The organism is Neobacillus drentensis (assembly GCF_036965425.1).
GTDB classification, from domain to species: Bacteria; Bacillota; Bacilli; order Bacillales; family Cytobacillaceae; genus Neobacillus; species Neobacillus drentensis_F.
The window spans coordinates 7,272-64,942 of record NZ_JBALPP010000019.1 but is presented as its reverse complement, the minus strand read 5'-3'; the positions used below and the strand labels follow the sequence as shown (position 1 = coordinate 64,942).

Genomic DNA, 57,671 nt, shown 5'->3' with positions numbered 1-57,671 from the left:
TTATTTTCATCATTCTGTTAATTAAAAAGCTATTAAACAATCATATGACGGTGAAAGCACATTATCATATTTGGTATTTTCTTTGCATTCCAATCCTTGCTGCCTTTACACCTTGGAATTATTTTCGCCTTGGAGAAGGAACGAGCTATTTTAAAAGCTTACTCTTTTTTCATAGAGACACGCCATCGAAGAGTGAAAAAATGAATGGAGTGGATGCCTCTCATGCGCCAAACAGCAATTTATTACATGATTTCACGGTATCGGTAAACAGGTCAACACCTGATTTCGTCTACCATACATTTTTTACAGTTTGGGTCATTGGAGTGGTTCTTTTTGTTGTGGCTGCTGTTTATTCAAACTATCAAATCTATCAGATGAAAAAGTCAGCTAAGGCTGTTCATAACCAAAAGTTACATGAACTATTAGAAGCGTGCAAAGAGTTGGTTGGGGTGAAAAGAAACATAAGGCTGCGGGAGACCTCTCTTATTACCTCGCCTATCACAGTGGGGATTTTTCAACCCTATATTTTTCTACCAAGCAAAACGGGAGATGCATTCTCGTTAAATGAATTAAAGTACGTGTTTTTGCACGAGCTGTACCATCATAAAAGCAAGGATCTGTTCGTGAATTACGTCATGTGGTTGTTTCGTATTATTTATTGGTTTAACCCTTTCGTGTGGTATGCCTTAAAAAGGATTCGCTTCGATCGGGAATTAGCCTGTGATGCTTCCGTTTTAAATCTCTTGGATGAGAGCGGATATATCGAATATGGCCATACCATCATTCGGTTTGCAGATAAGAAATATGATCGTACCCTTGAACATTTTGCTCCAGGTATAGGTGGCACAAAAAAACAAATAAAACAAAGAATCCAGTGCATTGCAAGCTTCTCTAGCGATTCTCTATTATTGAAATGGAAAAGCAAAGTCATCTACGCTCTTTTAGGAATTGTTATGCTATTGCTTGCTCCAATCACTACCGTTATGGCCAGCCCAAATGATGTGTATCGATTTAGCGGCAATAATGCGGTCTATGAAGATCTTAGCTCCTATTTTAAGGGCTACAAGGGAAGCTTTGTGTTATATAATCCCTCTAAAAACCAATATCAAATTTATAATCGAGAGATGAGTGAACAGAGGATTTCTCCTGATAGCACCTATAAAATATTTTCTGCTTTATTTGCATTGGAATCCAACGTGATTTCAACGAATAACAATAAACAGGTTTGGGATGGGACAATTTATCCCTTTTCAGAATGGAATCAAAATCAAAATTTAGCGACTGCCTTGAGCCGTTCCGTTAATTGGTACTTCCAAAATACAGATCGGGAGGTAGGGAGAAGGCAGCTGCAAGATTATTTTCACAAGATAAAATACGGGAATGAGGATCTTTCAGGGAATTTGGATAGTTACTGGATGGAATCTTCCTTAAAAATATCACCCATTGAGCAAGTCCAATTATTATACCAATTAGAAGAAAATCAATGGGATTTTAAAGCAGAAAATATCAATGCGGTAAAAAGAGCAATGTTAATCGATGTCCAAAAGAATGGACGGTTGTATGGTAAAACGGGAACCGGCATGATTAATGGAAAGAACGTAAATGGCTGGTTTATTGGCTTTGTCGATAAAGGTGAAGACCGTTTTTATTTTGCCATAAATATTCAAAATAGGAATGGGCAGGCCCAAGGAAGCAAGGCAGCGGAAATCGCCAAGCAGATCCTGCATCATAAAAAGATATATTAATTAATAATGAACCCCAGAAAGGATTACCCCTCCTTTTTGGGACTTTTTTCGGACCAAATACTACAATTGTAGTATTTATAAAACCTTTTACACAAATTTCTCAATATGAAAGGGCTGATGCGCTTTGAAGCAGAAAAGGCAGAAAGAATATATAGTAAAAAACCCAATCCGATGGAGATTGAATGGCCTCTTTTTCATGGTCTTTGTTCTTTTTTCAATCCTGATTCTCCGCCTTGGCGTTCTCCAAATTTTCAAAGGGGAAGCCTATGCGGCTCAGGCAGAGAAGACCGATGTGACGCCCGTCAGCTATTCAGTTCCGCGTGGAAAAATATATGATACGAATCATAAGTTAGTAGTCTACAATATTCCGGAAAAGGCGATTATCTATACACCGCCGAAAAATCCGCAGCCGGGCGAATTGCTTGAACTGGCCGAAAAGTTAAATACCTTTCTAGCCATGACTGAAAAAGAGATCAATAAAGTAACCAATCGGGATTTGAAAGATATCTGGTTGTTGGTACATAACAATGGCACGGATTTAATCACAAAGAAGGAGGAGGCATTATACAACCAAGAAAAGCTGAATGACAAGGATTTATATCAATTAAAATTGAAACGCATTAAAGAAAGCGATCTCCAGGCAATGGACAAAAACCTGGCATCCATCTACCGGAAACTTTCGACTGCCATCGCGTTAACGCCGACGATGATCAAAAATGAAAATGTAACAGAGGAAGAATATGCGAAGGTCAATGAAAATCTGGAAAATCTGCCGGGTGTGGATGTCACGACCGATTGGAAGAGGGGCCGCACCTACGGGGAAACGTTTTGGAATATGCTTGGGGACGTAACAAGTGCAGATGAAGGCCTTCCGGCTGATAAGGTAGAATACTATACGTCTAAAGGATACAAACTGAATGACCGCGTCGGGAAAAGCTATATTGAAGAGCTTTATGATGGAGTGCTGCAAGGCCAAAAGGAAAAAGTGAAAACGGTGACAGATACAAATGGAAATGTGGTGAGTACAGAGACTGTATCGGAAGGGAAGAGCGGCAAAGATATTGTTCTGACCATTGATATGGAGTTCCAAGCCCAAGTGGAAAAAATTATGCAGGAAGAGTTAGTCAGTGCAATCCAAAAGCCGCATACGGATACGCTTGACACGGCCTTTGTTGTGGCGATGGAACCGAAAACAGGCCGCATTCTTGCAATGTCAGGAAAAGTGTATAACAGGCAGTCCCGGGAGTTTACCGATTTTACACCAGGAACCTTCACTTATGCGTTTGAACAGGGGTCCGTTGTAAAAGGGGCAACCGTATTAACTGGATACCAAACGGGTGTCAGGGGTTTCGGGGAAATCGAGCTGGATGAAGTCATGCGATTTAAGGGGTCGGGCACCTTTTCCTCTTACCAAGTCATGAACAGAATTAACGAATTAGAGGCATTAGAGCGTTCATCAAACGTTTATATGTGGAAAACCGCGATAGAAATTATGGGCGGCAAGTATGTCCCCAATGGCACATTGAATATCAATCCGAAAAAAATTGAAACCATCCGCTATTATTTCAATCAATTTGGTTTGGGCATTCCGACCGGAATTGGTTTTAATAATGAAACGGCAGGAATTAAAGGAACCAATACAAGCACCTACTTTCAAATTGCCATCGGACAATTAGATACCTATACACCGATGCAAATTGCCCAGTATATAACAACGATTGCCAATGGAGGATACCGAATGAAGCCCCAATTGGTGAAGGAGATTCGTGAACCTAATAAGAATGGCACTGAACCGGGCAACGTCATTGAGGAAATCGAACCAATGGTGCTGAATCAGGTGGATATGAGTAAGGAAATGTTAAAGCGGGTTCAACAAGGTTTTTGGCTGGTTACCCATGGTTCCAAAGGAACAGCGAGAGGATATTTTAAAAACGAACCCTACAATGCCGCAGGTAAAACCGGGACCTCGGAGTCCTATAAAAATGGGGTGAAGACGTGGAATCTTTCTTTTGCTGGTTATGCTCCATTCAATGATCCCGAGATCGCCATTGCCGTTATTGTACCAAATGCCTTCCGTGATGGTTATGCCCAGCCGCACAGTGCAGCTAATATCATCAGCCAGCGGATTTTTCGGGCATATTTTGACCTTAATGAAAAAGGACAGCTAACTACAAAATGATATTGACACCTTTTTATTACACGTGTAATATTACATGTGTGTTAAGTACTACATATGTAGTATTTTATGCAATCTAATATTTTCAGAACATCTAATATTAATAGAAAGAGGTTAAGATCTTGAGGAAAACACATGATATTTTCAGCAAAAATAATTTTATATTTGCCCTGCTTTTGCTAGTGGTTGCAATTGTCCCCCTTACCGGCTGGTCGATGACAACCGATAACCTTACTGACAAGCCTCAAAAGGCAGTTACGAAAACACCAGCGCACCCAATACACCGTGAGTTTGCAGAACTCGAGAACAAATATGATGCCAGGCTCGGAGTTTACGCTTTCGATACAGGTACACATCGGACGGTCTCCTATCGGCCTAATGAGCGGTTCGCTTACGCATCTACTTACAAAGCTCTAGCCGCTGGTGCATTGCTGCAGCATTACTCAATTGAACAACTCGACCAGTTAGTTACATACAAGAGCGAGGACATAGTTTCATATTCACCCGTCACACAGCTTCATGTAGACACGGGTATGACTCTTCGGGAAGTTATTGAGGCCGCTGTTCGATATAGCGACAACACCGCAGGGAACCTTTTATTAAAGAAACTGGGAGGCCCTGAGGGATTTGAAACAGCACTGAGGCAGATTGGCGATAACGTTACCCAGGTTGATCGCTACGAGCCGGATTTGAACTCAGCAGTTCCTGGAGATACACGTGACACAAGCACACCAAAAACACTTGCTACGAGCCTCAAGGCTTACGCAGTTAGCGACTTGCTCCCTACTGAAAAACGTAAGCTCCTGAAAGATTGGATGGGGGGAAATGCCACTGGAGATGCATTGATCCGGGCTGGTGCACCAAGAGGCTGGGAAGTGGACGATAAGAGCGGGGCAGGAAGCTATGGAACGCGGAATGACATTGCGATTGTTTGGCCGCCGAATAGAGCTCCCATTGTCATCGCAGTCTTATCTAGCCGCGATACAGATAAAGCCACCTATGACAATACGCTAATTGCAGAAGCTGCAAAGGTCGCACTTAACGCTCTGAAGTGAAGAGATAAATAAATTTACTCATCATTAATTCGCGATTGAATGTGTGAACAGGCTTATCATCCGTCATCATATACAGATTGGGATTGCTGCGGCAATCCCTTTTTCTTATTGAATTAAGAAACAGGTAACTTTAACATTAAAAATATACCATTTTATCAGGATGCTTGTCCTATACGAAAAATCTCCCGAAGGCATATATTAATTTAGGTAAAAGTAAGCTTTTACTTAATTTTTTTTTTAAAAGGATGATAGAATGCATAATCAGAAAGATCATGACAGGTGCTTCGAGTGCGACCATCTCTACATTGGTGACGCGACCGACGACACCGTCAAAACCTTCGATCCGGAAACAGGGAAATTCCTTGGAACTTTTGTTGCAAGAAATAGCAGCAACAACTTGCACGGTCCCCGGGGACTTATCTTTAACTATAAGGGCAATCTTCTAGTTTCTAACCAGAGAGTCTTTACTCCCTTTAATGGAGACGTGTTGAAGTTCAATGGGCAAACCGGGGCTTTTCTGGGCGAACTTGTCCATTCAGCCGATCCAAACTCTCCGTTGGCACCTCGTGGTATCGTCCTCTCCACACACAATGTCCTATTTGTGGCGGACTTGGGTGACTTTTTTATGGGCGTAGACACGCCGGGAGAAGTGCGGATGTATGATGGAACCACTGGGGTGTTTCGTGGCAACCTCAGCCACCCCGGTTTCAATCCTTTCCATCCCCGCGGTTTGGTATTCGGTCCCGACGGCTTGCTTTATGTTTCCGCTTTTGATCCATCGGAAGGGGAGAATGGACTTAGAGGTTGGGTGCTGCGCTTTGACCTGAAATCAGGGGAGTTCGAGGTGTTCATTAAGAGCGATGATGTGAACAACCTCCATCGCCCTGAAGGCCTAGTCTTTGGTCCCGACGGTAACCTTTACGTCACCAGCTTCAAAAACCTTAATGACCCAAATGATACCGACAAAATTTTGATTTTTGATGGCCAAACGGGCAAGTTTCTCGACAAGATTGACCTTTATGCTCCGGGACAGGCGCGGGCCTTCGCACAAGCACTCCTGTTCGGGCCGAACGGAAAGTTGTATGTCCCCATTACGGGCCCTTCCGACGACAAACCGGATGGAACGAGTGTCCCAGCGGGAGAATTTACCGGTTCTGTACGGCGCTACAATGTCGATTCCAAGAAGTTCAAGGAAATTGTGCCTCCTTTTAAAAAGGGAGGACCATTAGGGGTGCCGTGGTATCTGACATTTGGAAATACGAATCCCAAGACGCTAGCTTACGAGTGTGACCTGGAAGAAACCAGCGACCATCATCACCATGATGAAAGCAGTGATGAGAGTAGTGAACATCATCACCATCATCCACATCATAAAAAAAGCCGTGACGAGAGTAGCGACTAATTTCTGAAAGTCAGATTGACCGTTCCTTGGTTAAAAAGGAACGGTCAAATTATTTTGGATAGATCCTTATTAAACTCTTCCAAGTATTGAACAACAGAGAAATGATAATGTCCTGTTGCTTCTAGGACGATTTGTGGTTTCCTACCTGTTTCTCTCTTTATGACTTCTAGAAACTCTACAAGTAAATCAAGACCTTCAATAGCATGAGAAACTTTAAAACTCTTACGATATGGTTTGCCTTTATCTTAAAATACCTGAACTTGACTTTCCCCTTTTGAAACATCCAGACCAATGACTGGATTCATTTCTAATTCTTCCTCCTAAACTAGTAAACTAGTAATTTGCCAGTACCTCTAAGGTCAATCAGAAATATTTTCTGGGTGACCTTATAATATGCATAGAAGCAGAATAGTGTAATAGATAAAAAACATATTATAAAGACACATTTTTTTTTTAAATGTGCCATGTAATCATTTCTTTTCGGACATGCCCTCATAATCTATTAGCATGAAAGGAGATAATAGATTTGGATAAAAAACATGATAAAAAACATGATAAAAAGATTTTTGATTATATCATTATTGGAGCAGGAACAGCAGGAGGAATTATAGCAAATAAACTAACGGAAACCCATCATACTAGTGTTCTAGTTCTTGAAGCAGGAACCAATATGACTCAAGAACTAAGCAGTCCCAATATTGCAGTAGCTCTCGCTAATGCGACCGATAATCGACATTCGTTTAATGTCGCAACTATACTAGAGCAATCAATTGGCCGTCAACTTATCACAGAAAGTGGACGAGCCATTGGTGGAAGTTCTGAACACAATGCCATGTACGCAGTACGGGGAAGCAGTGACCTTTATGATGCTTGGGCCAATCTGAGTGGAAATCCCCTTTGGAGTTATAATAGTCTACTCCCTTTATTTAGGGAAAATGAAACCTACACTGGAGACTCACAAGAACCTCAAAAGCGTGGGAATAGCGGACCCATTTTTATCAGACAACAAAATATTCCGAATCAAGGATTAATCCAAACCTTAACAGAAGCTACCCACCAAGTGTTTGGTATCCCGATTGAGAAAGATTACAATACAGGAATAAGAGATGTTGTGTCCCCAAAAGGGCAATTTACGCAAAAGATGGAAAATGGCAACCTTGTTCGTTCGTCCGTAGCAACAGGATATTTAAACAGCCAAGTTGTCACTCAAGGTAATGAGTTCCAACCAGATGAATTTGGAGTTAATGGTAGAAGATTAGTCATTCTAGCTAAAACAACTGTAAACAAAATACTGTTTAAAAACAAACATGGTAACAAAATCGCTGTAGGTGTTGAGTTTGTTCGAAATGGGGTCTCCGAAGTAGGGTATGCTCGAAAGGGGATTATTGTCTCCGCTGGTCAATTTTCTTCCGTTGTCCTCCAACGATCCGGGATTGGAAAACCCGAAGATTTAGCTAAAGCTGGCATAATGACTTTGGTTGACAGCCCGAATGTGGGTCACAACTTCCAATGTCAATTTGCTGTAGGTATGGGTGTAAGAGTAGAAAATAGCCGAATTCTTCAGGTATTGGCCGCTGATCCAAATCAACCAATTGCCCTTACCGGATTCAAAAAAGAGGATAACCCGATCGGTGGCCGTCGTCTTCAATTATTAGGGTTTCCTCTTCCTATTTTTGTACCTGTTCAAGATGTACTCATCAACGGGTGGCAGTTTAACCCAGACCCAAATGCAGGATCCAATGTTATGAGTATTGGGATTGCCGATGTAAACCCAAGAAGCAGAGGCACCGTGATGATTGCGCATAGTGATCCTGAGGCTTATCCGACCATTGATTTAAATCCGCTTCACGAACAAAACGATATAGATTTCATGGTTCAAAAATATATTGAAACTTATGATATGATTATCAAGGCTCGTCAGCTCGACCCAGGTGGTCATTATCAGGTCGTTTATCCTGATGAAAGTATATTCAAATTGCCAGATGCACAGAAGAGGGCCATGTTAGCAAATTTTGTCCATGCTTCCTATTTAGCCTTCGACCATTACGGGGGTCAATGTAAAATGGGAAGAACAATTGCTGATGGAGTTGTAGATGGATTCCTAAATGTTTTTGGAACAAAAAATCTTAAAGTAGCTGACCTTTCCATTGCTCCAATTTTACCTGATGGGAATACGGTATTGGGGGCAGAAGTGATTGGTTTAAATGCTGTGAGACTCATTCAAAGTGATCCGAATCCTATTGTGATTGATGATGATGAATTTGAGGATATTGTAGATTCTGATGAAAGCAGCGACCATCATCACCACCATGATGAAAGTAGTGACGAGAGTAGTAATTAAAATTTGAATATATAAGGAAAGACCGTTCTAACGTTTTAGAGCGGTCTTTTTGGACAAGCTGTTCTAAAAGGGCATATTCAAAATTTACTATGAGTTATTTAACAATATTTCCTTACAGCGAAATGAGTTTACAAAGCTACGAACGTCCCCCATATCAAGGAGGTTCTCACGAGACTGTTATTCTGTTTTTATTTTCTCTCATGCAGATTGTGAAGGAATATACTTAAGCTAACGGCGGCTTTCCTGAAAGATCTAGCTTCTTTTACGGCAGCCTAGTCTAATAAGGGTATTTTAAATAATAATCGTTCAACAAATTTCGATAGGTAACAGCAGCTGGTGGTACCGGTGGTGGGGGAATAAATGGAACCATAATTGGTTTATACCATGGATGGTAATGATGCAAAATTATGTAATAAACCATTAATATCATCCTTTCACTCAAAGTTACAGTAATTTATGAGTGTTCACCCAAATACGATTGGATGGATGCCTAGAATATTAAATTACCAGTAATTAAAGATAAGAGAGATGGAAAATCCATCTCTCTAACAATAAAAACTAATGTATCCAAAGTTTAAATAGTCCTTCAGTTACCCCTAAGTTGTACATATAAAATATCCCAAACACGATACTAATCAGACCGGTTATTTGAGTAAGTTTGTTATTCAGCGTTACTTTTTTGGCACTGAAAACGAATGGAATCCCTATTATGGTGGTAAAGAAAAGCATTCCAATAATGGTCCCGGCACCAAATATAAGGATATAAATAGCCGCTTCCCAAACACTTTTAACGGTACTCATCGTTAATAGAACCATCGCTCCACTTCCGGCAAGACCATGTACTAAGCCAATCACCAATGATTTTAAATAGGAAACATGTTTATACTGGTGTTTATGCTCATGTGTACCACGATGTTCATGAGAGTGGACATGTTTATGGTTTTCTCCATCGTGATCATGCTGATGTAAGTGGATATTTTTAAAGGAAAGGATTGTTGAAGCACCAAGATACACAAGCATAATACCTACTAAAAACTCTAATGACATAGCCCATTTTTCAGGTATTTCACCCTTCATAAAGATAAGAATGATGCCAATAATAAATAATGTAGCAGTATGACCTATTCCCCAGAATACTCCTGCTAAAGACGAGCGAAGTAATTTTTTACTTTGACTAGCAATGGTAGACACTGCGATTACATGATCTGGTTCTATTGCATGCTTGATCCCAAGCACAAATCCTAAAGCTAGAATGGATAGAAAACCTACTTCCACTAATTTTCCTCCTTAAATTCATATATTCATAAATAACCTGCTTTTTTAATAGTACCACAGAAGCAGATTGGGGGTTTGTTTATTAAACATATTTATTTTATAAAGGAGAAAAAATTTTAAAAATTAAATTCTATCCCGTTTTCTACATAGAGTGTATTATATAATCCAGTTTGGTTTATCAGATATTCAAATATATTTTTGGCTGTGCGTCTAATAATTACGCTCAGACCTAAGTTGTCGAACACGCGTGCATAGCAGCGGATGATCAACTGATCATTTTCTTTTAACAGATGATAATAGACAGTTTCTTTCTGTGTTTTTGAAAAACAGTGGATAAATAGATATTCATCTGTTGGTACGATTCCTTTTATCAAAAGTTCTTTTTGAACAATTCGTTGGATTTCCTCGATTTGTTTTTCTGATAAATTTATTCTCATACCAGCTTCACCATCTTTTTTTAAAATTAAGAGAGTGGCGATTTTGGCCACTCTAATTTATAGAATTTTAACACATATCCTCTAATTCTATGAATGGGTCAGATAGTAAAAGCGGTGTCTATTTAAGTAAGGATGACTCTCCTGCTTCATCAAATGCATGCTTATAGTCAAACGCATAAGGAGTTGGTCCATGTTGAATATAATAGTTGTACCTCTTGAAAGCTTCCTCCCAGGATACATCCTTCACCTTTTCCGTCCACCAGACCACATATGTAGGTGGTTTCTCCTGTTGCGGTTCAATCCACTTGTTCCTGTCTCGTATAGCGTTCTTATGTCGGCCTGAATAGGTAAAGGAATATAAAGATTGCAGGCTTTTCCATACTGTCAGTGTAAGAATGGGCGCACCTTCCCCCTTGATCGCTTCCTCAGGGAATGGTACTCCATCCGGTGAAAACTCCTCTATAAGCTGCCCTGATATAGCGGCCTGTTGAATGATTTTGTATCCCACTTCAAAAAACTCACGAGAGGCAGGATGTTCATACGGATGTTTTAGCCTGCCAACAGTATAGATTGCAACAAAAGCCATACTTATCTCCTCATTTCCACTTTTCACCTACATATATTCAAGAAGGACTGGACTAATTCCAATTATGGGGGTATATTCTACGAATTTGAGGTGTGGGATTCTACAATTAGTGGCGTGCTTCCTACAAATATGGCTGGGTATTCTACAAATAATAACCCTCATTCTACAAATGCATCATTCTTCGCTTTTGTACTCTAAAATATCTCCAGGCTGACATTCTAATGCTTTACAAATCGCCTCTAAAGTTGAAAATCGGATCGCTTTTGCTTTTCCATTTTTCAATATAGAAAGATTCGCCATCGTGATTCCAACCTTCTCCGAAAGTTCTGTTACGCTCATTTTCCTTTTAGCCAGCATCACATCAATATTGATAATAATCGCCATTGTTTTCACCTCAGACCGTTAAGTCATTTTCTGATTTAATATCAATCGCCTCTTTTAGAAGCTTTTGAAGGACAGCAGCAAAGACTGCAATCACCATGGAAGCAAAAGGTACAACCAAACCGACAAAGATGACCCCTGGAGCATCATCTTTCTCTGCAAAGAGATAGAAGAGCGGCAAGGCGAGCACATGCAAGGCACTGATTGTGATGGCACAGTGTTTGATTTTCTTTAAAGCAATGACAGATAAGTCGGTGAAAGCGATATTTTTATCAATATAGCGTAAAAGTTTGAAAGCTTGATACAAAGCAAAGTAAAAAGGGATAGCCGATGCATAAAAAACGGCGTAAACGAGATATTTTATAAAAGCAAACTCTGGAAGCAATTTTGCTGCAACATTTCCTATCTCAGGCACCAAAAAAATGCACAACGCAAGAATCGGAATGCCGATAAGAATAACAGCTATCTTTAAAAACAGTGTTGTCACTTGTTTCATAAAAAGCACCTCACATATTTATTGTAAATTGATTTTAATTCATTGCTTATCGTTTATCAATAAAAAAATAACGATTATAATTATGTTTTTGTTGTTATATGAGCGGATTTTGCCGCTTTTTTTATTTTGTTTGTCGCGAATCCTGCCGAGTGTTCAACGGCTAGTACAGATGAAGCAGGTATATTTAACTAATATGTAGAATTTTAGGAAAATAGAGGATAAAGGAATAGGTGGTTAAAAAGATGAAAAAAAGCATTACTATATTAGCGGTATTATTAATTGGAATAGTAATTGGAATTTTCGGTCAAAGGGAATACCAAAAATTCCACCCAAAAGGCGAGCCCGCTGGAATGACGGCAGAGAATGAGGATAGCCGGGTTAAAGTATCAATGTTTGTTTCTACTCCAATTCAAACATTTAAAGGGAAAATCATTCAATTAAAAACATCAATTGAAAATAAAACAGGTAAAGTAATAACTCTTCAATCAAAAAATTGTAAGCCTGTTTTTGAGATATCCCATTATTATGGCGATAAAAAGGTTGATGAAAATAAAGGGGAATGCCTGAATGATGATCTTGTTTTAGGAAAAGATACCGCATATTCCCAATATACAGTCTTACCTTATAACGAAAAATATTTAAAAAAATATAAAACTGAAAAAATAGCGGTAACGGCTGAGGGTGTAACAGTTAGTGGGGAAACTCGACATAGCCAATGATTATGAAGAAAGAGCAAAAAGAAAAGGCGTTGTAATATAGTACAACGCCCAATTTGCTACCCTTATTTCTCGTAGCCTTATGCCAGCGATTCACGGTCTATCGCTTCGCGCTGTTTTTCTAACCATCCATGTTTCACCATAATATTGAAACAAAAGGCACCACCCTCTGTCGCATGTGTAAATACTTTCATGTAATTTAATATGGGAGGAATTTTTGATTTTGAGAATGCTAAATCGGAAGAAGGTATGTTCTAATCATTTAAACCTTTTCCATTGAGAATTTGCTGCACATATTTTTCAACCCTTGACTCTCGAGTTTTGGATTGTTTAGGCTGTGAAAAATGAAGAAGGTAGGCTCTTTGCCTTCCTGGCGTCAACTTTTCAAATGCCGTTTTCAAGGCAGGGATTTCACCGAATTTATTTTCAAGTTCTTCAGGAATTATGTATTCAGTCGTCTTTTTAAAATCCACTTCCAAACCGGCTTTTTCCACTTCAATCGCTTCATAAATATAGTCTTTCAAGATGGTTTCCATATTCACGATTTCTTGAAGATTGGTGAACCGAATCTGGCGCGCCGCCTGTACATTCTCCGTTTGTTGGATTAGAATCCCATGGGTATCCTTTAACAAGGCACCCTTGTGAAACAGAAGGGCACAATACTCTTTAAATCCATGGATTAAAACGATGTTTTTATCCTTAAACGTGTAACAAGGATGCATCCACTTAAATTCTTCGGTCAGCTCACAGTCAAGAACGATAGCTCGCAGCTTCTCATATTCTTCCTTCCACTTTTTAGCTTTTCCTAAAAATTCATCAACCTTACTATTTGTCATCCAGGACACCCCTCATCATTACTTCCGCCAAAAAGTGGAACAGTCTGCCTTATCCAAAATATTAAACTCAATCATTCTCTCAAGTAAGGAGAAATCAACTGGACTGCTCCACGGAAGACGTACCAGCCCCTTCGTGTGACTATAGCCAGCCTGCACAATTTCTTCAGTAAAACGAGTAATCCCTGCCTCTTCAGGGGCAACAGCCAAATGTTGTTTGGCAACGCTAAAGCCAATAATATAGGTGCCGTGATCGGTAAACATAGGCTGATTCCACTTAATTTCTGGCATTAAATGCGGGTATTTTTTAGCTACCCATCCTAAAACTTCTTCTGTTCGCTCCCGATGCTGCGAGTTATCAATGCGCGCTAAAAATTCTGCAAAAACTTCCATGTTTCCCTCCTAAAATGATGTAGGAATAAATAAGAGAATACAGTAAATACTATATCCTCTTATTTTTAAACTAAACTTCTTTAGTTATATCATACTGTAACAATTGGCGATGATCATAAAATTTTTCAAAAATAACGCCCATTAAATAGAAAAATAATAAGCCAAAACAAATGTGAATGAGGGTAAATGTACCTCCAAATGAAGCAAATTCATATACAATAACCGGTAATTTCGCGGTAGTCCAAACTCCTAGGAAAAATACAATATAGCGTATGCTTGCTCCTTTTTTTAATAAAAGTGCTGCAATCGGAAAAGCCACGTAGAGGGGACCAGCTGCAATGACGCCTAATAATAAGGAGAACAGAATGCCATAGATGCCGGATTTTTCTCCCATATATCTAATTAGTGTTTCTTTCTCCACCCATTTATCAAGCAAACCAACGAATATTAAGACTGGAGGGAGTAGAAACAGCATATCTAAAATGCTTTTTCCAGTTAATTGAAATGCTTTCCATCCCACCGATTGGTTTATAAAAGTAAGGACTAGGAGCCCGAATAACAAAATCAAAAAGAAACGATATCTTTTTAATTTTTTCATCCCATCACCACCCAAATTATATATGAAAATACTAGAGACATTAACATGGCAGAAGCGTTGCGAGCATAGGCAAAACTACGCCCGAATATCTTTTGTTCCATCGGTAAAGTTGTGATGCCCACGGACATTAATGTAGACATTAATACAGCTACTTGAGGAAGTCCTGCCCCATTTTGGACTAACGTATGTCCAAGAGGAAAGACAATAAAGCTTGGAACTAGGGCAATAGATCCGATAAATGCTGAATAAACAATACCTGTCAATCCAGATTTTTCTCCAATGATGGAAGAAATGAAGGATGGAGTTAAGATAGATAGTGATAGTCCAACGAAAAGCATAATGGATAACATGTCAGGTATAATATTCCGAAAGCTTTTCCATGACTTTGATAGAGCATCTCTAGTTTTATTACGATCTTTTATAAAAGAAATACTCAGAAGAACAATCGCCAAAGCGTAAAGGATCGCACCACTAATCATGATCGTACCCCTTCCATTCTTTGTATTTATTTAAGAAAAAGGATAAATTCTTCATTTTTTCTTCAATATCTATTTGAAAATCATCTAATTTCCTTTTTCCAACTGGAGTAATTTTGTACATCTTAATCGGCTTATCTTGTTCTGATGTGTCCAAATAAGACTCAACAGCCCCTTCTTGTTCTAAAGTTTTTAAAGTACGATAAAGAATGGCACTATCAATGGGATTGATGGGAAGCTGTTGTTCACATTTCTGCAGAAGTTTCCCTCCATAACTATCTCCCTCTGTTAAAAAAAGCAAAAGAAAGGCGCCTGTGTGTCTCCCTGTATGTTTCATGAATAAATAACCTCCTAATCAATATATTACTGTTAATAACAGTATACTGTTATTGACAGTAATATGTCACTAACAGTATGTCTTTTTTTAAAAATAAAAAGGTACACCTCCAAGTATGAAGGTGTACCTTTAAAAATTATCTATTCATCTCGCGTTGAATCTCCGGATGATTCATAAGAAGGCCATTTCCATAATAATAACTAACGGCCAGTGCAACAACTAGACCAATATAAATGAAAAATAACTGCGCTTTCGTTTTTTTATCCGTTTTATAATAGGTTTCTGTTGTCAGTACCTCTTTTTTATAAGCTGCTACTTTTCCTTCTAATTGCTTGAGAATCTCTTCAATAATTTGCTGATTGTTACTGCTATCCTCTTCACTTATAGAAAAGGCGCCTGATAAGTGTTGAAGATAAAGTTCCTTTTTCATTTTTCCAATTTCCGAATTCAGTTTATTTAGGGTTTCAATTATATCCCGGTTCGTGATTTTCCATTTTGCCTTGCTGGCCATTTCTTGGATGGAATCTAAATCATGGGATTCCTGCTTTAATTTTACTAGTAAGTGTTCGAGTTCTTGGACTTCCAGTTGATCGTCCTTTAAACGTTTTTGTTTTTTATATAATTTGTACCATTCCATTGAGCCGAGGACGACGATAAAGAATCCGAGGAAACTAATATTCATGACGGAATAGACCAATAATAAGATGATTCCTAATCCCCACAGCTTGGTGCTAATCCCTGCGGCAATTCTTCCGCCATCTAATGGGGTGATGGGGATTAAATTAAATAAATTGATTATCGCACCCAAAATAATGAGCAGGGCCCAGAAGGGTTCATGTGTGTATAAATACAAAGGAATGGCAGGCAAAAACGATAACAGCCCAAATAATGGGCCCATGTAGGCGACATATCCCTCATCTTTTGCATTTATAGGCATTTCCTTCATTCCAATAACGGCCCCCATAAAAGGAATAAATATAGCCGGGCTGACTGGCAGCTTAATCCTTTTAGCCGCATATGCATGCCCCATTTCATGGACAAACAACAAATAGACTAACGCTACGGCAAACTTCCAGCCAAAAATTAAGGCATAGGCTCCAAGCGTAATAAACATGCTTAAAAGCGTTTGCAATTTAAGAAATTTAAATACTACTAAAATATATTTTAATTTACCTAATATAATCGCTACGATTGTTCCTAATATTCCTAAAGAGGTTTTCTTTTTTTTCACATAAACATCCCCTTTTGTAGATGAAAATGACGCCGTATGTCTATTATACAAGAATATATTGGAAAGATGCTTTAGAATTATTTACGGTTAATATTGAAGGGATTTTTGGGGAAAAAGTCTTCAAATGGAAGGTTTTTAATCATTGTGGAAGTACTTCTCACTTTAAACAAGTTATTAAATAAACTATAATTATCGTATAATAGAAATTAATAACCTTAGTACAATAGAAATAGTAGTATTTGAGACAGAAAAGGTGTGTTACTTGGTCGCGCCTTAGTTTGGTGTGCCGCTGCATCTTTCTGCAAATTTCAGGAGAAAAGGTTGGTAAAAATGATGAGCATAAAAGAAACGAAAACAGACGTCATTTTAATCGGCGCCGGAATCATGAGTGCAACTTTAGGAACACTCTTGAAAGAATTAGCACCGGAAATGGAAATTACAATGTTTGAAAAGCTCGCCAACGCAGGGGAAGAAAGCTCTAACGAATGGAATAATGCGGGAACGGGGCATGCGGCACTGTGCGAGCTCAACTACACCGTCGAAAAACCAGATGGTTCTGTAGATATTAGTAAGGCTATTAATATTAATGAACAGTTTCAGGTCTCCATGCAATTTTGGTCTTATCTTGTAAACAGCGGTCTGATCCAAAATCCAGAGGATTTTATCAGACAATTGCCTCACATGAGTTTAGTACATGGGGAAGAAAATGTAACGTTTTTAAAGAAACGGTTTGAAGCGCTGTCAAACAATCCCCTATTTAAAGGGATGGAATTTTCCGATGACCATGACAAACTGATTGAATGGATTCCGCTCATTATGGAAGGCCGTACCTTGAATGAAGCAATTGCGGCAACCAAAATCGATTCAGGAACGGATGTTAACTTTGGCGCTTTAACGCGCATGTTGTTCGACCACTTAACGAAGCAGAACGTCGAATTAAAATACAATCATCAAGTTGATGATATTACCCGTACTAGCGATGGATTATGGGAATTGAAAGTGTGGAATATGGCTACTGGAAACATCGAACGTCATACGGCCAAGTTCGTCTTTATTGGTGGCGGGGGCGGAAGTCTTCATTTACTACAAAAAACCGGTATTCCTGAGTCAAAGCATATTGGCGGATTCCCGGTTAGCGGACTATTTATGGTGTGTAACAAACCGGAAGTTGTTGAGCAGCATCATGCAAAAGTATACGGCAAGGCGAAGGTTGGCGCTCCGCCAATGTCTGTACCGCATCTTGACACAAGATTTATTGACAATAAAAAATCGTTGCTATTTGGACCATTTGCCGGCTTCTCGCCAAAGTTCTTAAAAACGGGCTCCATGATGGATTTGGTAACTTCCGTAAAACCGGATAATCTCGTCACGATGCTGGCTGCCGGTGCAAAAAACATGGGATTGACTAAATACCTGATCGAACAAGTAATGTTATCGAAAGAACAGCGCATGGAAGAGCTGCGTGAGTTTATCCCGAATGCGAAAGCAGAGGATTGGGATTTAGTCGTAGCTGGCCAGCGTGTGCAGGTTATCAAGGATACGGAGGCTGGCAAAGGTACGCTTCAATTCGGTACAGAAGTAATCACCGCTGAAGACGGCTCAGTCGCTGCATTACTAGGAGCATCTCCAGGTGCTTCCACTGCCGTTCACGTTATGCTTCAGGTAATCAAAAAATGCTTCCCGGATCAGATTTCGGAGTGGGAAGGGAAAATCAAAGAAATGATACCATCCTATGGCATGTCACTAATGAAAAACCCAGGGCTGCTGGAGGAAGTTCATACTTTCACAGAAGAGGCGCTTGGTCTGCGTGAAAAAGAATTGGTGTATAGCTAAGTTGAAACAAAGAACCTTTAATCTTATTTTGGATTAGAGGTTCTTTTTTATGTATGGATGTATTAAAGCTGAAGCGGTTCAACGATTTGTTCCCCATTTAGTCCTATGTAAATAGCCTTTTTTTCGGTAATATTTACATTATAGGATTTAATTCCGGCGTTAGCGATCTCCCTTAGAAAGTCTAAAAAAGGAAGTGTAATGTTTGCGATTATTTGTACTGCCTGATTTCTATCAAAGTGGTTGGAAATCACAAAATTAACTTGAGGTTCAGTATGTAACTCAGAGCTCTCGCCTTTGTATGTGGCTTGACCAGTTGTAACATCAATATCGTATTCAACAATCCCGATTTGAGCTAATTCCTCCAAAAATTCTGCAAAGCTTGTCTTTCCAGTGCTTCTTCTTTCAATAACTTCATGAACCGCTTTTTCCGTTATTTTGTCATTCATGATCCGTTCCTCCATCTAGAATTTTTCTTCCTCATTTTAACCGTAAAGATTGTTCTTATGCCTAAAATAGTAATTATCAGAGGACAAGACAATCGAAAAATCTAAAAATGTCCCATAGCCGGTTCTATGGGACAAACCCAAGAGGCAAATACCCTAAAATGTCCCATAGACCGTTTCTATGGGACAAAACCAGGCACCAAAGGTTCTTAAATGTCCCATAGCCGGTTTCTATGGACAAACCCAAGAGTCAAAGACCTTAAAATGTCCCATAGCCGTTTTCTATGTGACAAACCCAAGAGTCAAAGATCTTAAAATGTTCCATAGCCGGTTTCTATGGGACAAACCAAGGGCCAAAGACCTTTAAATGTTCCATAGACGTTTTCTATGGGACAAACCCATGCTACAAAAAACCTAAAATGTCCCATAGCCAGTTTCAATGGGACAAAACAACTCTCCAAACCATAGAACCGAGCCCTCAATAAGAAAATCGAAGTAATTCGCATCCCTAAATAAGAAAAATTTTTTAAAAATCCTTCGTCCAAAATCAACCATATTTGGTCTAATAATGTAGAGAACAAAAAGGGGTGAAAAAATGACTTTATCTGGAAAAGATGGCATCTTGAATGAAAAGTTATTTATTACATTATTTGAAACACATAAAGATTCGATATATAGGATGGCCTATTTGTATGTGAAAAATCAAGCGGACTCCTTGGATATTGTCCAGGAGGTTGCCTATCGCGCCTTTAAAAACAGAAAAAGCTTAAAGGAATTGAGTTACTTTAAGACCTGGATCTTGAAAATCACCATTAACGCATCCATTAACCTTCTAAGAAAGAAAAAGAAAGTGGTAGAGCTTCATTTTAGTAGTGAACTAGGAACACATCAGACGGAGGAAAGGTACTCTGATTTATTGTTACATGAGCTGCTAAATACATTAGACGAAGATGAAAAAAAGTTGATTTTTCTCAAGTATTATCAAGAATACACCTTCCAGGAAATTTCGGAGATGGTTGGCTCACCAATCAGTACAGTAAAGTCTAAAATTTATCGGACATTAGAAAAAATTCGATTGGAGCACCAAAAGGAGGAATATTCATGAACAAAATTCAGAGCGAACTAGAAAAAATTCAGATTCCAGATGAAGTGATGGATCGTATGTATAAAGGGATCGAAAATGCCAAAAGGGAAGAAAAGACAACCGGAATGAAGCCCAACAGCAAAAGAAAGAAACTAATCGGGTCATTAGCAGGACTTGTAGCGGTTGGAGGATTGTTCTTTGGTTCTACCTTGGTTTCTCCAGCAATGGCAGAAATGGCGTCAAAAATTCCATATTTAAATGAAGTGTTTTTAAAAGACCTAGATAAAGATGGTGAAAAATCTGTATTTGCCCTTGTTAGGGAAGAGGGCCTAAGACGCGGATACGAGGCTCAAGGTTTACGTGTTGGTCAAGGATTGATGGAGGGCGATGATCCTGATAAAGTATATGTCCTTTTAAAAAGTAAAGATTATAATGAAAAAACGAAAATGGATGCAGAAAAGCTTACGAAAGAGATGCTCGAAAAGAAGGGATATTATGCAAAATCAATAGAGGTTCTCCCGTTTAAAGCTGATTTTTATGCATCCATGCGACGAATCAATAGATTAGAGATTGACCAGGCAAAAGAAATACAAAGCCTTCTTAAAAAGAAAGGTTATAGCGTTGATTATGTTGGGCAAATTGCTAGTATGAGAAAGCTTTTAGTCATTATTCCGGAGTCGGAGAACCGAGTGGATGAAGTTCGGGATATCGTTCGAAACTATTTAACCAAAAAAGATTTTGAAGCAGAATATCCCATCGATCTTCGAACGATGGATTTGAGCAATATGGATCAGGATACAAAGCTAGAAAAAGATCTTCATACAATTTTCGAAGGGTTAATGGCAAAAAAAGAGACTTACAAAATCAATTCTTTCACCTACTCAACGAAAAATCAGCTAGTGATCACCATCGAAACCTCGCTTGAGAAAAAGGATCAAAAGCAAAAAGAGCAAATTCGAAAAGAAGTGGCAGCACAGCTGGACAAAGAATATAAAAAACCTTACACCATAAACATGGTGGGATTAGAGGAACTGAAACCAATTGGGGAGTAAAAGAGAGTCAATTTAGGAATCTTCGCCACTGTTTACATTTGAAACTTTTATTTTACCTGAATTGATATTAGTGAACGAGTTTAAGCAGCCATCGCCAAAGTTAAAATTGCCGCCAATGATTGTGCTATTGGCGGTATGGCTGTTTTGATAAGTTGCACCGAAATTAATGTTGGCATTATTGATTAGTGTTCGAACCTTAAATTGGCCAATATTGATTGAGCCTGCCATGTCTATCACCATCCTTATTCCATATTATTTTAAAATAAGGCTTGTGATTGTCCACATGCCCAGCAAAAGGTTAGTATGTTACTAACCTTTTTTCAATTTCTTCACAATCAGTAACAGAAGGAATAATAAAGGTATGTACCCGTAATTTATAAAAAAGGATATTTTTCCCGTAAAATCGAGGAGGATATGAATTTGCTGCCGTGTCTTAAAAAAATTAATGGCGATTAATACGACCATTGTAATCAGAAGAACCCCATACTTTTGCTTTAGATTCGTCACTCTTTTTAATGTCCGGCTGGCACACCATAGGCTAATGCAAACACTTGGGAGAATCACTAGATTCCAATTGGCGATGCCAATGAGATCAAATCTCTCCACAAAAGGCAGTTCGACTATTTTCCACATCGTCAAAGTGGGCCAGATGTACCTTTTCAGCTGTCCTTCTGAAAAATAAGCAAACGTTACAATAGAAAGATAAAGATATAGAAGAGTGGAAAAAGACACACCATAATGCACCCATTTCTTTGATTTTTGCGGTTCTTTGATATACGGATAAACAAACAATAGAACCTCATAGCCAAGGTATGTAATGGACATTTGATAAGATGCCTTGACCAATTCTATTATCGAGTGATCAAAGATGGGAAGTAAGTTTTTAAAATCGGCATAAGGCAGGGTAAACAAAAAAGTGAAGATTAAATAGAACGGGAGAATCGTTCCGAAGAATGCCACCCCTGTCACGGTCCTGAACCCTCCAAAAACAATGTAAATGGCTAAAGTACAAAGGGCCAGGGCATACCAAAAGGTACTCATATCCTGAAATACCCATACTTGAATAACCTCAATAAACGCTCTAAGTGTGGCGATCATGATCAGGATAAAATAAACAACGAATGGGAGAGACAGCAGTTTGCCTATTTTCCTTCCAAATACGAGAGTATTGGCTGTAATGATATCTCCATTAGCCATTTCAACAATCTTGTACATGATCCAAACTATGGCATGGACACTTAAACCGCCGATAAGAACGGCAATCCATCCATCATATCCTGCAGATTGAGCGATTATGCGCTGAAAACCTAAGACCCCTACGCCAAACTGCATTTGGTGAATGATAAAAAAAGCTAAAAAGGGCGATACTTTTGCTTTTTCAGGTACAGGTTGCTCCATAGCGCTTCCTCCGGTTCCTATTCGTTTATGGACTCTCTTCCCTGGTTAATAGGAATAGGGGGTGTGTCCCTATAGCTTCTTAATTTATATTTTCCTTGTATGGAAGAATTATCAATCATGTTGTCTAATAAACGGTTTTTTTCTTGTTGCGGAGCAGTTCAAGAAGGAATTTTATTATTTATTTCGAATAGGAATAAAATTAAAATCGCAACACATCTCCTTTATATTGTAGAAAAGTAAGCCTTTAAAATTCTTAATGTGTAAACGGTGCGTTTCTTCAACAATTAGGAGACGGCTGCGGAGGGGGAAATGTTCAATGAAAAAACGAGCACTTGGTCAAAACGGTCCTCTGGTTTCTGAGGTTGGTCTAGGCTGTATGGGTATGTCATGGCTATATGGTAATGCTGATCGAAGCGAAAGCATTGCAACAATCCACGCGGCACTTGAGCGAGGCATTACCCTTTTTGATACAGGGGATTTCTATGGCGATGGACACAATGAATTACTTCTACGTGAAGCACTCCAAGGAATCCAACGGGAAAATGCGTTCATTTCAGTAAAGTTCGATGGCAAACTACACGCTCAGGGCAAGAGTCATCAAGAGAGTAATAATCACCCTCATACAGTAAAGAATTACCTTGAGGATTCCCTGCTTCGCCTAGGAGTTGAATACATCGATCTTTATCAACCTGGCACAGCTTGCATCGATCCAAACGTACCAATTGAAGAAACGGTTGGTGCAATGGCCGATATGGTAAAGAAGGGATATGTGCGGTACATTGGTCTTTCAGAAGTAGGAGTGGATACAATTCGTCGCGCACACGCTGTACATACGATAAGTTGGCTGCAAATGGAGTACTCACTATTTAATCGGAGCATCGAATCCAATATTTTGCCCACTTTACGGGAATTAGGCATTTCTCTTTCGGCTTATGGTGTTCTCTCAAGAGGGTTGTTGAGTGGTACATGGTCAAAAGATCGGGTATTAGACTTGGATGATAAACGCAGTAATGGTCCGCGGTTTGCTAGCGAAAATCTCCAAAAGAATTTAGCCCTTGTCGAGGCACTGCGTACAATTGCTAAAGAAAGGCAAGTAACTGTTGCGCAACTTGCCATCGCATGGGTTCTATCTCGGGGTGAAGATGTTATCCCGTTGGTTGGGGCAAGAAAGAGAACACAACTTCAGGATTCAGTCGGTGCACTTGACCTAAATTTAAGTCCAGACGATCTTTTACGGATTGAAGAAGCCGTGCCCTCAGAACTTGTCGCTGGCGAATACTTCCCGGTACCACGGGAAAAATGGTTCTTTTAAATAGTAATGCTAAGGAGATAGTATGGCTCAAGATGGGATTGTTTTAGTAGTTAGTGTTTCAATATTCAAAGACGAAGAAGTTTTAATAATTAAAGAAAATAAGCCAAGTGCATTGAATAAGTGGAATTTTCCAAGTGGACGAATTGAATCTGGTGAAGACGTTTTATATGCAGCTAAAAGGGAAGTAAAAGAGGAAACAGGATTAGACGTGGAACTTACTAGTTCTACTGGTATTTATAACTTTATTAGTAGTGCAGGGAGTCAAGTAATTCTGTTTCATTTTACGGGTGAAGTCACAGGTGGTTCATTAATAATTGAAGAAGATGAAATTATAGACTGTAAATGGGTAAAGGTGAATGACCTAGCGGACTTTGATAATAAAGAGCTTCGTGATGCGAGTGTAATAAAACAAATAGTAAATAATTTAGTTCATAAAAATTTCTATTCAATAAATATTTTTAATCAACAAATTAGGTAAATAAAAATCCTTCTTCAAACCACGGGGCGTTTCTACAAGAAGTGGAGACACATTTTTGTTATTTTATAAGGCTGCTATTTACCCGACATAATTGTGCACCAATTGTCGGAAGGATCAATTCGGTTTCTGCTATTCTTTGGATGAAGGGAGGTCATAGGATGGATTTATTGAAGAACATGAATGAAGCATTACAGTATATTGAAGAAAACCTTACGCAAGATATTGACTTTAAAGAAGTGGCAAGAATAGCTTTCTGCTCGGAATACCATTATAAAAGAATGTTTTCTTTTCTTGCGGGGATTACGCTATCAGAATACATTCGAAGAAGACGTCTTACTCTTGCAGCTCTAGAGCTAAATAATAGTAACTCAAGGATTATTGATGTTGCGATTAAATACGGATATAGTTCACCAGATTCTTTTACCAGAGCTTTTCACAGTTTGCATGGCGTAACACCATCAGAAGCTAGAAATAATGGCCAGTTATTAAAAGCCTATCCACGAATGACCTTCCAATTATCCATTACGGGAGGAAATGAAATGAATTACCGAATTGAAGAAAAAGAGGCATTCAACATAGTGGGAATCACGAAAAGGGTACCGATTGTTTTCCAAGGCGAGAATCAAGAAATCACGGATATGTGGAAGACATTGAATATGGAGAAGATAAATAAACTTAAGGAATTATCTAATGTTGAACCAAAAGGGATCATTCAGGCATCTACTAACTTTTCAGAAGGCCGTATGGAGGAAAAAGGTGATCTGGATCATTATATAGGAGTTGCGACAACGAAAGAGTGTCCAGAAAATCTTTCTAAACTAAAGATTCCTGCCTTAACTTGGGCTGTATTCGAGTCAGTAGGTCCTTTTCCAGCAACACTGCAGGAAACATGGGGACGTATTTATTCTGAATGGTTTCCGTCTTCAAACTATCAACAAACAGAAGGACCAGAAATTTTGTCGATTAAAGACAGTGATTTAACTTCACCAACTGTAAAAAGTGAAATATGGATTCCAGTTTTGAAAAAATGATTTCGCAGGAAAAAAACCACTCAGAGTGGTTTTTTTAATCGCGCATTGCTCCTGCCTCTCGGGAAGTCATGGCACCTTGTCCCTGGCTTACATCTGTTTGAATTTCTTGTTTTACCTTTTGCGCATCTGTTCCAGCAGATGCTGTTGCTGGCTTCATATTAGAAACCATATTACTTGCTTGTTGATTCTGTTGCATACAAGTCCCCCTCAATTTATGATTTAACAAACTTATTATTTACAAAATGGCACTCGGTATATGAGCGTCACAGGAAAAGAATTATTTTCCTATTAAAGGCGAAACTAAAGGATATTAACTGCATTTTTAATAGGGGAATGTAAGTATGGTCGTATTTTCTTTTTCAATTGTCCTTTTTAATAGCGTTGCCTATAAAATGAAAAAACATCTTACCAAAAATCAAATTGTTCATATCTGGACGTTTTCAATGATATTGGAAATTCTGTTTGATATATTCATCGATGAAAAAACAAATGGATACTGGTATTTTTGGAGAGGGATCGATTGGACAAATATATTAGCCTATACGATTCTCATTCCGCCTGTGTGTGTGACATTTTTAAACTGGTATCCTTTTAATAGGTCGATGTTTAAAAGGGCACGGTATATTATCTTTTGGGTTATTTTCCTATTGCTGTACGAATTATTGGCACTACTGCCTAAACCTTGGGGATTTTTTTATTACGGCTGGTGGAACTTGTTATATTCAGCTATTCTTGATCCCATTTTGCTAATCCTTTTACTGGGTTACTACAAATGGATCTGTAAAATTGAAAAAAGTTAAAAACAAAGGACTGCCCCATTATAGGCAGTCCTCCAAATGTTCTTTATTTTGTTAAGCTCTTTTCTTAAAGCGCCCTACAAGAGGTACTACAATGATACCTGCTACTGCAACCTGCAAAATGTTGCCGGGGACGGAGCCGAATGGCTGGACCCAGTTACCGTATAGGATCACTTCGGCAAAATAGTAGCCAACAACTTTTATGATCAGTGCAGTTGCAACGGCCAGAGTGTGAACAACGACTCTGTTGCCAGGTACTTTTTCGGAAATGAGTCCGACTACGAAGCCCATTGCACCAACGATGACAAAGGTAAACGGTGACCAGATGGCCCAACCAGAGATAACATCAAATAAGCCCATTCCGAAGGCACCGGCGATGGCACCTGTTTTTTTGCCATAAACCATGGCAGCTATAAAAAGAGGCACGTTACCCAGATGGATAAGACCTCCGTTACCCATGATTGGGAGCCTTATGTTGATAAACATTGTGGCGACAAGGGTTAACGCGATGAAAAGTGCATTGATGACGATAGCTCTAGTCTTAGATGATTCTGTTGGTGTGAATGTTGTATTCATATAATTAACCTCTTCTTTTTTGTTAAAATAATATCATATTATCAGACATTTAAAAATACATAATTTTATTATTACCAAAGGCGGTAAATAAATGAAAGTATCATATATCCTTGATGTTCTCATTGCTATCACAGACCCTTTGTATGAATGGAGAAGCATTGATACTAGGAGAATTGATGCCCATATCCATGAATTGAAAAAACTGCCCTGGTTTCAAGAATTATATCAGGAAGAAAAGTATCGAAAATTAATTGTGATGAACTATCGAATACGACGATATTTAGATAGCCCGTTTCGGGTTAAGAGATTAATGAACAGTTCAAAAGCGCAGTTACACTTTCTAAAATTGCTTAACAAACAAATAGAGAAAAAAGCTAGTCAGTCTAAAGATAAATTCTTATTTTAAACGGGTGCAAGGGTTGAAGGAGGGGCGTTCTTAAGGACATTTTGCTTGGATTCGAAGCGAGATTTGTCCTCAAGAACCTTTACAAGCATGCCCAATTGAATTTATTGGAAGCGCCGACAGTGTGGCGGCCATCTCTTTTTTGCGTTGGAGGAGAAAGTTAGTATAAGAAGGACTTTTCCAATTTTTAACGAACTCCCTATAATAACCTTTACAATGATTGGGTGGTATTTATAGAGAGTCAAGTGAAATCTTATATTGATGACCAAATTAAAAAAAGTATAATCGAGAGACTTCGGACTGCAGGTTGTGTTTTTGCAGAAGAAGAGGCTCGGCTTCTTATTTCTGAGGCACAGACATTGGATGCACTCTCTACTATGGTCAGCCTTCGAATCACAGGTACCCCGATTGAACATGTCCTTGGTTGGGCGGAATTCTGCGGCAATAGGATTGCAGTTGGCCCAGGGGTTTTCGTACCCCGACGCCGTACTGAGTTACTTGTCCAAAAGGCAGCAGCACTTTATGTACCTGGTACCATCGTCGTTGATCTTTGCTGTGGTACTGGAGCGGTAGGTGTCGCGATAGCAAAAGCCCTTGGGTCGATTGAGTTGCATGCAGTTGACATCGATCCAACTGCAGTAAACTGTGCCCTCCGCAATGTTACCAACGTAGGTGGCCTTGTTTATGAAGGAGATCTCTATGAACCACTACCTGCCCAGCTACGCGGTAAAGTTAATATCCTAGTAGCAAATGCCCCTTACGTTCCTACTGAGGCGATTCAGCTGCTTCCACAGGATGCGCGTCTATATGAACCAAAGGTAGCGCTTGATGGAGGAAATGACGGGCTTGATATTCAGCGAAGAGTAGCAAAAGAAGCATCGCTCTGGCTCGCTCCTGAAGGGCATCTTTTAGTAGAGACGAGCGAAAGGCAGGCACCTCAGACCGTTGAAATCTTCACCCAAAACGGGCTAATCCCTCAGGTTAACCGCTATGAGGACCTGGATGCAACCATTGTAATTGGAACCAGACCCACCAATTTAGCATAATTGGGAAATCCCCGTGACAATGTCAGGGGATTTTATTATGAATGAATAAAGTCATTTGAAAATATCACAGTATGAAAAAGGGCTGCCCTAAAAAGGACAGCTCTCTAACGAAATAATACTAGTACTTGCATAGGAGTTTAGCAAGTTACATTAATATTAACGACAAACTATCAATAATTGTTTAGCCTTTTGATAAAGTTTTTTTTTGTTTTTCATGATTCAAGATAGTAACATTATACTTTTGACAAATTTAGCAGATATTAAAACAAAACTGTTGAATAAGGGTGTTCCTATTGCGCGTTGCTCTGTGCTTAACTCTTGTACTTTGCTGCTGGAAATTTGGTGATGTGAAAAACTGGAGAAACTATTATCCCACTATTTTATATCTGATTGTAAATAATTTATTATATAGCTACTTTGTTGGCGAAAAGAATGTTCTATGGAAATTGGAACCTGATTTTTTATTAAACACTTCCTTTTCATTTTTGGTTCAAAACTTTATTAATTTTCCATGTATCGTCATTCTGTTTTTGACCTATTTACCTAAGTCTCCAAAGAAAGTAATAACCTATTTATTAATTTCAGGAGCTATTCTTGCTGGTATTGAGACCATAATGTTTATTGCTGGAAAAGTCTCGTATCATAACGGTTGGAATTATGGGTGGTCTGTCGCCTTTAATTTCTTATGGGCTATCATGCTGAGATTTCATTACCTAAAGCCTATTCCTGCTTGGGTGGTTTCGTTTTTATTTACAGCATTTTTTATCATTTACTTTCATGTTTCATTGCCTAAACACTAAACACTTGCCAAACGCTTCATTCCTTCGACATTCTTCTAACGTTTTTAGCTGAAAAAAACCAGTAATGATACGGGTGGAAGCCATATTTAATTAAACGTTTGATTAAAGGCGAAAAATAGGGAATCCAATAGATTTCTGTTAGTACATTAGAAATTTGTCCTTTTTACTTGGTTGATGTTGATTTTTAAGATAATCTTTCAAACAATTTTCGCTGTGATCTCGTCACATAAAACCTTCAATAGTGCGGTTATTACCGAATTCAATCAAACGATTATTTAGTATAGCACATACGGAATTTCATCGAATATGCTCGATGGGTGTAGAAAAACTATTGCCTTACGATTTCAAGGATATTTTTCAACAAATTTTTTACCTTCCCAAGGAAAGAAAGCTTCATGTAACCGCGTTCTCAGCAATTTTAATCAAACGTCTGATTAAAATCGAATCCGGTAGAAATGAATCGGGTTATGTCAGTTTACGGAAGTTTTATCAGCTCAGAAAGGATCGTTAAGATGTTAAAAGAAGTTTGTGTAGAGAATTTTACAGGGGTTCCTCAAGCGATTGAAAAAGGGGGCCATCGCATTGAGCTTTGTGACAACCTCGCTGTTGGCGGCACTACCGTCAGTCACGGGGTGGCTGCCAAAACGATTTCCTATTGTCACTCAAAAAATATTAAGGTAATGGCCATAGTAAGGCCTAGAGGCGGAAATTTTATTTATTCGAAAGAGGAAATAGAGATCATGCAAAAGGAGATCGTCCATTTTAAACAGTTAGGGACAGATGGAGTGGTGATCGGCTGCTTAAATGATGCAGGCTGGATTGATGAGGAAGCTATGCTCAAGCTGCTGGAATCTGCGGAAGGTCTAGATGTCACCTTTCATATGGCATTTGATCATATTAATCATGAATACCAGTTTAAAGCGATTGATTGGCTTGTGAAGCATCGAGTGAATCGAATCTTAACACATGGAGGGCCAAGCTCTACACCAATTGAAGCTAACCTAAGCCGTTTGAAGGAAATCGTGGAATATGCGGCTGACAGAATCATTATTCTGCCTGGCGGGGGAATTACAGATAAAAATCTAAATCATATTGCAAACGTGTTAAATGTTAGTGAGGTACATGGAACAAAAATTGTGGGTGAGCTTTGGTAGATGGAAAAACCCGATATTCCCACTCAGGGAAATCGGGCGCTAACATTTGGGTTCGAACTCCGCAGTACGAAGCTACTTTCCCCCAATCCGAAAAAGCATTGTTAACTGCTTGGCAAGATATTGCGGTGTATAAGGCATATCGTTACGCAGCCAAGCCACAATCGTACCGATAAGGGCGGAAGAACCGTACCAGATAGCCACATCCCTTTGAATGCCGGTAGCAGCGCGAAAGGAGTTCTCTGTTCTCTTTGTTATGGCTTCCGTAAGGATTTTTAATAACCGCTCGGTAAAAATGGGTGTCCTTCTGGTACCAAGAACCACTTTATAGAATTTACCATTCTCGGCTATATGCTCAAGCAGGCTTTCGAGCATCAACGAATCGGTTTCGCCGGTGGATTCCTTATCAGTCGCACTCCTCATAATATCCTCAATATCCTCGGCCATTTCCTGTGCCATTTTCTCCATCATGTCTTGAATATCACGATAGTGAAGATAAAACGTAACACGGTTGATCGTTGCACGCTCCGCAATTCGATTAACCGTTATTTTATTTAGCTCCATCTCCTGAAGCAAATCTATTAAAGCATCCTTTATTAATTGGCGCGTCCGCAGTATTCGCGGATCGACGCGAGTATTTTCATGATCCGTCATGTCTAATCACCTTTCCCTCTAATTGGAAATTTACAATTACTTCAGTTGTGTCTATTATCTTCCGCATTAACAACATAACTCACAAAAATGATAACTAATATACACTTCGTCAGGAATTGTCTGTTGTCATTACCAACTATCTAACTATAATATAATTTATACGATGTTAATTATTCAACACGTTGTAAAAAAGTTCACATAATTGTTAGAAAGGATGGAAANNGAACAATAATTCTATAACAGACACCAATTCCATAAAAAAAGGTCCTATCATGTTCATTTTGATATTGGGCGCTTTCATAGCAACATTAAATCAAACACTCATGAGCGTCGCCGTTCCTGAACTGATGGTTGACTTTAAAATCTCAGCCGCAACCGCACAGTGGTTAACAACAGGTTACATGCTGGTAAATGGGATCTTAATTCCGATTACGGCCTATTTAATGCAGCGATTTACAACCCGTGAGCTTTTTCAAACTTCCATGTTTATATTTTTGGCTGGAACCATCGTTTCGGCTTTAGCAACTGGATTTCAGGTCTTGTTAACCGGACGCTTGATTCAGGCTGCAGGTGCGGGAATCATTATGCCGCTGCTTACGAATGTGATTCTGACACTTTTCCCTGCGGAAAAAAGAGGAGCAGCCATGGGGATGGTCGGGCTTGCGATCATTTTCGCCCCTGCCATTGGGCCGACACTGGCCGGCTACATTATCGAAAATTACAAATGGGAAACAATGTTTTACGGAATGATTCCATTTGCTGTCCTTGTCATAATATTGGGATTCATTTATCTCCGAAATGTATCAGATCGAATTAAGACAAAATTTAATGTTCTGGCTGTCACCCTCTCAACGATTGGTTTCGGGTCATTGCTTTATGGCTTCAGCCGGGCTGGAAGCCTTGGATGGTCCGACTCAGAGGTGATAAGTACAATTGCCGTTGGCGTCTTGGCCCTTGTCCTTTTTTCATGGAGGGAATTGAAGTCAAAAAATCCACTGCTGGATTTGCGGGCGTTTAAGTACAATATGTTCACCTTAACGACTATTATCAATATCGCGGTAACAATGGTGATGTATGCAGATATGATGCTGCTTCCGCTATACCTCCAGAATGTCCGTGGATACACAGCAATTGAATCTGGTCTCCTGCTTCTTCCTGGAGCGCTTATCATGGGCTTCCTGATGCCGGTTACCGGCAAGCTGTTCGACCGCTTTGGCGCGAAATGGCTGTCAGTTATCGGAATGGTCATTACCATTGGCACCACACTTGGTTTTACCAACTTGACTGACTCGACGAGTTTTACCCTTCTGGTTCTTATGTCAACAGGGCGCCGAATTGGGATGGCCTTGATGATGATGCCGATTCAGACCGCTGGTTTAAACCAACTGCCACCGCAGTTAAATGCACACGGAACGGCCATATCTAATACCATTCGGCAGGTTGCCGGTGCTGTAGGTACGTCGCTTCTAGTTACGGTTATGACCGACCGGACAAAATCACATCTGCAGGATATGATCCCGACTGCGGCTCTGAAAGGCTTGACCCAAGGGCAGATGATTAAGGAAGCCTCTATCCAAGGTATTAATGATGCCTACCTTGTCATTGTCGGGATCGGCATCATTGGATTGTTGCTTTCCTTCTTTATCAAGAAGGGTAAGCAGGCTTCCGAAGTGAAGTCCAAGGCTCATTTAAAAAAGGCAATAACAAAAGAAGCTTAATCAAACTAATGGGAGGAATCGATATGAGACTTGAAAATAAGGTAGCGGTAGTAACAGGTGCTGCATCTGGGATGGGTAAAGCGATTGCGATTCTTTATGCAAAAGAAGGAGCGAGAGTAGTCGTTTCGGATATTAACCTTGAAGCAGCAAATCAAACAGTGGAAGAAATTAAGTCAAATGGCGGTGAAGCGGTAGCCGTGATGGCCAATGTGGCGAAAGAAGAAGATATCCAAAACCTGATTGACACCGCCGTTCATACTTTCGGAACATTAGATATTTTAGTCAATAATGCCGGTATCATGGATAACTTTGAACCAGCAGGTGATATAGAAGACGAGAAATGGGAGCGTATTTTTGCGATCAATACGACAAGTGTCATGCGAGCAACACGCAAAGTCTTGCCGATCTTTTTAGAAAAACAATCCGGCGTGATTATTAATGTTGCTTCGGCTGGCGGACTTCAAGGCGCCAGAGCAGGAGCCGCTTATACAGCTTCCAAGCATGCCGTTGTTGGTTTTACCAAAAATACGGGATTCATGTACGCAGAAAAAGGGATTCGTTGCAACGCGATTGCCCCAGGCGGAGTGGAAACAAACATCGGTGCATCCATGAGCGGGATTAACGAATTCGGCATGGGTCGCATTCAAGCAGGATTAGGAATAAATCCACGTGTCGGTAAACCAGTGGAAATTGCCAATATCGCTCTTTTCCTTGCTTCAGATGAATCAAGCTTTGTGAATGGAACCGTCATTACCGGGGATGCCGGCTGGACAGCTTATTAATTTTACGTTAAAACCGTCAGGGATTTAATCCTGGCGGTTTTTTCTTTGATCAAAAATACATGTGTGTTTTTCCATTTTTTGTTTAATTGTCCAAACCGTCCGAAAAAGTGTTCAAAGTGGTCCAAAAAAAGTCCAATGTCCTTAAGAAAATGTCCAAAGTGCCCGCCAAAATGTCCAATGCAACACAAAAAATGTCCAAAGCATATGTGGAGCAATTTTTTTGTTTTTCCTTTTTATGGTTAAATAGACAAAACTATTAAAAAAATAGACAAACCCCTTTAAAAAATAGACAATGTCCCCTCAAAAATGAACAAAACCCCAAAAAAAATAGACAAAACACCTAAAAAAATAGACAAAGCTTCGGCAAAGGGTCAGCATAAAAGGCTCGCGGAGTTAATCCAGCGAGTTTTTTATACCAACATGAATATGGTTTGAATTATTCTTTACGCTATATCTATAATAAAAAGGAAGTCACTGTGCTTAACATATTATGGCAATTAAGCTTTCGAATATATATAGAAATGGTGAAACATGAAAACTCTAACTAAGAAAAAGAAGAAGTCACTAAAGCCTGCCCAAATCATCGTGATGTATTATCTGCTAGCCGTGGTTGTCTCGACCATATTATTAATGCTGCCTATAACACTGAAGCCCAATGCTAAAATTACGTTTATTGATGCCCTCTTTACTGCGGTGAGTGCCGTTAGTGTGACAGGGTTATCTACTATTCCGATCAATGAGGTTCTCAGTGTGCCAGGAACCATTATTTTTGCGATCATTCTGCAATTTGGCGGAATCGGCATTATGTTTCTTGGAACTACAATTTGGCTTTTAATGGGGAGACGTATTGGAATAAGAGACAGAATGCTTATAATGACGGATCAAAATCTTTCATCTTTTTCTGGAATCATTAAACTTATCAGAAATATTCTGTTCCTATTTATCATTTTGGAAGTAATAGGGGGCATTATTTTTGGCATTTACTTTTTAAAATATTTTCCTACTTGGCAGGAAGCTTTTTTACAAGGTTTCTTTGCAGCAGTCAGTGCGGCAACGAATGCAGGATTTGATATTACAGGAGAATCATTGATTCCATTTGCCAACGATTATTTTGTGTTAATGCTGACCATGGTGCTGCTAATTGTAGGAGCGATTGGGTTCCCAGTACTGATGGAAGTGATTCATTTCTTTAAACATAGAGGGAAAACGCCATATAAGTTTTCCTTATTTACAAAAATCACGACCCTTACTTTTTTTGGATTGATCGTAATAGGCACGATTCTGATTTATCTATGTGAATATAATCATTACTTTGCCGATAAAACTTGGCATGAAGCTTTTATCCATTCCCTTTTTTATTCTGTTTCTTCTCGAAATGGCGGGCTGAGTACAATGGAAATTCAGGAATATTCCACCGCTACCCTTTTTATTTTGAGTGTTCTTATGTTTATCGGAACCTCTCCAAGCAGTGCCGGAGGAGGAATAAGAACGACGACATTTGCGATTATGTTATTGAGTGTCTATTATTTCGCTAACGGAACGACGAAGATAAAAATTTTTAAAAGAGAAATTGCCACGGAGGACGTCATCAAGTCCTATATCGTCATCGCTACCGCTATGATGCTTTGTTGTGTCAGCACCATTATCCTTACGATTCTTGAACCGGGATTTTCATTAATGGAGATCATTTTTGAAGTGGCATCTGCATTTGGAACTGTCGGGCTTTCCATGGGGATCACGGCAAAATTGGGCGTCATGGGCAAAATTGTTATTATGGCTTTAATGTTCATTGGCAGAATCGGGATCTTTAACTTTTTAATCATTATTGGAGGAAAACCGATTAAAGCGAATTATCAGTATCCAAAAGAGCGAATCATTATTGGTTAATAGAGAAATTGTCAGTGCCGAGTATAGGGGGGAGTGAGGAAAGTGGAGATATCCGAACATATTTATGTGCGATCAAATCGCCTGATTTTGAGGCAATTTTCACAACAGGATGTTAATCCCTTTTATTTGTATCGTTCGAGTCCCGAAGTGGCTAAATTTCAGTCTTGGGAGAATTATCAACGGCACGATGCGGAAGTTTTTGTGGAAAAGCAATCGAAGTGTGTACCCAATCAACCGGGCACGTGGTTTCAGTTTGCCATTGCTTTGGCGGAGACGAATCAATTAATCGGAGATTGTGCGCTGCACACACTTTTAGCGGAGCCGCGGATTGTTGAAATTGGCTATACCCTCGCCGAAGAGCATCAGGGGAAGGGCTATGCCAGTGAAGCGGTGAGAGCGTTGTTGAGTTATGTTTTTAATGATCTTGGAAAACACAAGGTCATAGCTTTTACAGATGTTAGAAACGAAAACTCCATTAGGCTGCTTGAACGTGTAGGGATGAGAAGAGAAGGACATTTGTTGGAAAACTACATGTCAAAGGGACAGTGGGTGGACGAGTATCAATATGCATTACTAAGGTCGGAATGGGAGCAAGAGTTTAAAGTCAAGTACCAGGAATAGCCAACATTTCTGAATATCTTAGTAGAGAAATTTTTGCCATTCTTCAATAATGAATCCTTATATATGAAAGTTTTCAATACTGCCTACGGGCAAAAGGAAACCCCGCTTTACCAGGTAGAAAAGTGGGGCGTGGTTAGCCGCGGAGTGTGAAGCTTGCGCGGTTTTTTTGTATCGAAAATCACGATTTACTTCAGGATTGGGAAAACGCCGTAATACTCTTCTAAAGTCAAATTCCTTTTTTTCATTTCCTTCGCAACGGCAGTGCCGACGTAGCGGATGTGCCATGGTTCGTATTTGTAGCCAGTCACGTACTCTTTTCCTTTTGGATAACGGATGATGTAGCCAAAATTGGCACTGTTCTTATCCAGCCATTTCGCTTCTTTTGTAGTGGCGAAACAAGAGGCAGCCGCACATTTCCCGCTGCTTCCGCTAACGTCGATGGAGAGCCCCGTCTGGTGTTCACTGGTGCCGGGAATGGCGCTGTAAGTTCTTGCTTTTTCATACCCGTCTGTTTCGACGTAACGGTTAAAGACGGCCGCCTGTGTGGCATACGAACGGTAGGCAGAGACCCCGCTTAAATAAACCTTGTCTTTTTTGGCCGCCGCAAACATCCTTTCGAGTGCAACCGCCGCCTCCTTACGCAACTTACGTTTCTCTATTTTTTCTTTAAAGAGAAAGGAGGTATTAGGATAGACCAAATTCTTCGGCACATATGTTTTAGGCAGATAAATTTTCTTGTTCACGATGACTCCCAGGGATGCAGGGTATTTCGTGGTATAGATTGCCGTCCCATCCTTACTTGTTGTCTTATTCACATACGACATGTTTGTCCCTATGTTGTTTGGGTTCGAATGGGACCGGTTGATCATGGGGGTCAAGGACTGATTTGTGCCGGTATCGGTATTTTTTGGTGAAGAGGATTGATCCGAATCTCGGTTACAGCCCATGAGGGTGAAAAAGGTGATGAGAACAACCCATGAGCTGACCCATTTTTTTGCCATATTATTGACTCCTCTATATTCAAATTGATTATCTATGCACCGTTTCTTTAAACCGGTGATACAAATAGGGTTTGAAGTCCCATTACAATCTATGCGCAAAATGTTTTACGCCCGAGCGTTGCTTTTTCGAATGTCAGGTAACCGTATTCCCAGAGGCACAAGAGTTATACGAACTGTAAAAAATGAATTATTTTAAGTGTTACTTAATTGATCGTTAAGTTTTCTGGAATTATCTAAACGAAAACGCCATGATAAAATTCTACTTGGAGTTTTAGGTCCAAATGCATTGTGGATGTGTTCAAATTGGATAAATTATTAATCAGGGACTGCATCATCATACTTGCAGTGATCATAACTGGTTATACAGAAATTTCTCACGATACCAAAAGCAAACCTGAAGCAACAGCGGTTCATGCAAAACATCATGATCATACTATTCAGGTTGACACTGACCCAGAGAGCATTTCAGTTCTCGTAAATAATCGATATAAACTGCCAGAAAGTTATACTCCCCCAGATCTTATTTATGCTGATATCCCCTTTATTTTCAAAGAGAAAACTGAAAAGAGAAAGATGCGTGCAGAGGCCGCAGATGCGATTCATGAATTATTTACGGATGCAAAAGCACAGGGTATTTCATTCTTAGGTGTTTCGGCTTATCGAGCATACTCAACTCAAACCACATTATTTAACTCTTATGTAAGTAGTGATGGGTATGAAGAGGCTAGAAGGTACAGTGCTATGCCTGGAACGAGTGAACATGAAACAGGTCTTGCCATCGATGTTACCGGGGGAGATGGCAGGTGTGCTGCAGAAGACTGCTTCAGTGGAACAAAAGAGGCGATTTGGCTAGAGGAGAATGCAGCAAAGTATGGCTTTATTATTCGATATCCGAAAGGTAAAGAGGCCGTTACTGGTTATCAGTATGAGCCTTGGCACCTTCGATATGTTGGCAAATCAATTGCTCTTAAAATTATGAACAAAGGAATTACTCTGGAAGAATATTTTAATGCAGAACCAGTTAATAGGAAACAAAAGCCGTCAAGCTCCAAAGAGAATTGACGGCTTTTTTTGTTATGTCTAATTATCTTTTATCTTTTTATCTTGAAGGATACGCTTTTACGTTTCCTTGAACTAACTCTCAGGCGCCGTTAAGCTTATGCATCCTTTTCTTATCCTCTATATTTAAATTCCTAAACAAAAATTGTTAGGGTAGCACTTGCAAAGAGTATTAATTCTTTCTGTACTTATGACTGTAAGGGTTAAATGGGGTAAAATAGGAAACGGAATAATCTAAATTAATAATTTCACTGTATTCAAACACTTTGCTGTTTTGCAGAATCCCTCTATTGACAATCTTCATTGCCGCAATACCCTTCTTGCAATTGAGGAGCTCAGCATCTTCTTTACTGACATTTACCGCACTATATGTTGTGATGAAGTGGGATATTTGGTAATCGTTTTGTTGTACATATTCATGTACGGAGCTTGTTACTACCGCTTCATTTAAATCTGGAAAATAGGAATAGGGTAATCTAGTCGTTTCAATTTGTACTTTTTGATAATCGACAATTCTAACCCGTTTGTACTCCCATAACTTTGCATTTTGCCCGTTGATATCAAAGATTTTTTCTAATGCCGCATCAGGGGTAATCTTTTTTAAATAGATCATCTTAGATTCAATATCTTTAAATTTTTTTTCAGTTAATGAATTATAAATTAATGGACTTTTATATTTTGTATCACTTACAAAAATTCCTGAACCTTGGATGATTTTGATACATCCAATATTGAGGAGTTTTTTCAACGCTTCCCGAATGGTATATCGTGAAACATCATATTGCTTCGCAAGATCCCTTTCAGTAGGCATTTTTTCTCCAGCTTTGTATTTATTTTGATAAACCTTACTTAGGATATCATCTGCAATGAAATCTCTTTTTTTCATCATGAGTACCTCAGGGAAGTTTTTTACCAACATTCTATATAATAAAAACCCTCTAAAGCAATATGCTAAAGAGGGTTTGTTTAATTATGGTGTATGAATCGAACCATTTGGAATACGTGCTTGAGTCCATTCATGCTTTCTATATCTCACTGGATATTCCTTGGCCATATCTTCATTAAAATCAACGCCAATACCAACTCTCTCAATTGGATAGATATATCCATCCACTACTTCAACTGAATGAGGGAACATTTCCTTCGTTGTTTCATCGGGTTCCTGGATCTCTTGAATCGCTGCATTATGAAGATGAATATTTAAATGAGTATTGACAGCAACCCCAATTGGAGTCATGTCAGATGGGCCATGCCACGCAATTCGGACACCGAAACTTTCGCAAAGTGCTGCGAGCTTCAGGGCAGGTGTGATACCGCCAATCTGGGAAACATGGCAGCGAATATAATCAATTTGCCGATTGACAATCAGATTTTTCCACTCCATTGGGTTATTAAACAGTTCACCAATGGCGATAGGTGTTGTACATTGTGTTCTCAACTGAGACAGCCATTCGGTTTGATCCGGAGGCAGGATATCCTCGAGGAAGAATAGCTTATATGGTTCCAGATCTTTGGCCAATTGAAGTGCCTGATTCGGAAACAGTCTTTCATGGACATCGTGCAAGAAATGAATGGAATAGCCATACTTTTCTCTTAAAGCTTTAAACATATATACAACATCTTTCATATAGATGTCCGGATCAAAATATTCACCCTCACTTAAATGAGTGGTTAAGTGCATATCATGATTTTTGCCGCCATATTTCCCTAATTGACAGCGGATATGGCGGAATCCTCGTTCAAGTAGCGTATCAACATTATGAAAAAGTTCCTCGAGCGTAAGCCCGTCCGCATGGCCATATGCCGCAATCGCGTTTTTGGACTTTCCCCCAAGCAATTGGTAAAGAGGCATGTTAGCTAGCTTTGCCTTGATATCCCATAAAGCCATATCGATACCAGCAATAGCATTATTCATAACCGGGCCATTTCTCCAATAGGAATTGACCATCATTAATTGCCATAAATCCTCTATATGGTTTGCATCACGATCAATTAAAAGAGGCCTTAAATATTCATCAATAATGGTTTGAACAGCTAATGGACGCTGCTGAAAAGTGGCACATCCATACCCGAAAATGCCTTTATTTGTTTCTATTTTGACAACAATAAGATTATGTCGATGTGGATTCGTTACAAATGATTTTATATCTGTAATAATAGTGGGTTCCAACTTTGATTCTCCTTCTCTCTGCATTCAATTGTGTCAAATCAAAGTGATTTATAATTAGATTTAAACACAGTAAATTTGCAGCGTCAATTTGGTCAGAAAGGTTAGTGAAATAAGGTAATTTACCGTACCAATTTAGAATAGAATTCCGTGAAAAACTTTGGAATGAAAAGGCTTCCGTGATTTTTTTGGTTGTTTTTAACCGTTTTCAATAATTTTTTCCTTATGCTATTATGAGCGTGTCAAATCAAAGTGCAATATAGAAAGTCTAATTAGAACAAGATTCAATTTAAGGGAGATGAAAACGAAGTGAAAGAAAAGGAAACGGTCAAAAAAATCATAGAATACGTGGGAGGGAAAGAAAATATAAAGAAAGCTTGGCATTGCATGACAAGGCTTCGCTTCGATTTATATGATGAGTCTTTAATCTCACATGATCAAATAAAGAAATTGGATGGCGTTATCGGGGAACAATTACAAAGCGATCAATATCAAATCATCATCGGGACAAACGTACAAAAATATTACTCTGTTTTGTCCGAGGAATTGGGAATCGATGGAGAAGAGCTCGATGACAAGGGAGATACAAAGAAAAAAGGACCTTTCGGACGATTATTGGATGTTGTATCCGGCGTTTTCGGACCAATCGTTCCAGCCATTGCTGGAGCAGGTATGATTAAAGGTCTTATCGCCGGTTTAATCGCATTAAAAGTTTTATCAGCTGAAACCGATACGGTAAAGATGCTTGACTTGATTTCAAGCGGCGTGTTTTATTTCCTGCCATTTTTCCTGGCAGCATCTGCAGCAAAAATCTTTAAAGTCAATCAATACCTTGCCATCGCGATTGCAGGCGGCTTTATGTATCCAACTTTAATCGACGCCGCTAAACTGGGCAAAATCCATTCCTTTGACTTTTTTGGTTTGCCAATTCCTGTTTATAATTATGCTAGTGCAGTTATACCGGTTATCTTGTCAGTATGGGCATTAAGCTATATTTATAAGTGGGTTGACAGATTTATGCCAAACCTGCTGAGAACGGTATTTACCCCTACATTAACATTATTTATTGCAATACCTTTTTCATTATTGGTAACAGGTCCATTGGGCGAGTATGTTGGTAAAGGTATAGGCTTTATTGTTCAATCTTTATTTGATATTTCTCCAATCTTGGCAGGAGTTGTCATGGGCGGATTCAGACCGATTGAAATTGTATTTGGGGTGCACCATGCTATCACACCAATTGCGCTTCAGAACTTCGCCGATAAAGGGTATGACATGTTAATGCCAATGATGTTTATGACCAATATGTCAATTGCCGGCGCCACTTTTGCAATGGTTTTCAAAGCCAACAGCAAAGCGGAAAAATCAGTCATTTTTTCAGCGGCTCTTTCTGCCATCCTAGGTATCACAGAACCAGCTTTATTTGGGGTACTGATTAAGAATAAAAAAGCCTTTATCGCATGTTCAATCGGCAGCGCAGTGGCTTCCACCTTCTTTGCTTCAATGGGAGTTAGAATTTACGGATATATTCTTTCAAGTATTGTAAGTTTGGTTGCCTATGTCGGACCTTATTTCCCATATGCTTTAATCGGAATTGCTATCGCAATCGGCGGTTCATTTGCCCTCACTTATGTGATTGTTAAAAAAAGTCGCAATGGCGAAATAAACAACGTTCAAACTTTCAGAAAAATCGGATAAGGAAACAGAAAAGAAGGTGCTTGATTGCCTAATGGCAGTCGAGCCTTTCCTTTTGATTGGGGAAAAAAAATAAAAAAACAGGTGATCAATTTGAAAAAAGTATCGATTTTAACCAAATTAATAAACAGCGGAGTTATAGCCGTTATTCGAGCAGATTCTAAAACGGAGGCTGTGAGAATAACCGATGCCCTTGTTAAGGGAGGAGTCACAGGACTGGAATTGACCTTTACCGTGCCGCAGGCAGAAATCGCCGTTCAAGAGATAAAGAATAAGTATGCAGACCATCAGGATATTGTAATAGGTGCAGGGACCGTATTGGATGCAGTTACGGCAAGAATTGCGATCATGGCAGGTGCAGACTATATTGTAAGTCCATACTTTGACGAAGAAACAGCTAAATTGTGCAATTTATATCAGATTCCCTATTTACCGGGATGCATGACATTGACCGAAATCGCAACGGCTTTAAAAGCGGGTGTCGATATCATCAAACTATTCCCAGGAAGTGCATTGGGACCGGAATTTGTGAGTGCCGTTAAAGCGCCGATGCCACAGGTGAATATCATGCCTACTGGCGGTGTAAATTTAGAAAACATGGAAAAATGGTTTGCTATGGGATGTTCTGCTGTCGGCATTGGCGGCAATCTAATCGCACCGGCGAAAAGCGGCGATTTTGACAAAATTACTACTCTAGCACAAGAATATATAGAGAAACTTAACGCAATCAGAAAGTAATGGGGTGAATGTTATCAAGCTTATTGCAATCGATTTAGATGGTACATTATTGTCTTTGGAAAATAACATTACAAATGAGAATCTTCAGGCGCTCCAAAAGGCGCAAAACGAGGGGCACATTATTATGATCTGCTCGGGCCGTGCTCCTGAGGATATCGAACAAATTCTAAAAAAATATGATATTTCCTGTCCCATTGCCGGAAGCAATGGAACCCTTGTACAAGCAGAAGGAAAGCTTTTAGCCAATGTTTCCATGAATATGGAAAACGTCGCACAAATAGCAGACAAATTAGATGGGGAGAGGATTCCATATCGCGTCTACACAAGTAAGGGAATCTTTGTACCTTGCGATTGGTCAGAACGAGTGGCTCTTACTCTCGAAGGAAAAAGAATCGAAGGGATGTCGGATGACCTTTATAAACGGATCACTGAACAGCCGCAGAAATCGGATCTCCTCAATTATATGGATGATTATCAAGAATTAATGGACATGAAGGGCTTAACGGTTCAAAAATTCTTTGTGCCCATCTTTGATGGAGAGAAAAAAACGGAGTTTATCACCTATCTCAATGGAATTTCAGGGATTGTTACCACTTCTTCAGGTCCCTGGAACCTTGAAATCATGGATCAAAACGGTAATAAAGGTAATGCACTCAAAATGGTTGCGGAATACTTTGGTATTCCATTGGCAGATACCGTAGCCATGGGTGACAACTTTAATGATGTTCCTATGCTTGAAGCAGCCGGATTATCAATCGCCATGAGGAATGCTGATCCTACAGTAAAAGAGCTCTGCGATGCTGTAACCCTGTCGAATGCTGAAAATGGAGTGGCTTATGCATTTGAACATTTTATACTTAACCGGTAAGGAGACCAACAGATGAGCAGAATTTTAACTATGGGAGAGATTATGCTTCGGTTATCTACCAGCAATGATTGTCGATTAAGCGAAGCGAAACAATTGCAGGTCAATTATGGTGGTGCAGAGGCCAATGTTGCGATTAGCTTGGCTAATTTCAACCATCAAGTATCCTTCGCAAGCAAAGTACCTAATAATCCCCTTGGAAACGCTGCAAAAAAACATTTACATCGTTTTGGAGTTTCAACTGAATTTTTGCTATTTGGGGGAGCTCGTTTAGGAAGCTACTATTTGGAGAATGGCGTGGGGGAACGTTCTTCTTCTGTTATTTATGATCGTGCTCACTCCAGTTTCACAGAGATGGAGCGGCTGGAGTGGTCAATGGATGAGCTATTTCATGATGTTGAGTTATTTCATGTTTCAGGCATTACACCAGCGCTGTCAGCGGGCTGGGCAACTATGACGCATCATTTAATGAAAGAAGCAAAAAAGCGTCAAGTTAAAATCAGTTTCGATATCAATTATCGGGGAAAATTATGGAGTTACCCTGAAGCGGGAAAAGTATTGGCGACCTTGCTTCCCTACGTCGATTATTGTTCCGCCGGAAAACTGGATGCGATCAACCTTTTAGGGATTGAGGAGCACGAACTTGATGACCTTTCTTCTTATTACGAACAAATAAACAAGATTTATCCTAACATTGAGGTGTTTTACTCTACTTTACGGGTAATCAACTCAACCAGTGACCATACATTGGTAGGAACCATATGGAGTAATGGGTCGCTTTACAGGTCAAAAAAACATTACCTCGCGCCAATCATTGATCGTGTCGGTGGCGGCGATGCGTTTTCAGCAGGAACTTTACATGGAATACTTTCAAAATGCGATTTTGATTATACCGTTTCCTTTGCAACAGCTGCAGCAGCCTTAAAGCATACCATTTATGGAGACTGCAACCAATTCTCCATCGAAGAAGTAGAAGAATTTATGAATCGTCAAGATCAAAGAATCATTAGGTGATAGAGGGGGATTATCATGTTTAAAAATCTATTTAAGAATAATAAGAGTTTAGTAGAAGAAGTATTTTCACCTATGGACGGCGAAATTGTTTCATTATCAGAGGTGCCGGATCCTGTCTTTGCACAGAAACTAATTGGGGATGGGGTTGCCATTGTACCAAAGAGCGGAAAAGTGGTTTCGCCTGTAAACGGTCAAGTGATTCAGGTTTTTCCTACGAAACACGCAATTGGAATTAAGACAAAAAACGGGTTAGAAATACTTATCCATATTGGATTAGAAACCGTTGAATTGAACGGCGAAGGTTTTGAAGTACTGGTTGGCAGCGGTTCAACTATTAAAATCGGTGATCCACTGGTGAATGTGGATTTAGAGTATTTAAAAAGCAAAAACAAAGAAATTATTACCCCTATCATTATTACAAATATGGAAAAAGTTTTGGAAATCACCCCGATTCATAACGGTCCGGAAACGACCTGGGGAGATGGATTGTTTACTTGTAAAATTAAATAAATAATTTGCAACCGAAAGGCTCAGGACTCAACTGAGCCTTTTTTTTAAGTTCTATTTTTTTCGGAAAAAGAAGGGAAAGGTAACCCATACGTCTGTTATGACAATACAGCCGCTAATATCGCAAAAATGGTCCCGATGATAATTAAAATCCTCTCTCTTATGAATCGTTTATCCCACCTTTGTTTATATCTCGCTGAAATACTCCGATCTTCATGGGTAGCCTCCCTCAGTTCCTTTTTAAAGCGCAATAAACTCCATCCTAAATAAAAAAAGATACCAGCCGAAATAAGAGCAGAAACAATTTTTAACCCATGCATTCACGAATCACCTCATCTTAATATACCCAAAACTATAAAAAAGGCGGGGGCGGTTTTGGAGTAGAAAAATCACACACCCATTCGCACCTTAATGAGCAATTAAAATCTTAATAAATTCACACCCGAAAACCCACAGTGATTCGTTCTAAAGGGTTGTTAAATTGACATAAGAAATGACATACGAATAGACGTATGTCATTATATATTGAGGTTAAATTTATTATTCTTTTAATGCTTCAATTTGGATGGAAATGGTGATTTTATCTCCTATGAGAACACCAAATGGATTTATAGTTGAAGTTAAAGATAAGCCATAATCGTTTCTATATATTTGTCCCTTACAACTAAATATAACTTTTTCATTTTCACAAGAATGCTTTCCAGGTCTATTAATACAAATATTAAATGTTTCAAAACGTGAAAGTCCTCGAACAGTTAATAAACCGAAAATATCATACTGATCTGAATCCTTTTTCACAATATTTTTGGATTTAAATGTGATTGTAGGAAATTGCTCATAATCAAATAAATTCGTCCTGAGGAGAGCATCTAGAATAGTATTATGAGTTTTAATACTAGATACATCTATATTGAAATGAATATTTGCTGTAGTTAAATCAAATAGATCTGCCTCAATTAAAGCATTAAAATTACGAAATGCTCCGTAAACTGAAGAAACTATCATTTTGTTTACTGAAAAATTAACATTACTATTGGCAGGGTTAACGTTCCAATTGGCTTTTGTCATTTTATTCCTCTAAATTCATCTGAGAATGTAATAAATACAAGAATATCATATCCCATTTTGGTGTGCATTACTTTATTTCACATAAAAGAGGGTAAAACCTACGTTATCATGGAGAAATATTTGTAGTCAATTATGGGGACTAGGTGATGATAAGATTGGATGTGCTAATTTGGAAAATTCAAATGAAAAAATAGTAGAGTGTCCGGGGTGTGGAATAAAGTTATCTAATCGTCACCTCACTGTATTAGGGAATTACAATGCTTCAGGTGAGTGTTATCAAAAATACAGTGAGTTAAGTAGTTATACAATCGGTAAACAGGATATCTATTTTTTACATCAACACGCTGTTGATGCATACTCTTTACAACATTCAGGCAATGGTATGAAACCAATTACCACGTCTTTCTCGTTAATTGGTTTATATTATGCAGTTGAGAAGGGGTTTAACGGCAGACAAGTGCAGCGGGTACATACCCTTCTCAGTCTTCAAAAATATAATTGGAAGGAATTACAGCCGCTCGATAAATCAGTCTATTCTTTGACTGTGTTTGATGTTTTGAACGAACAACCAGGGGAAAGCCGCGACAAAATGATCCGAAAATGGATGTTGGATGTGTGGGAATGTTGGGAACATCAACATAGTTGGGTAAAAGAAATTTGTGACACTCTCTTAAAGTAATTGATTTCAAAGATGATGATGTTGATAAATAAAGCCACCTAAATTGGTGGCTGATGTGCATATGTCAGATACTCAGTGTTTGTTTTAGGATTTAACTATTTTGCTTAGCAAAATAATGGTTTACAGCATATATAAAAGACTTAATAAAAAAGAAGTTCCCTTTTTGCTTACCTCTGCCTTGGGATTAATAATATCAAATCCGTGATAGCAGCCTTTATATACTTCAAAATCCACTGGTACACCAGCTTGCTTTAAGTTTTCTACGTAATTAATGGTTTCATCTCCCTCTTTTCTAACTTTGTTTACTTATTATCTCCTTTCAGTTTTGTTTGGAATGATGTGGTATTCACTTAAATATGGATTGACTTTTATTTAAGTATGTTTTATATTTAATCACGAAAGATATTTAAGTTACATTAAATATTAATGTGTATAATAATTTTATGTGTATTGAATATTAAGGAGAATTAGATAATGAATGAGGTAAATTCATATTTTGATCGGATACAAGCATCTCTTCAAATAGTTGTCCATAAAATGCAGCCAAAATTATTGGAAAGCATGAATGCACTTGGAGTGACACCAACCCAACTTTTTGTTCTTGGTTTTTTAAAAAAACAAGGAAGCTGCAAGGTTACCCAAATAGCGGAAATGATGGATGTAAAACCAAGTGCTGTTACACTTTTAGTAGATAGGCTTGAGCAAAATGGCATGGTTATGCGCGAACATGATAAAAAAGATAGAAGGGTCGTCAATATCAGTCTCACCGAACAGGGAGATGAAAAATTGAAGAAAGTTATGGAAGAAAGAAAAGCTATCCTAGAACGATATCTTTCTCATCTGACCGAAGAAGAACTTATGGTTATGGCAACAATTACTGAAAAACTCGCACAGGCTGTAAATGAGGAAAATTAAAAAACTCATATGGAGCAAATAATATCAATAACTCTTTGCTAATAGAAGGAGATTACGAAATGAACACAACAACGAACACTAACAATAATCGTAAGATCGTATTGATTGGGCTTATCATTGCCATGTTCTTTTCAGCACTTGACGGTACGATTGTCGGAACTGCGATGCCCAAAATAGTAGGAGACCTTGGCGGATTAAGCATGATGACATGGCTGACTACAGCATATTTGCTCACATCGACCGCAGTTGTTCCGATTGCTGGAAAGTTGGCTGACTTATTAGGACGAAAATCTATATATGTTGCTGGACTTATTATTTTTATGGCTGCTTCTGCACTATGCGGTATGGCAAATAATATGACAGAGTTAATTATTTATCGTGGTATACAAGGAATTGGCGGCGGTATAATGATGCCGATGGCGATGATTGTTATCGGGGATTTATTTACTGGTAAGGAACGCGCCAAATTTCAAGGTGTATTCGGAGCCATATACGGGCTTGCTTCTGTAATTGGTCCACAAATTGGCGGATGGATTGTAGATACTTTGAACTGGAAATGGGTGTTTTACATTAACCTTCCTGTAGGTATTTTGGCTACCATTTTCATTGCAATTGGGTTACAAGGACGTAAGAATTCTGGACCTATTTATTTTGATATTGCAGGCATGTTTACGATGATCGTGGGCGTAGTAAGCTTACTTCTTGGTCTTAGCTTTGGTGGTAAGGACTATGCTTGGGATTCATGGCAAATTATTGGATTATTCGCGTTAGCTGTCATTGGTTTAGTGAGTTTCGTTATTGTCGAAACCAAAGCAAAAGAGCCGATTTTGCCGATGTACCTATTTAAAAATAGAACCTTCTTGTTATTGAATTTAGTTGGATTCTTCATGACAATTGGAATGTTTGGTGCCATTACATTTGTTCCATTCTTTATGCAAGGGATTTTAGGGGTAAGTGCAACCCAATCAGGAACCATAATGACACCCATGATGATTGCCATGATCATCACCAGCATTATTGGCGGTCAGGTTGTCTACAAAATTGGAATCAAACCGCAAATTATGACAGGCATGTTAATCATGGCTGGTGGGCTATTTTTATTAACAACCCTAGATATGGATTCGAGTAAATTAGTTGCCACATCTTTTATGGCAGTTATTGGGGTAGGATTAGGATTGGTTATGCCAACGGTTACCTTAGCTTTACAAGAAAGCTTTTCAAAACAAGAACTAAGTGTCGTTACCTCTTCAAACCAATTCTTCCGTTCCATTGGGGGAACATTGGGGATTACGATTTTAGGTGCTGTGATGAACAGCAAATCAGGAACACTTCTAACGGACAAACTTGTTCCGTTCTTGAATACATTGCCGGCACAAGCTGGACCTTTGGTATCAAAGCTTAAAGATATGATTGCAACCAATCCTCAAGGTTTGTACCAAATGCTATTTAGCGCTGAAACAATGAAAAAAATGCCAGCTTTTCTAACAGACAAAATGGTACCAATTTTAAAAACGTCCTTAATGGATTCTTTACACAGTGTATTTTTCGTTGGATTAGGATTTGCGGTGACTGGAGCTGTTTGTACTTTATTCATAAAGCAAATTAAATTATCCGGCAAAAAAGCAGCTGGAAAGCCAGATGAAGGAGAACAAGGAAATATAAAAATTGTTGCAGCCACATCCAAATAGCCTGAAATGAAGAGTAAAATAAAAAACCCAATTTCTCCTTTTAATTCTGAGAAATTGGGTTTTTTAATAAAGAAAAAAATTTACTTTGTAAATTTACATCTAATTATAACATTAAACAAATAAGGGCTACGCAATCTGAGAACTACATCTTGTACCAACTTGTTCTGATTTTAATAAATCATTTAAGGCTTGCTGATTGATCACTTCATATAAATCAGAAGGTTGGTTTAAGAAAATTCCTCTCCGATTAGCAACAGAAATAATTATACCTATTTCATAATACATATTTTTTGTAAGAATACCTTTTTCAATATTATTAATAATTTCATAGTAAAAACGAATTAATAACTCTTCAGGTAGCTTTTCATAGAAATCCATTTTTTATTCACCTCAAACTCCAACAATTGTAGGCCTTTTCAATAATTATACTATTATTCGTATATAATTTATGTTAAATTTGTGTAAAAATTAAAAACATTATGATTTTTTTATAGTGAAATATGGAATGTTTGATTAATCGACTTCACCCTATAATCTAATCATAGGAATAATCGTTAGCACTCCAACTGTTAGAGTAGGTAACGGTAATCGGTTCCAAATATAGCACCTAACTCGCTGAGGAAGCCACCAATAACAAAAGGTATATCGTTTTTTTGTTGGCATTGGGTTTTGCGAAATACCGAGCATCCCAAAACTGCATATGCATAAAACACCCTTAATAAACAAAAAAAAGCCTGTTTTATCAGGCTATTTAAGAGATGCATTTTTCTCAATCCCATTTCAAGAAAAATTTAGCTTTGACTCAAAGAAGATTTTGTTTAAATGCTTTAATAAATTGTTTACTATGTTCGGATAATTTTTTGCGTCTCGATCGAACGATTCCAACTGAAAAGCGTAATGGATGAGGAAACACAAAGGGAATTGTAATAATGCTGCCATTTTGAATACTAGTAAGTTTGTTCAAAAATAAATTCATTGTAATAATGATACCCAAACCCTCTGATACTGCTTCAGTAATTACCTTAACATTGTTTGTTGTAAATAATATATTTACATTAGGAACATAGTTAATCAGTTCATTTGCATACCCCGCCAAAATAGGATCCTCCGTAAGAATTAAAGATTGATTAGCAAGATCCTCAATTTGTACCTTTTCTAAATAAGCAAGGGGAGAATTTTTGCTGGCACAAATTACTGTACCGCCTTCGAGAATGGTTTCAAATTCCAAATCGGGATTAGCAGCCGCCATTTCGTCAGTAAATATTGTAATACCAAAATCAGTCTTATCCGTTTTAACGTCGGACAAAATTGTATTGGGGTTTTTTTCAAAAACTTCTACTTGGCTATAAGTGTATATTTTTTTATAAGTAACAAGTGCGCTAGGAATTATTAACATAGCGTTTGGACTGACAGATAATGATATATTAATTTTTTCTGGATTTATCTTCTGATGCGCAAAAATAGAAATATCTTCGACCTTTAGCATAATTTCCTGCGCCTTACTTACAATAAATTCTCCATCTTCGGTAAGCTCAGCACCCAATCTAGAACGATTAAAGATCTTTATTTGAAGTTCCATTTCTAGATTAGTTATGGCTTTACTAATACCAGACGGAGAAATATGAAGATTCTCAGCAGCTTTAATTAATGATTTTGTTTTAGCAACCTCAAGTAAGTACTCCAATTGTATTAGATTCATAGGATCACTCCGATTTATTTAAGTGAAAAAAAGTCAACTAAACCTCACTAATTTACACTTTATATTAACTTAAAGAGAAAGTATATTGATTTCAAAGATGCATACGAGTTTTTTGATATTTTTTATTCGTAAATGATGAACAATCCGTTTTGGAGGTGCAATGTATGGTGAATCTTTTTTTGGAATTTTCACGAAATTCCAGTGCAGGAAGCTTTTTGTTGAAATAATCATGCTAAGAGTGAGGGGTATGAATGGAACTAGAAAAAAAGTCGGGCTGTTGTTCGCCAAAAAAACAAAAATCAACTGTAACTCAATCCTCTGGATTAAATGTTGTTAAAAGCTGTAAGGGGAGTTCTGACAAAAATTCAATTTACGTTCCAGGTGGCGAATTTTTAATGGGAACCGATGATCCTGAAGGGTACAAGAACGATGGTGAAGGACCAGTCCGTAAAGTAAAAGTTGATCCTTTCTACATAGATGCTTGTACTGTAACTAATTCTCAGTTTGATGAATTTGTATCTGATACAGGCTACAAAACTGAGGCAGAAATTTACAGCTGGTCTTTTGTTTTTCATTCGCTTGTGTCATATGAAACACGAACGAAGGTTACTCAATTTGTTCAGCAGACTCCTTGGTGGCTAGTTGTTGATGGTGCGAACTGGAGACATCCTGAAGGGCCGGATTCAACATTTGAAGATAGACTTGATCATCCAGTAGTTCATGTATCATGGAATGATGCTATAGCATATTGCAACTGGGCAGGGAAAAGACTGCCCACTGAAGCAGAATGGGAATTTGCTGCTAGGGGAGGTTTAGAACAAAAAAAATATGCTTGGGGAGATGAATTACTGCCAAACGGTCAATATTATGCAAATATTTGGCAGGGGCAATTCCCAAATGAAAATCGAAGATTAGACGGATATAAAGGAACTGCCCCAGCTCGATCATTTCCACCGAATAAGTATGGCTTATATAATGTTTCTGGAAATGTCTGGGAATGGTGTTCTGATTGGTTTAGTCCAACCTATCATATATATGACACAAAAGAAAATCCCAAAGGTATACCTAACGGAACATCTAAGGTAATACGTGGTGGCTCTTATCTTTGTCATGAATCTTACTGTAATCGTTATCGAGTAGCTTCCCGTAGTTCCAGTACACCCGACAGTTCTACTGGACACATGGGATTTCGATGCGCTAAAGATGCTTAATCAATCATTTCGCGAGAAATTTTAATAAATGAGTTTGATTTCACATCAAAGGTGTTTCAATAGTTTAATATGCCCAATGAAAGTTAGATTAACAATAAGTTTATTTCTATATTAAAGGAGACGAAAAAATGAAAAATAATGTGGTTTACATTGTCCTTGATGATATGGGTTTTTCTGACCTAGGCTGCTATGGTTCGGAAATTAAGACGCCTAATATAGATCGTTTAGCACAAAATGGATTGAGCTATAATAATTTTCATGTTACGCCACTTTGTTCCCCAACAAGAGCAAGCTTATTGACAGGTAGAAATCATCATTCTGTTGGTATGGGGGTTCTAGCAAATTTCGATTTAGGTCCAGATGTACCGAACTCACGAGGTAAAATCAAATCTTCAGCAGGAACATTAGCGGAAATTCTAAAGGAAAATGATTTTAGTACTTATGCTGTAGGCAAATGGCATTTAACACCAATATATGAGGAAACACCGGCTGGTCCTTTTGATAACTGGCCGTTGGGAAAAGGTTTTGAAAGGTTTTACGGATTTTTAGATGCTTGCTCAGATCAATATACACCTACTTTAGTTTACGATAATCATAACGTGGAGCCTCCCAAAAAAACCGATTATCATCTTTCTGAAGATCTTGTTGATCATGGAATAAAGTTTATTTCTGATCACGCTTCAATTTTTCCGGATAAACCATTCTTTATGAATCTTGCATTTGGGGCGCAGCATTATCCTCATCAAGTCCCACAAAGTTATATCGATATGTATAAAGGAACATATGCAAAAGGATGGGATCAAATACGCGAAGAAAGATTGGAACGTCAAAAATTATTAGGAATCGTACCACAAGATACAGTGCTTGCGGAACGTAATCCTGGTGTGAAGGAATGGGATAAGCTTACATCTGATGAAAAACGTCTCTTCGAAAGATTTCAAGAAACATATGCAGGGTTCCTAACTCACACAGATGAACAGATCGGTCGATTCGTTGATTTTCTTGAAGCTATTGGGCAATTGGACAATACGATGATTGTATTTCTTTCTGATAATGGGGCGAGTCAGGAGGGGGAATTTGATGGGATTTTGGAACCAGATTGTTATTATAACGGAATTCCAACGACTGCTGAAAAAATGTTCGATCGCATCGATGAAATTGGTGGACCAAATGCACACCCTAATTATCCTCGTGGGTGGGCTCAGGCAAGCAATACACCGTTTAAGTACTATAAACAAACAACTTTTGACGGAGGAATTCATGTTCCTTTGATTTATCATTTCCCAAATCGAATCAAGGATATTGGAAGTGTCCGTAATCAGTTCCATCATGTCATTGATATCACTCCGACAGTTCTAGACTTGGCTGGAATAAGTGCACCTAAAGAAATCAAAGGAGTTAAGCAAATGCCGTTGCATGGAAAGAGCATGCAGTATACATTTGATAATCCTAAAGTTCAAACTATCCGTGAAACTCAATACTTCCTTATGGGAGCACAGCGAGCGATTTGGCATGACGGCTGGAAGGCGACCTCTTTTCATACGAAAGGAACACCTTTTGAGGATGATCGATGGGAATTGTATAACACGATTGAAGATTTTTCTCAATCCAATAATTTAGCTGAAAGGTTTCCAGAGAAACTGAATGAATTAAAGGAAATCTGGTTTGGAGAAGCTGAAAAATATGATGCTCTCCCAATTATTGATAAAACGATTGAATTATTTTCTTATGTCTCCCCTGATGATAGAGTAAGAAATCGTACAGAGTTTACTTACTATCCAAACATGGGCTATACTCTTGCAATGCCGTCGATACTTAATCGTTCTTACAAGATTACAGTCCCGATTGATCGTCTGAGTAAAAATAGTAAGGGTGTATTAATTGCGCACGGAAGTCCAAACAGCGGATATACAATGTATATTCAAAATAACCGTATATACTATGAGTATAATTATGTGGGGACTGTCTATAAAATTGAATCTAATCTAGAAATACCGGTTGGAAAGTCAACGATACGTTTCGAATTTGAGAAAACAGGTCAATTTCAAGGAAAAGGCAACCTATTTATCAATGATCACCATGTTGGAGAAGTTGATATGCCAAGGACCTTACCGATTTTGATTTCAATGGAAGGATTATCTGTTGGACGAGATGCATATTTACCTGTAAGCAAAAACTATGCAGATAGAGGAGACTTCGCATTTACAGGGAATATCCAAAAAATCGAGTTTATTTTGCAAAATGATTAGGTTGAAGTCAAGTTTTACTAAAAGAATGACCCATTTATAAAGTAACCCTATAAAACCTCGAGGGAGGAGAACGGGAAATGCAACTAAAAAAGAAGAACAGATTTCGAAACATTTTCACAAAAATGGTTGCTCGAATTGTATTTTAAGTAAACACTTCGGTTAGGTTCTGTGAAGCTTTAGTTATACAAAAGGTATGGCTCAGGGAGTTGAAAGAAATAAGAACAATTGAACTAATGGATACAATAGCATGAAAAGCAGCGGAAATTTGTTTCGCTGCTTTTTTCTTTGCTCCAGAGTCTAAATAAATTTTCTATAAAACTCTCTTCTAAGATTTCCGATTAATTGAGCATAAATTCTGTTGGTTTCGCACTTTTCGCGGCCAAGTAAACTTTGAATAACATCAATAGGAGCTCATTAAAATTATGCCAGTGTATCTATGGTCTTCTTTCTAAAGCAAGCTTTACTCCAAAAGCCAAAACAACAAATCCTGATATTCTTTCAATGGCGCACTGAGTAGAAGGTTTTTTCATCCAAGAACTGATGTAATTAATTAAATTCACATACACGATAGACCAAATGATCGTTAAAACTGTATAAGTAAGGCCCATCATGAGAAATTGCAAAAATGGTTTCATGCCGGTAGATAAAAATTGTGGAAAAAATGTAAGGAATAAAACAGCTATTTTCGGATTAAGAAGGTTCGTCAAAAACCCTTGTCGAAATGGAGACTTGTTCTTATATTTCGTTTGATGGCCGTCACCAGATGAGCCTTTATTTTTCCTCGAAGACCATATGGATGTTACACCTATATAAATGAGGTATACCGCACCAACGTATTTAAAAATAGAAAATAACAAGGCAGATTTTACAAAAATAGCAGAAAGACCAAAAACCGCAGCTGAAGTATGAATAATAAGTCCGGATGTAATCCCAATTACCGTATCAATTCCACCCTTTTTTCCAGAGGTAATGGTGTTTTGGGTGATTAATCCAATATCAGGACCAGGAAGAATAACAAATAAGAGTGACATGATGACAAACAGATAAAAGTTCTCCATAATAGCCCCCGCCTTCATAATTTCTTCTAAGATACCATATACAGTCAGCGCTTGGAATATCCAATTTTCAGACCTTTTTGAAGTTTTTAAAGTTGTATTATAGATTATTTATGAGGGGAAATACTACAGTGGTATTCAAAAAATAAGGAGGAATATGTATGACGATTGTACGTGATATCATGTCAAGTGACGTTAAGGTGTGTGCGCCACATGCTCCAGTCACCGAAGCAGCTAAAATTATGCGTGATGTTAACTGTGGTTCTGTTCCTGTTTGTGAAGGCAAAAAAGTGGTTGGAATGATCACGGACCGGGATATTGTCATAACTTGTGTGGCCGAGGAAAAAGATTGCAAATCAGTTCATTGTCATGATTGTATGACCAGTGAGGTCATTACTTGCTCACCTGATTTGGATATTCATGAATGTGCACGCATGATGTCCGAGCATCAAATTCGACGAATTCCAGTTGTTGAAAATGGCGAGATGGTAGGAATTTGTTCAATAGGTGATCTTGCGACCGTAAATATTCATGTTAATGAAGCTGGAGAAGCATTAAGTCATATTTCTGAACAACTCCATTAATTGTATGTTAAATGCCCTTGAGATTTACAGGGCATTTTTTTGTTGTAAGAAAAATTTTAATATAATTAATGATTTAGTTCTTCTGCTGGTACGTTTCTTGAAATGTCGTTGATGTTTAGTGGATTTCCACGCTAAGGCTTGAACCATCCAATACTATTTTTCATATAATTTAATTAGATACATTATTATAAGATAACAATATTAATAAACAAATCCAGAAGGGAGAATTGAGATGACTAAAGATGAGCTGATTTCAATAATCAGTAAAGAATTAACAAACAATCCCCAGCGGGATAGTTTAGATATTGCAAAAATGTACAATATTCCAACAGTTATTGTTCAAATCTATAAAAGATGGTTAATAAAAGAATTAACATAGAGAAAGGCTGTCATTTTGGCAGCTTTTCTTGTTCGACTTACCGGGCAGGATTGTTGAAGAAGGATTTGGGCAATTGGTAATCGAATTAAAGCTACAGGTTGAGTAAAGTGGGTGAGAATTTGTCAGATAAGAAATATGATTTATTAAAGCATTTTTCTTATTCAACTAAGTACATTAAACAAGGGAATTTAATTATCACTTTTAGAAATAAGAAATTATAACACATAATGCCTTGGATAATAGATGAAAATAATCATACATTCCAACATTATAGGGTGAAAAAAATGAAATCTAAGCAATGTAAGATTAACCTCATCAGAGATTGCGAATTTATGGACCCATTATATACGTGAGACAATGGGACTTTGTGTAATGGGTACATGTTAAATACCATTCAAGACCCTCAGATACATAATGTTTTTCAGACTGCATATGGACTTTGTGAAAAGCATATAAACAAACTGAAGAAGTTGTTTCATCAAGAAAATTTTCCTGTTCCTAAAGGGCTTAATGAAGAAGATGTAAATTTGAATGCCCCACCATTATTTACGGATGATTTTTGCTTATATTATATTCACACTATGGCTATGCATCCTATTCAAAAAACGGGTGCTTTCCTTAATGATATGGCTGCTTATTAAGGCAGTCTTTTCTTATTGCAATATGTTTGGTTAATAACCGAGTAAAATGATTAAAACTAAACAAATGGGTAACTCAACCTAGCATAATAATGGGGTGATTTTATGAGTAAAGCTAAAGGAAAAGGTGGAACAGGGAGAGGAACAGACAAGAAGGGGTGGAATCGTTGGCAAGCTAGTGCAAACAAAAAAAAGAGTGCAAAACCTTATATAAGTAAAGGTACAAAAAAAACGGATGTTGAAAATGACCCCACGAGCAATAGTTAAAGTCACTTAACCGAAATATAGCGAATAATGAATAAATACAATTATTTAATGACCCAACGTTTGCGAGCTCCTTTAAAAGAGTTCGCTTTTTTCTTTTTCAGCTAACCCAGTTTACTTAAATAACAGTTTTAGAAAAACAAAATTGAACATCCAGTCAAAAATTATGTAATAGAGGATCGGGACTTCCCAAATCCTCCTCAAATATTCAATAAATTTTCTTTTAACAACAGTGTCCGTAATGGTGCCAAGGATGATGAAAACCGAAACCACTATAGAAAGGATAATGGTGATGATGAAAACCGAAACCATACGGATGATAACCGTATCCCATCATCGGATAACCAAACGATCCATAGTAAGGAGGCATTTAGACACCTACTTTCATTCTATATTTTATTACACTTTAGACATATGTCTTCTGGATTAGATATGAGCTTATCTAATTTGAAAATAGGCACAACTGAATCGGCTCTAATCTATTTTAATTAACAAGAAATGTTATTTGTAATTAGAAACATAGTGAGCTTTAACAAAGTGGGAACATGAATTGATTTTCTTCCAGGAGGATGCATTTTTAATAAAATTTAAAAAGACCACTCCATGTAACTGAGCAGTCTAAGCATCGGGAAGGTGATTCCCATGGACAATA

General features: G+C 38.4%; 61 protein-coding genes and 1 pseudogene (1 of these 62 only partly in view). 36 read left to right on the top strand and 26 right to left on the bottom strand.

Annotated elements, in window-relative coordinates; genetic code table 11:
* The 4 genes from V7161_RS05455 to V7161_RS05440 all read left to right on the top strand — a co-directional run.
* Positions 1–1,745, top strand: the 3' portion of a protein-coding gene (locus V7161_RS05455) for a BlaR1 family beta-lactam sensor/signal transducer (protein WP_335442906.1). Its footprint begins 52 nt before the window's first position; the window shows 1,745 of its 1,797 coding nt (coding positions 53–1,797); its start codon lies beyond the left edge, outside the window; the stop codon is at positions 1,743–1,745.
* 124 nt (positions 1,746–1,869) lie between these two features.
* Entirely contained in the window at positions 1,870–3,924 is a 2,055-nt protein-coding gene (locus V7161_RS05450) for a peptidoglycan D,D-transpeptidase FtsI family protein (protein ID WP_335442904.1), read from the top strand.
* Positions 3,925–4,061: 137 nt separating this feature from the next.
* Complete coding sequence (gene bla, locus V7161_RS05445; RefSeq protein ID WP_420491578.1) at positions 4,062–4,976, top strand: class A beta-lactamase; 915 nt, start codon at positions 4,062–4,064, stop codon at positions 4,974–4,976.
* 253 nt (positions 4,977–5,229) lie between these two features.
* Entirely contained in the window at positions 5,230–6,378 is a 1,149-nt protein-coding gene (locus V7161_RS05440) for a Vgb family protein (RefSeq protein ID WP_335442901.1), read from the top strand.
* Positions 6,379–6,446: 68 nt separating this feature from the next.
* On the opposite strand, the pseudogene V7161_RS30360 reads toward V7161_RS05440, so the two are convergent.
* Positions 6,447–6,683: pseudogene (locus V7161_RS30360) on the bottom strand (IS110 family transposase); the annotation flags it as partial.
* Between the two features lie 221 nt (positions 6,684–6,904).
* Between V7161_RS30360 and V7161_RS05435 the strand changes: the two are divergent.
* The gene (locus V7161_RS05435; RefSeq protein ID WP_335442900.1) at positions 6,905–8,719 is read left to right on the top strand and encodes a GMC family oxidoreductase; all 1,815 of its coding nucleotides are present in this window, start codon (positions 6,905–6,907) and stop codon (positions 8,717–8,719) included.
* 558 nt (positions 8,720–9,277) lie between these two features.
* On the opposite strand, the gene V7161_RS05430 is transcribed toward V7161_RS05435, so the two are convergent.
* From V7161_RS05430 to V7161_RS05410, 5 genes are all read right to left on the bottom strand, one after another.
* Positions 9,278–9,994 (bottom strand): urease accessory protein UreH domain-containing protein, encoded by a 717-nt coding sequence (locus V7161_RS05430; RefSeq protein ID WP_335442899.1) that lies wholly within the window; start codon positions 9,992–9,994, stop codon positions 9,278–9,280.
* A gap of 116 nt (positions 9,995–10,110) precedes the next feature.
* Positions 10,111–10,431, bottom strand: a complete 321-nt coding sequence (locus tag V7161_RS05425; RefSeq protein WP_335442897.1) for a hypothetical protein — start codon at positions 10,429–10,431, stop codon at positions 10,111–10,113.
* Positions 10,432–10,549: 118 nt separating this feature from the next.
* Complete coding sequence (locus tag V7161_RS05420; protein ID WP_335442895.1) at positions 10,550–11,017, bottom strand: DUF3291 domain-containing protein; 468 nt, start codon at positions 11,015–11,017, stop codon at positions 10,550–10,552.
* A 174-nt stretch (positions 11,018–11,191) separates the two neighbouring features.
* Positions 11,192–11,401 (bottom strand): helix-turn-helix domain-containing protein, encoded by a 210-nt coding sequence (locus tag V7161_RS05415; protein ID WP_223594711.1) that lies wholly within the window; start codon positions 11,399–11,401, stop codon positions 11,192–11,194.
* 10 nt (positions 11,402–11,411) lie between these two features.
* The gene (locus V7161_RS05410) at positions 11,412–11,894 is read right to left on the bottom strand and encodes a DUF2975 domain-containing protein (RefSeq protein ID WP_335442893.1); all 483 of its coding nucleotides are present in this window, start codon (positions 11,892–11,894) and stop codon (positions 11,412–11,414) included.
* Positions 11,895–12,136: 242 nt separating this feature from the next.
* On the opposite strand from V7161_RS05410, the gene V7161_RS05405 reads away from it, so the two are divergent.
* Positions 12,137–12,613, top strand: coding sequence for a hypothetical protein (locus V7161_RS05405; RefSeq protein ID WP_335442891.1), 477 nt, complete (start codon positions 12,137–12,139; stop codon positions 12,611–12,613).
* 251 nt (positions 12,614–12,864) lie between these two features.
* Here the strand turns inward: V7161_RS05405 and V7161_RS05400 are convergent, their stop codons facing one another.
* The 6 genes from V7161_RS05400 to V7161_RS05375 all read right to left on the bottom strand — a co-directional run bounded on the left by V7161_RS05400 (position 12,865) and on the right by V7161_RS05375 (position 16,478).
* On the bottom strand, positions 12,865–13,446 hold the full coding sequence (locus V7161_RS05400; RefSeq protein WP_335442890.1) for a YdeI/OmpD-associated family protein: 582 nt from the start codon (positions 13,444–13,446) through the stop codon (positions 12,865–12,867).
* A gap of 18 nt (positions 13,447–13,464) precedes the next feature.
* Complete coding sequence (locus tag V7161_RS05395; protein WP_335442888.1) at positions 13,465–13,836, bottom strand: iron chaperone; 372 nt, start codon at positions 13,834–13,836, stop codon at positions 13,465–13,467.
* 70 nt (positions 13,837–13,906) lie between these two features.
* Positions 13,907–14,434 (bottom strand): permease, encoded by a 528-nt coding sequence (locus V7161_RS05390; RefSeq protein WP_335442887.1) that lies wholly within the window; start codon positions 14,432–14,434, stop codon positions 13,907–13,909.
* A complete protein-coding gene (locus V7161_RS05385) occupies positions 14,431–14,913 on the bottom strand; it encodes a hypothetical protein (RefSeq protein ID WP_335442885.1) in 483 nt (160 codons plus the stop codon). Before V7161_RS05385 ends, V7161_RS05390 begins: the two co-directional genes overlap by 4 nt.
* Entirely contained in the window at positions 14,906–15,247 is a 342-nt protein-coding gene (locus V7161_RS05380) for a PadR family transcriptional regulator (protein WP_223594700.1), read from the bottom strand. The genes V7161_RS05385 and V7161_RS05380 overlap by 8 nt, the downstream gene beginning before the upstream one ends.
* A 136-nt stretch (positions 15,248–15,383) precedes the next feature.
* Positions 15,384–16,478 (bottom strand): site-2 protease family protein, encoded by a 1,095-nt coding sequence (locus V7161_RS05375; RefSeq protein ID WP_335442884.1) that lies wholly within the window; start codon positions 16,476–16,478, stop codon positions 15,384–15,386.
* A gap of 333 nt (positions 16,479–16,811) precedes the next feature.
* On the opposite strand from V7161_RS05375, the gene V7161_RS05370 reads away from it, so the two are divergent.
* Complete coding sequence (locus tag V7161_RS05370; protein ID WP_335442940.1) at positions 16,812–18,311, top strand: malate:quinone oxidoreductase; 1,500 nt, start codon at positions 16,812–16,814, stop codon at positions 18,309–18,311.
* 62 nt (positions 18,312–18,373) lie between these two features.
* Here the strand turns inward: V7161_RS05370 and V7161_RS05365 are convergent, their stop codons facing one another.
* The gene (locus tag V7161_RS05365) at positions 18,374–18,757 is read right to left on the bottom strand and encodes a DUF1398 family protein (protein WP_335442882.1); all 384 of its coding nucleotides are present in this window, start codon (positions 18,755–18,757) and stop codon (positions 18,374–18,376) included.
* Positions 18,758–19,349: 592 nt separating this feature from the next.
* Here V7161_RS05365 and V7161_RS05360 point away from each other — a divergent pair.
* Both V7161_RS05360 and V7161_RS05355 read left to right on the top strand, forming a co-directional pair.
* Entirely contained in the window at positions 19,350–19,859 is a 510-nt protein-coding gene (locus tag V7161_RS05360) for a sigma-70 family RNA polymerase sigma factor (RefSeq protein ID WP_335442881.1), read from the top strand.
* Positions 19,856–20,890: a DUF4179 domain-containing protein gene (locus V7161_RS05355; RefSeq protein ID WP_335442880.1), complete on the top strand. Its 1,035-nt coding sequence runs from the start codon at positions 19,856–19,858 to the stop codon at positions 20,888–20,890. The genes V7161_RS05360 and V7161_RS05355 overlap by 4 nt, the downstream gene beginning before the upstream one ends.
* A gap of 12 nt (positions 20,891–20,902) precedes the next feature.
* On the opposite strand, the gene V7161_RS05350 is transcribed toward V7161_RS05355, so the two are convergent.
* Positions 20,903–21,118: a spore germination protein gene (locus V7161_RS05350; RefSeq protein ID WP_335442878.1), complete on the bottom strand. Its 216-nt coding sequence runs from the start codon at positions 21,116–21,118 to the stop codon at positions 20,903–20,905.
* 81 nt (positions 21,119–21,199) lie between these two features.
* Positions 21,200–22,288, bottom strand: coding sequence for a GerAB/ArcD/ProY family transporter (locus tag V7161_RS05345; RefSeq protein ID WP_335442876.1), 1,089 nt, complete (start codon positions 22,286–22,288; stop codon positions 21,200–21,202).
* 316 nt (positions 22,289–22,604) lie between these two features.
* Between V7161_RS05345 and V7161_RS05340 the strand changes: the two genes are divergently transcribed.
* The 3 genes from V7161_RS05340 (at position 22,605) to V7161_RS05330 (ending at position 25,109) form a co-directional block, all read left to right on the top strand.
* Positions 22,605–23,600: an aldo/keto reductase gene (locus tag V7161_RS05340; protein ID WP_335442874.1), complete on the top strand. Its 996-nt coding sequence runs from the start codon at positions 22,605–22,607 to the stop codon at positions 23,598–23,600.
* A gap of 22 nt (positions 23,601–23,622) precedes the next feature.
* Positions 23,623–24,078: an NUDIX hydrolase gene (locus V7161_RS05335; protein WP_335442872.1), complete on the top strand. Its 456-nt coding sequence runs from the start codon at positions 23,623–23,625 to the stop codon at positions 24,076–24,078.
* A 158-nt stretch (positions 24,079–24,236) separates the two neighbouring features.
* Positions 24,237–25,109, top strand: coding sequence for an AraC family transcriptional regulator (locus V7161_RS05330; protein WP_335442870.1), 873 nt, complete (start codon positions 24,237–24,239; stop codon positions 25,107–25,109).
* 34 nt (positions 25,110–25,143) lie between these two features.
* Here the strand turns inward: V7161_RS05330 and V7161_RS05325 are convergent, their stop codons facing one another.
* Entirely contained in the window at positions 25,144–25,305 is a 162-nt protein-coding gene (locus V7161_RS05325; protein WP_335442867.1) for a hypothetical protein, read from the bottom strand.
* Positions 25,306–25,450: 145 nt separating this feature from the next.
* Between V7161_RS05325 and V7161_RS05320 the strand changes: the two genes are divergently transcribed.
* On the top strand, positions 25,451–25,909 hold the full coding sequence (locus tag V7161_RS05320) for a hypothetical protein (protein WP_335442865.1): 459 nt from the start codon (positions 25,451–25,453) through the stop codon (positions 25,907–25,909).
* 51 nt (positions 25,910–25,960) lie between these two features.
* Here the strand turns inward: V7161_RS05320 and V7161_RS05315 are convergent, their stop codons facing one another.
* Positions 25,961–26,416, bottom strand: coding sequence for an ECF transporter S component (locus V7161_RS05315; RefSeq protein WP_335442939.1), 456 nt, complete (start codon positions 26,414–26,416; stop codon positions 25,961–25,963).
* A gap of 157 nt (positions 26,417–26,573) precedes the next feature.
* Between V7161_RS05315 and V7161_RS05310 the strand changes: the two genes are divergently transcribed.
* The 4 genes from V7161_RS05310 (at position 26,574) to V7161_RS05295 (ending at position 29,885) form a co-directional block, all read left to right on the top strand.
* Positions 26,574–26,888, top strand: coding sequence for a hypothetical protein (locus V7161_RS05310; protein ID WP_335442863.1), 315 nt, complete (start codon positions 26,574–26,576; stop codon positions 26,886–26,888).
* Positions 26,889–27,142: 254 nt separating this feature from the next.
* Complete coding sequence (locus tag V7161_RS05305; RefSeq protein WP_335442936.1) at positions 27,143–27,931, top strand: putative protein N(5)-glutamine methyltransferase; 789 nt, start codon at positions 27,143–27,145, stop codon at positions 27,929–27,931.
* Between the two features lie 293 nt (positions 27,932–28,224).
* Positions 28,225–28,731, top strand: coding sequence for a CBO0543 family protein (locus V7161_RS05300; RefSeq protein ID WP_335442861.1), 507 nt, complete (start codon positions 28,225–28,227; stop codon positions 28,729–28,731).
* 512 nt (positions 28,732–29,243) lie between these two features.
* Positions 29,244–29,885: a copper homeostasis protein CutC gene (locus V7161_RS05295; protein WP_335442860.1), complete on the top strand. Its 642-nt coding sequence runs from the start codon at positions 29,244–29,246 to the stop codon at positions 29,883–29,885.
* A gap of 72 nt (positions 29,886–29,957) precedes the next feature.
* On the opposite strand, the gene V7161_RS05290 is transcribed toward V7161_RS05295, so the two are convergent.
* Entirely contained in the window at positions 29,958–30,536 is a 579-nt protein-coding gene (locus tag V7161_RS05290; protein WP_335442858.1) for a TetR/AcrR family transcriptional regulator, read from the bottom strand.
* Between the two features lie 272 nt (positions 30,537–30,808).
* Here V7161_RS05290 and V7161_RS05285 point away from each other — a divergent pair, with 272 nt between their 5' ends.
* The 4 genes from V7161_RS05285 (at position 30,809) to V7161_RS05270 (ending at position 35,544) form a co-directional block, all read left to right on the top strand.
* Complete coding sequence (locus tag V7161_RS05285) at positions 30,809–32,254, top strand: DHA2 family efflux MFS transporter permease subunit (RefSeq protein WP_335442856.1); 1,446 nt, start codon at positions 30,809–30,811, stop codon at positions 32,252–32,254.
* Positions 32,255–32,277: 23 nt separating this feature from the next.
* On the top strand, positions 32,278–33,036 hold the full coding sequence (locus V7161_RS05280) for an SDR family oxidoreductase (protein WP_335442854.1): 759 nt from the start codon (positions 32,278–32,280) through the stop codon (positions 33,034–33,036).
* A 531-nt stretch (positions 33,037–33,567) separates the two neighbouring features.
* Positions 33,568–34,923 (top strand): TrkH family potassium uptake protein, encoded by a 1,356-nt coding sequence (locus tag V7161_RS05275; protein WP_335442852.1) that lies wholly within the window; start codon positions 33,568–33,570, stop codon positions 34,921–34,923.
* A 42-nt stretch (positions 34,924–34,965) separates the two neighbouring features.
* Positions 34,966–35,544: a GNAT family N-acetyltransferase gene (locus V7161_RS05270; protein ID WP_335442851.1), complete on the top strand. Its 579-nt coding sequence runs from the start codon at positions 34,966–34,968 to the stop codon at positions 35,542–35,544.
* 185 nt (positions 35,545–35,729) lie between these two features.
* Here the strand turns inward: V7161_RS05270 and V7161_RS05265 are convergent, their stop codons facing one another.
* Complete coding sequence (locus V7161_RS05265; protein WP_335442849.1) at positions 35,730–36,644, bottom strand: M15 family metallopeptidase; 915 nt, start codon at positions 36,642–36,644, stop codon at positions 35,730–35,732.
* Between the two features lie 204 nt (positions 36,645–36,848).
* Between V7161_RS05265 and V7161_RS05260 the strand changes: the two genes are divergently transcribed.
* A complete protein-coding gene (locus V7161_RS05260; protein WP_335442847.1) occupies positions 36,849–37,607 on the top strand; it encodes a M15 family metallopeptidase in 759 nt (252 codons plus the stop codon).
* 169 nt (positions 37,608–37,776) lie between these two features.
* On the opposite strand, the gene V7161_RS05255 is transcribed toward V7161_RS05260, so the two are convergent.
* Together V7161_RS05255 and V7161_RS05250 are read right to left on the bottom strand one after the other, a co-directional pair.
* Positions 37,777–38,490, bottom strand: coding sequence for a GntR family transcriptional regulator (locus tag V7161_RS05255; RefSeq protein ID WP_335442846.1), 714 nt, complete (start codon positions 38,488–38,490; stop codon positions 37,777–37,779).
* An 84-nt stretch (positions 38,491–38,574) separates the two neighbouring features.
* Entirely contained in the window at positions 38,575–39,774 is a 1,200-nt protein-coding gene (locus tag V7161_RS05250) for an enolase C-terminal domain-like protein (RefSeq protein ID WP_335442844.1), read from the bottom strand.
* Between the two features lie 306 nt (positions 39,775–40,080).
* On the opposite strand from V7161_RS05250, the gene V7161_RS05245 reads away from it, so the two are divergent.
* The 5 genes from V7161_RS05245 to V7161_RS05225 all read left to right on the top strand — a co-directional run bounded on the left by V7161_RS05245 (position 40,081) and on the right by V7161_RS05225 (position 44,593).
* The gene (locus V7161_RS05245; RefSeq protein ID WP_335442843.1) at positions 40,081–41,469 is read left to right on the top strand and encodes a PTS transporter subunit EIIC; all 1,389 of its coding nucleotides are present in this window, start codon (positions 40,081–40,083) and stop codon (positions 41,467–41,469) included.
* 90 nt (positions 41,470–41,559) lie between these two features.
* Entirely contained in the window at positions 41,560–42,204 is a 645-nt protein-coding gene (locus V7161_RS05240; protein WP_335442934.1) for a bifunctional 4-hydroxy-2-oxoglutarate aldolase/2-dehydro-3-deoxy-phosphogluconate aldolase, read from the top strand.
* A gap of 4 nt (positions 42,205–42,208) precedes the next feature.
* The gene (locus V7161_RS05235) at positions 42,209–43,072 is read left to right on the top strand and encodes a Cof-type HAD-IIB family hydrolase (protein WP_335442842.1); all 864 of its coding nucleotides are present in this window, start codon (positions 42,209–42,211) and stop codon (positions 43,070–43,072) included.
* Between the two features lie 12 nt (positions 43,073–43,084).
* Positions 43,085–44,083: a sugar kinase gene (locus V7161_RS05230; protein ID WP_335442840.1), complete on the top strand. Its 999-nt coding sequence runs from the start codon at positions 43,085–43,087 to the stop codon at positions 44,081–44,083.
* Between the two features lie 15 nt (positions 44,084–44,098).
* The gene (locus tag V7161_RS05225) at positions 44,099–44,593 is read left to right on the top strand and encodes a PTS sugar transporter subunit IIA (protein ID WP_335442839.1); all 495 of its coding nucleotides are present in this window, start codon (positions 44,099–44,101) and stop codon (positions 44,591–44,593) included.
* Between the two features lie 95 nt (positions 44,594–44,688).
* On the opposite strand, the gene V7161_RS05220 is transcribed toward V7161_RS05225, so the two are convergent.
* Positions 44,689–44,910, bottom strand: a complete 222-nt coding sequence (locus tag V7161_RS05220; RefSeq protein ID WP_335442837.1) for a hypothetical protein — start codon at positions 44,908–44,910, stop codon at positions 44,689–44,691.
* A gap of 220 nt (positions 44,911–45,130) precedes the next feature.
* On the bottom strand, positions 45,131–45,658 hold the full coding sequence (locus V7161_RS05215) for a YceI family protein (RefSeq protein WP_335442835.1): 528 nt from the start codon (positions 45,656–45,658) through the stop codon (positions 45,131–45,133).
* 169 nt (positions 45,659–45,827) lie between these two features.
* On the opposite strand from V7161_RS05215, the gene V7161_RS05210 reads away from it, so the two are divergent.
* From V7161_RS05210 to V7161_RS05200, 3 genes are all read left to right on the top strand, one after another.
* A complete protein-coding gene (locus tag V7161_RS05210; RefSeq protein WP_335442833.1) occupies positions 45,828–46,337 on the top strand; it encodes a DUF5946 family protein in 510 nt (169 codons plus the stop codon).
* Positions 46,338–46,811: 474 nt separating this feature from the next.
* Positions 46,812–47,252: a MarR family winged helix-turn-helix transcriptional regulator gene (locus V7161_RS05205; protein WP_335442831.1), complete on the top strand. Its 441-nt coding sequence runs from the start codon at positions 46,812–46,814 to the stop codon at positions 47,250–47,252.
* A 59-nt stretch (positions 47,253–47,311) separates the two neighbouring features.
* Positions 47,312–48,940, top strand: a complete 1,629-nt coding sequence (locus V7161_RS05200; RefSeq protein ID WP_335442829.1) for an MDR family MFS transporter — start codon at positions 47,312–47,314, stop codon at positions 48,938–48,940.
* A gap of 126 nt (positions 48,941–49,066) precedes the next feature.
* On the opposite strand, the gene V7161_RS05195 is transcribed toward V7161_RS05200, so the two are convergent.
* A complete protein-coding gene (locus V7161_RS05195) occupies positions 49,067–49,318 on the bottom strand; it encodes a hypothetical protein (protein ID WP_335442827.1) in 252 nt (83 codons plus the stop codon).
* Positions 49,319–49,742: 424 nt separating this feature from the next.
* Positions 49,743–50,639, bottom strand: a complete 897-nt coding sequence (locus tag V7161_RS05190) for a LysR family transcriptional regulator (protein ID WP_335442825.1) — start codon at positions 50,637–50,639, stop codon at positions 49,743–49,745.
* 251 nt (positions 50,640–50,890) lie between these two features.
* Between V7161_RS05190 and V7161_RS05185 the strand changes: the two genes are divergently transcribed.
* Positions 50,891–51,850, top strand: a complete 960-nt coding sequence (locus tag V7161_RS05185) for a formylglycine-generating enzyme family protein (protein WP_335442823.1) — start codon at positions 50,891–50,893, stop codon at positions 51,848–51,850.
* Positions 51,851–51,978: 128 nt separating this feature from the next.
* A complete protein-coding gene (locus V7161_RS05180) occupies positions 51,979–54,099 on the top strand; it encodes an arylsulfatase (RefSeq protein WP_335442821.1) in 2,121 nt (706 codons plus the stop codon).
* Between the two features lie 434 nt (positions 54,100–54,533).
* Here V7161_RS05180 and V7161_RS05170 read toward each other — a convergent pair whose 3' ends face one another.
* Entirely contained in the window at positions 54,534–55,157 is a 624-nt protein-coding gene (locus V7161_RS05170) for a LysE family translocator (protein WP_335442820.1), read from the bottom strand.
* Between the two features lie 158 nt (positions 55,158–55,315).
* Between V7161_RS05170 and V7161_RS05165 the strand changes: the two genes are divergently transcribed.
* The 4 genes from V7161_RS05165 to V7161_RS05150 all read left to right on the top strand — a co-directional run bounded on the left by V7161_RS05165 (position 55,316) and on the right by V7161_RS05150 (position 57,022).
* Positions 55,316–55,738 carry a CBS domain-containing protein gene (locus V7161_RS05165; RefSeq protein WP_289988588.1) on the top strand — a complete coding sequence of 141 codons (423 nt, stop codon included), beginning with the start codon at positions 55,316–55,318 and terminating at the stop codon, positions 55,736–55,738.
* Positions 55,739–55,970: 232 nt separating this feature from the next.
* Positions 55,971–56,117 carry a hypothetical protein gene (locus tag V7161_RS05160; RefSeq protein ID WP_335442818.1) on the top strand — a complete coding sequence of 49 codons (147 nt, stop codon included), beginning with the start codon at positions 55,971–55,973 and terminating at the stop codon, positions 56,115–56,117.
* Positions 56,118–56,497: 380 nt separating this feature from the next.
* Positions 56,498–56,758: a DUF3231 family protein gene (locus tag V7161_RS05155; RefSeq protein ID WP_335442816.1), complete on the top strand. Its 261-nt coding sequence runs from the start codon at positions 56,498–56,500 to the stop codon at positions 56,756–56,758.
* A gap of 102 nt (positions 56,759–56,860) precedes the next feature.
* Positions 56,861–57,022: a DUF3934 domain-containing protein gene (locus V7161_RS05150; protein ID WP_251528308.1), complete on the top strand. Its 162-nt coding sequence runs from the start codon at positions 56,861–56,863 to the stop codon at positions 57,020–57,022.
* The last annotated feature ends 649 nt before the right edge of the window (positions 57,023–57,671 follow it).

Bases quoted from the DNA above. Each gene is read 5' to 3' on its own strand.
- V7161_RS05155 (WP_335442816.1), top strand. From the start codon at position 56,498: ATGTTAAATACCATTCAAGACCCTCAGATACATAATGTTTTTCAGACT.
- V7161_RS05180 (WP_335442821.1), top strand. From the start codon at position 51,979: ATGAAAAATAATGTGGTTTACATTGTCCTTGATGATATGGGTTTTTCT.
- V7161_RS05165 (WP_289988588.1), top strand. From the start codon at position 55,316: ATGACGATTGTACGTGATATCATGTCAAGTGACGTTAAGGTGTGTGCG.
- V7161_RS05280 (WP_335442854.1), top strand. From the start codon at position 32,278: ATGAGACTTGAAAATAAGGTAGCGGTAGTAACAGGTGCTGCATCTGGG.
- V7161_RS05230 (WP_335442840.1), top strand. From the start codon at position 43,085: ATGAGCAGAATTTTAACTATGGGAGAGATTATGCTTCGGTTATCTACC.
- V7161_RS05335 (WP_335442872.1), top strand. From the start codon at position 23,623: ATGGCTCAAGATGGGATTGTTTTAGTAGTTAGTGTTTCAATATTCAAA.
- V7161_RS05400 (WP_335442890.1), bottom strand. From the start codon at position 13,446: ATGACAAATAGTAAGGTTGATGAATTTTTAGGAAAAGCTAAAAAGTGG.
- V7161_RS05150 (WP_251528308.1), top strand. From the start codon at position 56,861: ATGAGTAAAGCTAAAGGAAAAGGTGGAACAGGGAGAGGAACAGACAAG.
- V7161_RS05220 (WP_335442837.1), bottom strand. From the start codon at position 44,910: ATGCATGGGTTAAAAATTGTTTCTGCTCTTATTTCGGCTGGTATCTTT.
- V7161_RS05370 (WP_335442940.1), top strand. From the start codon at position 16,812: ATGAGCATAAAAGAAACGAAAACAGACGTCATTTTAATCGGCGCCGGA.
- V7161_RS05420 (WP_335442895.1), bottom strand. From the start codon at position 11,017: ATGGCTTTTGTTGCAATCTATACTGTTGGCAGGCTAAAACATCCGTAT.
- V7161_RS05365 (WP_335442882.1), bottom strand. From the start codon at position 18,757: ATGAATGACAAAATAACGGAAAAAGCGGTTCATGAAGTTATTGAAAGA.
- V7161_RS05380 (WP_223594700.1), bottom strand. From the start codon at position 15,247: ATGAAACATACAGGGAGACACACAGGCGCCTTTCTTTTGCTTTTTTTA.
- V7161_RS05325 (WP_335442867.1), bottom strand. From the start codon at position 25,305: ATGCAACAGAATCAACAAGCAAGTAATATGGTTTCTAATATGAAGCCA.
- V7161_RS05355 (WP_335442880.1), top strand. From the start codon at position 19,856: ATGAACAAAATTCAGAGCGAACTAGAAAAAATTCAGATTCCAGATGAA.
- V7161_RS05195 (WP_335442827.1), bottom strand. From the start codon at position 49,318: ATGGATTTCTATGAAAAGCTACCTGAAGAGTTATTAATTCGTTTTTAC.
- V7161_RS05295 (WP_335442860.1), top strand. From the start codon at position 29,244: ATGTTAAAAGAAGTTTGTGTAGAGAATTTTACAGGGGTTCCTCAAGCG.
- V7161_RS05285 (WP_335442856.1), top strand. From the start codon at position 30,809: ATGTTCATTTTGATATTGGGCGCTTTCATAGCAACATTAAATCAAACA.
- V7161_RS05415 (WP_223594711.1), bottom strand. From the start codon at position 11,401: ATGGCGATTATTATCAATATTGATGTGATGCTGGCTAAAAGGAAAATG.
- V7161_RS05290 (WP_335442858.1), bottom strand. From the start codon at position 30,536: ATGACGGATCATGAAAATACTCGCGTCGATCCGCGAATACTGCGGACG.
- V7161_RS05275 (WP_335442852.1), top strand. From the start codon at position 33,568: ATGAAAACTCTAACTAAGAAAAAGAAGAAGTCACTAAAGCCTGCCCAA.
- V7161_RS05330 (WP_335442870.1), top strand. From the start codon at position 24,237: ATGGATTTATTGAAGAACATGAATGAAGCATTACAGTATATTGAAGAA.
- V7161_RS05340 (WP_335442874.1), top strand. From the start codon at position 22,605: ATGAAAAAACGAGCACTTGGTCAAAACGGTCCTCTGGTTTCTGAGGTT.
- V7161_RS05395 (WP_335442888.1), bottom strand. From the start codon at position 13,836: ATGGAAGTTTTTGCAGAATTTTTAGCGCGCATTGATAACTCGCAGCAT.
- V7161_RS05360 (WP_335442881.1), top strand. From the start codon at position 19,350: ATGACTTTATCTGGAAAAGATGGCATCTTGAATGAAAAGTTATTTATT.
- V7161_RS05385 (WP_335442885.1), bottom strand. From the start codon at position 14,913: ATGATTAGTGGTGCGATCCTTTACGCTTTGGCGATTGTTCTTCTGAGT.
- V7161_RS05160 (WP_335442818.1), top strand. From the start codon at position 55,971: ATGACTAAAGATGAGCTGATTTCAATAATCAGTAAAGAATTAACAAAC.
- V7161_RS05225 (WP_335442839.1), top strand. From the start codon at position 44,099: ATGTTTAAAAATCTATTTAAGAATAATAAGAGTTTAGTAGAAGAAGTA.
- V7161_RS05185 (WP_335442823.1), top strand. From the start codon at position 50,891: ATGGAACTAGAAAAAAAGTCGGGCTGTTGTTCGCCAAAAAAACAAAAA.
- V7161_RS05255 (WP_335442846.1), bottom strand. From the start codon at position 38,490: ATGAAAAAAAGAGATTTCATTGCAGATGATATCCTAAGTAAGGTTTAT.
- V7161_RS05190 (WP_335442825.1), bottom strand. From the start codon at position 50,639: ATGAATCTAATACAATTGGAGTACTTACTTGAGGTTGCTAAAACAAAA.
- V7161_RS05425 (WP_335442897.1), bottom strand. From the start codon at position 10,431: ATGAGAATAAATTTATCAGAAAAACAAATCGAGGAAATCCAACGAATT.
- V7161_RS05350 (WP_335442878.1), bottom strand. From the start codon at position 21,118: ATGGCAGGCTCAATCAATATTGGCCAATTTAAGGTTCGAACACTAATC.
- V7161_RS05200 (WP_335442829.1), top strand. From the start codon at position 47,312: ATGAACACAACAACGAACACTAACAATAATCGTAAGATCGTATTGATT.
- V7161_RS05345 (WP_335442876.1), bottom strand. From the start codon at position 22,288: ATGGAGCAACCTGTACCTGAAAAAGCAAAAGTATCGCCCTTTTTAGCT.
- V7161_RS05170 (WP_335442820.1), bottom strand. From the start codon at position 55,157: ATGGAGAACTTTTATCTGTTTGTCATCATGTCACTCTTATTTGTTATT.
- V7161_RS05405 (WP_335442891.1), top strand. From the start codon at position 12,137: ATGAAAAAAAGCATTACTATATTAGCGGTATTATTAATTGGAATAGTA.
- V7161_RS05320 (WP_335442865.1), top strand. From the start codon at position 25,451: ATGGTCGTATTTTCTTTTTCAATTGTCCTTTTTAATAGCGTTGCCTAT.
- V7161_RS05205 (WP_335442831.1), top strand. From the start codon at position 46,812: ATGAATGAGGTAAATTCATATTTTGATCGGATACAAGCATCTCTTCAA.
- V7161_RS05390 (WP_335442887.1), bottom strand. From the start codon at position 14,434: ATGAAAAAATTAAAAAGATATCGTTTCTTTTTGATTTTGTTATTCGGG.
- V7161_RS05440 (WP_335442901.1), top strand. From the start codon at position 5,230: ATGCATAATCAGAAAGATCATGACAGGTGCTTCGAGTGCGACCATCTC.
- V7161_RS05310 (WP_335442863.1), top strand. From the start codon at position 26,574: ATGAAAGTATCATATATCCTTGATGTTCTCATTGCTATCACAGACCCT.
- V7161_RS05215 (WP_335442835.1), bottom strand. From the start codon at position 45,658: ATGACAAAAGCCAATTGGAACGTTAACCCTGCCAATAGTAATGTTAAT.
- V7161_RS05410 (WP_335442893.1), bottom strand. From the start codon at position 11,894: ATGAAACAAGTGACAACACTGTTTTTAAAGATAGCTGTTATTCTTATC.